A 57671-nucleotide genomic window follows, 5' to 3' on the forward strand; every position below is an offset into this window, starting at 1 on the left:
AAGAGCGATTAAGCTCATTTGAATCTGACGAGATTAATATCTCAATGTTCGCTCCGCCATTTATTCTGTCATAGACACGAACCAAATGGCTTCGCGGGTCGGTTTTACGATGTAAAACCTACTCACTCGTTGTTCAGTTTTCAAAGATCAAACTATCATTCTCGCAACCGCATCATTTTCTCAAGCGGCCGGAATTAGAATATATCATGTTTTCATTCATGTTTGCAAGCATTATTTTTTTAACTTGCTCTCCAGCGTCTCTATCAACGACCGGAATTAGAATATATCATAAATGCAAGAGTAATAGCAACGAGAATATTTTCCCATTAACGATATTTTTATCTTTCGAAATTACAGATTCCTTCTTTCAATATCCCTACTCATGAATAGCGGCAATCTTATTGAATATAATGTTTCGCGATGGAGAAAGCCGGAAACAACTTTTCTGCTTTACACCATCTTCAAAAATTTAAAATACCCCATACATAATAATTACTCTAATTTAACAAAATCAAGCTAAGGTTTGAATGTACATTCATCAGATGTATAACTTTTCGACATGCGTTCAGAAGCATAAAGGAGGATTCATTTTGAAAACGAGCTGGCCCAAAAAGAAATTTCTGATTGCATCCTTATCTGTTTCCGTACTCCTGGGCTCCATGAGCGGAGGCTATGTGGGTGCTGCAGCACTCCCCACAACAGTAGAACCATCTGAAGCAGCTTGGGGTTATTTTGTGGATCATTACAAAAATAATACCAAGGAAAATTCATCGCCAACCTCCAATCCTGCCATCGGGGTGCTCTCGGAGTTCCTTAAACTTTGGACTCCGGGAAGCACCTGGGGGAATGGAAAGAAATTGAACAGCACGCTGCTGGACGCCAATATCCAAAAGGTTGAGAAAATGACGACCAACCGCACACCAGAAGAAGAAAAAGCAGCTTATTTGGATGACCGCAGAAACCAGAGCTACAGTGTGATGGACGGGCTTGGCTCACTTACCGATGTATATCGTAAACTGGCGGGAGCAACAACCACTCTTCATGACGTTCCTGCAGACGCTACCATGAAAAAATATGATGATGAAGGAAATAACTCCGGAGACCCGGAGTCAGCCCTCGGCAGCATCGTTACGTTGGTAAATACGTTGCGGGGCAGCTATTCTTCAACAAATCCGTCGAAAAGTTATTTCTCTTATCCGCGCCCTTTCCGCTGGAGAGATAAAGTACAGGTTCTGCCAACACTCATCCCGGCCAAAAATCCCGATCCGACCAATGATGGCGGATATCCAAGCGGTCACACTAACGCCGCTTATCTGACTGCATTCGCCATGGCTTACGCTGTACCGGAGCGTTACCAGGAGCTGCTTACACGTGCTTCCGAGCTGGGCAACAACCGTATTGTTACAGGCATGCACTCGCCTTTTGATGTTATGGGAGGACGTGTGATGGGCACTGCGCTAGCGGCTGCGATTTTGAATGATCCAGACAACAGTGAAATTAAAAAAGCTGCATTCGATGAGGCGCACAGCATCCTGCTGACCCAAACCGGCAATGCGGCTGACCGATTCAACAATGATGACAAAAACAAAAAAGAGTTCACGGAACGTCTGACCTACGGCTTCCCGCAAACTGGCGTAACCACCGAGCCGGTTAAGGTTCCGAAAGGAGCTGAAGTTCTCCTGGAAACCCGCCAGCCTTACCTTGACAGCGAGCAGCGCCGCTGGGTTCTGGCTACAACCGGTCTGGCTTCCGGCTACCCCGTGCTTGATGACGCAGAAGGCTGGGGAAGACTGAATCTGTTTGCTGCAGCGGATGGATACGGGGCTTTTGTGAATGACGTAACCGTAAATATGGATGCCTCCAAAGGCGGATTTAATGCAGAAGACAGCTGGCGCAACGATATCTCCGGCACAGGCAAACTGACCAAAGAGGGCACAGGAACTTTGATGCTGGAGGGCAGAAACACATTTTCCGGCGGCACTCAGATCGACGAGGGAACAATTAAAGCAAAGTCTGCATCTGCTCTCGGCAGCGGAAATGTAACGGTTAACGATGGTACTCTGGTTAAAAGTGTCGCAGGAATGCTGATGATCGGGCGCAACTATAAACAATCCGAGAACGGCACACTGGAGTTGTACCTTGCCAGGAAGAGCGATGTGCTCGAAATTAAAGGCATGGCAGCATATGACGGAACACTGCGTCTGAATTTTGCAAACAATTATGTGCCCAAAGGCAAGGTTACGATCATTCGAAGCGGCGGTAATAGCGGGGAATTTGATTCCATCGAAACCTTCGGTTTATCTGATAAATACAAGGTAAATGTTATCTATACCGGCCGCACAGTACAAATAGATATCACTACAAAATAAAACGAAACACTTGAAACCCATCGGGAAGATTGCTCCCTGATGGGCTTCTCTTTTTTAGTATATGAGAACTTAATACAAGGCCAGCCCTTACAAAGTAACCCGATATTGACCCAACGTTGTATCCGGAATGATGCAAACTCCCTCATTCGTTGCTTCCCATTGACCTCCGGCCACGGCTTCTACTTCCTTGATACCGCGCAAAACCATTTTCCATGGCTTGCCCGCACCCTCAGCCTGAATGAAAATGCTGCCATCTTCTCTTTGCACACTGACATTCAGTTCCGCTTCGGCCGCCGTACTGTATACAGTCACCTCTGCTTTACCCTGATCCTGAAGCTCAAACAGGTGCAGTTCAACTCCATCGGCATAATCATAATCCGGGCGCCGGTCATTCTGTCCTACAGCAACAATACTGTTTTCACGAACGAAAAACGGCAGGCTGAAATAATCATACTGTTCACTGTACCAGCTTCCACCTTGAACCACCTCGCCTGTCAGGAAATTTGTCCATCTTCCTTCCGGCAAGTAATAGCGGCCTTCCCCACGATCATTGAAGATCGGAGCAACGAGCAAAGAGTCGCCAAGCATATATTGCAGATCAAGCGGCGCGCAGTTTGCATCCTTCGTAAACTCGAGCACCATAGCACGCATTAGCGGAAGCCCCCCTCGCGAAGCTTCGACAGATTGGGCGTACAGATAAGGCATGAGCTTGCTTTTCAGCTTGGTAAAATAACGCAGCACATCTACGGACTCCTCATCAAAAAGCCATGGCACGCGGTACGACTGATTTCCGTGCAGACGGCTGTGGGAAGAGAGCAGCCCGAACGCAGTCCAGCGTTTGTACAAGTCCGGTGTCGCCGTCTGTTCAAAGCCGCTGATATCATGGCTCCAGAAGGTAAACCCGCTCAATCCGAGCGAAAGTCCGCCGCGCAGCGTCTCCGCCATGGATGCATAGGTCGCCGAACAGTCGCCGCCCCAATGCACCGGAAACTGCTGACTGCCTGCCGTAGCCGAACGGGCGAACAGCATCGCTTCATTTTTGCCACGGCTTTCTTCAAGCGCCTCGAACACCGTTTTATTGTACAGATAAGTATAGTAATTATGCATTTTCATCGGATCAGAGCCGTCAAAATACACCACTTCCGTCGGAATGCGTTCGCCGAAATCCGTTTTGAAGCAGTCCACTCCCATATCCACCAGCTCAATCAGCTTGTCTTTAAACCATCGCACCGCAGCCGGATTGGTAAAATCCACAAGCCCCATGCCGGACTGCCAGCGGTCCCATTGCCACACGCTGCCGTCCGGATTTTTGACCAGATAGCCGTTCGCTTTGCCCTCCTTGAACAAGTATGATTTTTGTCCGATGTAAGGATTGATCCAGACGCAGATATGAAGCCCTTTGCTCTTCAGCCGGTTCAGCATTCCCTGCGGGTCAGGAAAGACATCTTCATCCCATTTAAAATCACACCATTGAAATTCCTTCATCCAGAAGCAGTCAAAATGAAACACATGCAGCGGAATATCCCTTTCCAGCATCCCGTCGACAAAGCTGTTCACCGTCGCCTCATCATAATTCGTCGTGAACGACGTCGTCAGCCATAAGCCGAAAGACCATGCGGGCGGAAGCGCAGGCTTGCCGGTGAGAGCCGTATAATTTTCAAGGACCTCCTTCATGGAGCTGCCGCCAATGATGTAATATTTCAGGCTTTCCCCGGGAACGCTGAATTGTACCTTGGACACATTTTCGGAGGCTACCTCATAAGACACCCGCTCGGGATGATCCACAAACACGCCGTAACCGTAATTCGAAATATAGAATGGAACATTTTTGTACGCCTGCTCGCTGCTGGTTCCTCCGTCCTCGTTCCACATATCGACAACCTGGCCGTTTTTCACAAAAGGTGTAAACCGCTCTCCCAGGCCATAGATGTATTCACCGATGCCCAAATCGAGCTGTTCGCGCACATATGCGGCGGCATCTGGTGCGGACTTGATATACGCCGGTCCTTTATAACCGGAGCCGGTCAGTCGGCGGCCATCGTATTCATAATCCACCTTCCATCCGTCCAGCGGATCAATGTTCACACTCAACTCGCCGCTGGTGAGGCTGACTAGCCCGTTCTCTTTTTTTACGGCAATTTGAAGATTCTCTTCCTGATGGACTCCGAACTTGGGCAGGACTTCATCCAAATCATTGTGGATATATTCCACAGCAATCACATTCTTCATTGGAGAACTGTAGCGCACCGTTAGCAGCGTGGTGTTGAGTGTATTCCCTTTATGCTCTATTTTTTTGGTCGATGCAAAAACAGTCACGGATTCCGCGTCGGTTTGAATATCGCGGATTTCCACAGGGTACAGTACATTCAGTCCTGATCTTACATGCCAGTAGCCGTCGGTAAATTTCATAGTATGGTTCTCTCCTGTCTTTATGAATAATTAGTCTTTCATGGATCCTGCTACAATTCCGCCCACAACATAGCGCTGCAGAGCGACGAAAATAATAATGATCGGCATGGCCGCAATGGTCGCTACCGCCATCAAATTGTTCCATTCCGTGCCATATTGGCCAATAAAGCGGTACAGGCCAAGGGTCAACGGGCGCACGCTGTTTTCAGTCGTCAGGGTCAAGGCGAAAATGAAATCCCCCCACCCGAACAGGAAGCAGAACACGGCAACCGTCATCATACCAGGCACGACAAGTGGTAAAATGATTCTTGTAAACGCTGTAAACTTGTTGCAGCCGTCGATAGCCGCGGCCTCTTCAAGCCCTTTCGGAAGCGCCAAAAAGGAAGGTCGCAATATCAGCACGGCAAAGGGCAGCGCATGAATCATGTCCGCCAGGATCAGGCCCATATAGCTGTCCACAAGCTGAAGCTTGGAAAACATGATGAACAGCGGCATTGCCATCGTAATTCCGGGCAGCATTTGAATAGCAAGCAGCAAAATCAGCAGAATGGATTTGCCCCGGATATCAAGCCGGGCGAGCGCATATGCTCCCGGTACGGCAAACAAGAGGGACATCACCATCGTACCGATGGCCACGATAAAGCTGTTGCCGATGTAATGGAGCATATCCTGGTTATTGATGAAGTTATCGACATAGGCAGTAAACGTTGAATTCATCAAACCAAACTCCGGAGGGGTCTGAAACAGATCCGTGATCGGAGTCAGTGATGTTTTGACCATCCAGTACACAGGAAACAGAAAGATGACGGTAATGATGACGGCAATGACGGTGAGGAAAATATTTTTACGGCTTTGCTCCATCCTAATGCGCCTCCTCCTTGCTCGTCATACGCAGATACACCATTGCGATCAGAATCAGGATGACAAACATAATCATGGACACAGATGCCCCCTGGCTGAACTCGAACTTGGTAAAGGACATCTGATACGAATAGATCGGCAATACATTCGATGAATTCACCGGACCGCCGGCGGTCATGATAAAGATGATGTCAAATACTTTGAACGTATTGATGATGCCCAGCATGATCAGAATGAGGATGGTCGGCCTCATCAGGGGCAGCGTAATATGACGAAACTGCTTTAATTTACCTGCACCATCCAGCTTGGCGGCTTCATACAGCTGCTCAGGCATTCCCTGCAAACCGGTTAACAGAATAATCATGTTGAACGGAATGCCTACCCAAATGTTCGCAATAATCGTGGACAGCAGCGAAGTCGATTGATTACTCAGCCAGCTGTACGGCTGATCAATGATGCCCAGGCTTTGCAAAATGAAGTTCACAACCCCGTAATCTCCGTTCAGCATCCACTGAAATACGGAGGCCGTAATGACCATGGGCAGCATCCAGGCGAGCAGCATTAATGAGCGCATCAGGTTACGCCCCGGAAATCTGCGGTTGAAAAACAGCGCTAACGCAAATCCTATGCCAAACTGAAAAACAAGGCTGAACACCGTAAATACGATGGAGTTCCGTAAAGCCGTATAGAACACGGGATCTTTGAACGTGCTCACATAATTCTCGAAGCCGACAAAATGATGCTCCTTCTTGAAGTTATATACATTAACATCCTGAAGGCTTAGCGTGATGTTATACACGATTGGGAACAGTACAAACACAAGCATGAACAGTACGATCGGCAGAACGAACAGATAGTTGTTCCATGAGGAAAACGATCTGGAGGAGCGTTTTGCCGGATTCATTGCAGAGTGCGCCATCCCGAATCCCCCCTTTCTATTCTTCTTGTTGTTCCTGAAGCAGTGAGGCAATAATGGCACCGGCCGACTTGACGGCCGCTTCCGGTGTTTTGGCTCCCGTCAGCGCTTCCTGCAGCATGGTCTGAATCGCCTCCGAAATGCTGGCGTAGTTCGGACCGTATGCTCTCGCTTTTGCCACCTGCATACTGTCGGCAAACACCTTCATCTGCCTGTCTTCCTGCCAGAAGGGATCCTGAAGCAGGTCGCTGCGGCTCGGCAAGCGGCCATTCGTTTTGAGTAACTCTTTCAGCCGCTCCGGCTCGTTGGCAAACTGAATTACATCAAAAGCGATATCCTTATGCTTGGAGGCCTCTGAGATAGCCCAGTTTTCTCCGCCAAGCACAGTTGCGGATTGCACATCCGATGGGAGTTTGACAACATCCCAGTTTACTTTTGCGTTCTTCTGCAGAAAGGGAATCTGCCACGTTCCGTTCACCATCATGGCTACCTTGCCCGCGGCAAACTGGGTTGCAGTATCCGATTGCTTTTGGGTGATTACGTCTTTGGACATCAGCCCTTCATTCACCATGTTCGTTAGCATGGTTAGCGCTTTCAAAGTTCCCGGTGAATCAAATTCCGGAACATCCGAACCTGCCTGCAGCACGAACGGCAGGAACTGAAACGTTCCTTCTTCCGTTTTAACAGCACTTACAGCAAAGCCGAACACATCTTTATTGGTCAGCTTTTTGGCCGCAGCCTGCAGCTCATCCCAATTAGTAGGAGGCTGTAATCCTGCTGTTTTGAAAAGATCTGTATTGTAATACAGAGCAAGATTGTTGCTTCCGACCGGCACGCCATAATTCCGGCCATTGTATACCGTGGATGACCAAGGTCCCTCGATGTAATGCTTGGCCTGTCCCCACTTTTCTATCTCTTTTGTAAGGTCCGCAAGCACACCGGCAGCCGCAAAGGTTTGGTGATCCGCACTATCAATCCAGACGATATCCGGACCCTGGTTGCCAATGGACCCAAGCAGAAGTTTGGTCTTAATATCCGAGTAAGACACATAGGTCCGTTCTATCGTAATATTGGGATGTGCTTGTTCATACTCGGAAATGATTTTATTGATGGCTGCAACACTGGCGTCACTGGTCATCGTGTCCCACCAGGTAATTTTCACTTTATCTCCCGATTCCCCTGAATTCTGGCCCGGGGTGCAGGCCGTCAAAAGAAGGATCAGGCACATGACAATTGATAGCGCCTTCATTTTGCCGATCACGATAAGTCCCCCTTTATGCTTTTACTCTGTTGCCTTGATGGATATATGGTTAACGCCAGCGGGCGCTGGACCCCCTTATCTGTGGCGGAATTTTTGAAGTCTTTTTTTAAGTCGTATATAAAATCCAGCATAAAGCCGGCATTTCGATTAATGATGAGGAAAAATTTCATTGTATGATGGAATAAGAACCGCATGGTGAAAGAAAAATCGTATCGATGAAAGAAAAAAATCGAAATCATGATGTTGAAATAAGATTTAATGATGTACGTACATCATTTTGTTGCGTAAAGCATGCATCCTTACTCCTGGAAGCTTCAGAATAAGGTGCTGGTGCTTTTTTTAAATGTAGTAGCGGGCATTTTCCTTCGTTACAAGCTCCAGCTTCGTGATGTTCTCCCGCATATTGATCTTCTCGCCATAAGTCAAATGGGCAAACAAAGTCTTTACGGTGAGATAGCCCTGGTTCACAGGATCCTGACAAATCGTTGCTGTCACGACATTTCTACGCAGGAACTCATAGATTTCCGTTGTGATGTCATGCCCGACCAACGCCACCTTGCCTGCCAATCCTGCTTTCTCCAAATGAGCAGCCACTACCTGCAGCTTGGCGCTTGTCACATAAACAGAATCGACCTGACTGAATATATCTGCAAAGGTATCAGGATCCTCATACTCTTCCTGCCTTAGCTTCAGCATTTGCGTCATTTCCACATTGCCGTATTCAGCAATGACTTCCCTGAAGCCCATAATTTTCTGCTGCATCTGGAACGTCGTAGCCGAAGGCACCGATGAAGCATCCGAAGTAATGAGGCCGACTCTGCCATGACTTCCGGAAAATTTGCACAGCAGGTCTGCGGCCAATCTGCCCGCGATACGGTAATCACAGCCTACATAAAACAGCCGCTTGCTTAAAGGGGAATCATTGTTGAAGGTGCAAATTGGGATGCCGCTGTCGATTCCTTTGTCGATAATATCAGCCATTTCCTCGGAATCATTGGGCGAGATCGCAATAGCATCAAACGCCTTGGACTCAATCAGGTCCAGAACGACCTGTTTCTGCTTCTCCAGGTCATACTTTTCGGATTTGAACAGCTCGATATGAAGCCCATAATCTCTCAGCTCCTCATAGGCCGTCCGAATCCCCTTCTCAATTTGGTCCCAGAAATAATCCGGCAGCTCCGGGAATACAATCGCCAGCGACAGTTCCTTCTTCCGCGACAAAAAACTGGCCGACTTGTTCGGGGTATAATTGAGCTCCTGCAATTTGTCCATCACTTTGCGATAAGTCGCAGGCTTGACATTGCCCCGATTGTTCAGCACCCGATCCACCGTCGCTACCGAGATGCCAATCATCTGCGAAATTTCCTTGAGCGTCAATCTTCTGCTATCGTTCATATGATCCAACCTCGGATTGTATGCGCTCTCAACATGGGTAGAAAGCTATTTTGTTTATTTCAAATTCATCATAATCCTTGCGGCAAAAGCTGTCAACGTATTTATGATGTTAATTTTTATAAAATGATGTTCGTACATCAATTTGAGTGTAAGATGATAATTGGTTAGGTCACTTATCCCCTGTGCCCTATTGTATAATTAAGTCCAAATTGAGCATAATAAAGTCTTTTGTTGAAAACAGCATGGAGCCTCGATCTTTAGATCGTGGTTCCATGCTTAATCATTACTTAGTCCATATCTAAACATTGTAACTCAATGCTACTTGTTAACCCCGGAAATAACTATCAAGCTTTTACTTCAATGTCTGTAATCCGGTTTATCACCCAAGTACATTGGTTTTATAGTTTTTGGAGCATATTGTAGATCATTTCTGCAGCTTCAGCGCGGGTAACATTGTTTTTCGGACGGAAAGTTCCGTCCGGGTACCCTTGAACCAAAGATTCTTGAGTTAGCCCCATAACCTCTTCCTTGGCCCATGTAGAAATTCCATTCTCATCTTTGTACACATTACTGATTTTTCTCCGGGGTAACTCCCGTAAGGCGTTGCCGATCATTTTGCTAGCTTGTTCCCGGTTAATCACAGCATCTGGCGCAAATACGTTTTGACTGAAGCCACGAGCAACGACATAAGCGATAGCTGTTCGCAGCTCAGAAACGTACCATCCTCGTGAGTCGATATCTTTAAATGTCAGTTCTGTTTCGGATGCTTCCGGAAGATCCAGGGCACGAACCATCATAGCCGTGAACTCAGCACGTGTAACCTCCCGGTTCGGTTCATACGTTGTTTCTGTCGTTCCTTCAACCACCCCTTTAGCAGCCAAGTATTTTATTTTATCCCGACTGAAGGTTTTATCGATATCGACAAATGTATTCTCATTACCTGACCCTGTTTCGGAGTCTAGCATGCCTCCTGGCATCTGCGGCTCTACAGGAGCTAGAATCGGAGCAGATGGCTCTTCGATGATTGTCGTTTGTCCACCGCCTCCCCCTCCACCACCGCCGGAACCAACAGACGGATTCGTATCCGTCCGTACCGTGAGCTCTTTCGATTCAGACTTTACTCCTCGGGTATTCTCCGTCCAAACGGTAAAGGTGTAGCTCGTTCCAGGAAGCAGTTCATTTTTGGTAAATGAATTTGCTTTACCGCGATATACCTCTTTTCCAGCTAATGATACAACCACGGTATCGTTCGGCTGCACACGATCAAAATACAAGATAGCCGAATCGGTCGTATGTTCACTGCGTAATGTGAAATCTCCGGATGGTTTCGTCTCAAATGCTGCTGTAAGCTTCATTCCATTTCCGCTGGTGTTCACAGGTTCCACTTCAACCACATAAGTCTGGGAGCTGTTCAAGGTGCTTAGACCGTAAACAAGACTTGTGGTCTCTCCAATGAGTTGGCCATCCAGATAAACCCGGTAGAAGTCGGCGCCTGTGACTTCCTTCCAAGTAGCCTGGGCGGAGGATGAGGTGATCTCAGAAACCTGAAGGGAGCCTTCATTCATATCGCTCGGCAATGTCCGCCATGTGAATCGACTGTAGCTTCCCTCTCCATTCTCATTGATTGCAAAAACATGGAATTTATATAAAATTCCTGGCAAAAGGCCACCTACATATACGGCCGGTTCCATAACAGTCCCTATTTCCCCCACACCTTCTTGCTCTACACGATACGCTGTAGCGCTCTTCGATGGTGCCCAGGTTAAGGTAAATGATTTGTCTTTCTCATTCGTGCTTTTCAGCCCCTGCGGAGCTGCTGGCAGCGTAAGCGCACTATCGCTCACTTCTTTTCCAAAACCGGAAGCATTACCGCTGACCACATTAGCCTTGTACACGGTCCCTCCTTCTAATCCGGTGAATACAGCGAACGTATCGGAAACAGTTATCGTTTGGCCATTCATGCTTACCTGATACTTGGTCGCGCCAGGCACTGCATTCCAGTTCACTTTGACACTCTTCTCCCCAATATCGGTGAATTGGATTCCGTCCACCTGTAGCGGAAGCGTCAGTGCATAGGTCGCTTCTGTAACTCCTAAACCGCTTCGGTTATACGGTTGAATTATAAATTGAGCGGATTGACCGGCTGGTAGATCCCTGATCGTAATCTCGTTCTGACCAGCTTCCAGCTGCATTGGCGTCCCTCCATCCATGGAGAACCAGTACCCTGCTGCCCCGCGTACAGGGCGCCAGCCGAGACGAATCCAATCCTCGCCTGCGTCCAGGCTACGGAAATTTTCGACTTTGGCCGGGAGGGTAATGAGATCAAGCCTTGCTTCATCCCCACTGCCGGACTCGTTCGTTGCGGTCAAGCGATAGCTGTACTCGGTGCCGGAATTCAGCCCTACGTCATGGAAGGCGTTATACACATCGTCGTAAACCGTTGTGCCATCCCGTTCCAATTCATAGTAAGTGGCGCTGGTTACGCTATCCCACTGTAGATCGATGTCTCGTTCTCCGACCCGAACATATGTGAATCCGGGACTCGCAGGGAGCGACATGATGGACTGGTGCGTTGCAGGGCCTTCCCCGCTCTCATTGATCGCGGATATGGAAATGTCATAGAACGTAGCTGGCTGCAGGTTCAGCACCGGCGCATACACGCTGGTTGTAACCGTCTCATTGAACACTTCCTGCATCGTATTGGCTTGAACTGCTCTCAAGCGGTAGTCAGTTGCCGACTGCACGGGATCCGCGCTGACCAGCACCTGACTTGAATCATTTTCTATCGGCGCTACTGCCATATGCTGCGGAGCGGCAGGCAGCGTTAGAACCTCTACAGCGCTGCTGGTTGCTTTCCCAACATGGTTGCGTACTTCCAATTCAAATGGATATCGCGTGCCCGGCTGCAGGCCCGTAATGGTAAGCACATTCTCCGGATAATTAGCCGTGAAACGCTGGCCAGTAGATCGGTTGTACAAGGTGTAGTGATAGCCGTCCGTATAGGCAGCTCCACTTGGTAAAGTCCACTCCAGGACTGCCTCTTCCTGTTTTACCGACTGTACCGATAGACTTGGTGCCTCTGGCTTCTCCTGCAGGTGGAACGGCCTTGAAACGGTTATCTCGTCGTTCCCCACCTGGTCCACTGCTTTGGCATGGATGTACCAAACGCCTTCATCCTGGATTGTTACATCCACCCGGTTATCGGCTGCTATATCCCAGGTGGCTGGCTCGTCCACGGAATTCGTAATTTTGTAATACCGCTCTTTAACGCCCGATCCTTCATCTGAAAAGGAAACGGAAGCGTGAATGGCATCATCCGACCAGCTACGTCCGTCCGGATCGATGTCAATAGCAGGTCCCTGCTTATCGATATATACCGTCTTACTGGTTATCTCACTCACGTTCCCTGCAGCGTCGACGGCGCGCGCAGAGATCACCGCCGTACCATTCTCCGAAATGCTGCCGCTGCTGCCCTTCTCGAATACTCCATTACCAATTTGATATTCATAATAGAATGGGCTGAGCAGGTCAGTGCTGCCATCCACCGTGAAATCCACATTGCCAGCAGTATAGTCGTCTTCAGTCGTAGTAATCACCGGCGTGCTAGGTGCCGTTCGATCTACCACTATGCGCAGCGGATCCGCATCCGCCACATTACCGGCTTTATCGATGGCTTTGGCATGTACGTACCAGATACCCTCATCTGTGATCGTGGTTTCTGTATCATTGTCGGCCGGTATCCAGGTCTGCGGAGCATCAGGTGAATCGGAAATCTGAATATATCGTTTGTCGATGCCGGAATTAGCATCTTCAAACTTGAAAACGGCATGAATGGCATCTTGAGCATATTCGGCATCGGTAGTAACCGTAACAACTGGATTCGTCTTATCGATCGTCAGTTCATAGATGGCTTCCACGCTGACATTTCCGGCCTGATCATATGAGCGGGCCGTGATCACGGTCGTACCTTCAGCTGACACAATAAAATCATCCTCCGCGTCCACCGGCCATTTAAATTGTGTTGCTCCAGACAGAATATACTCCGTCCGATGTATTCCTGACCCAGTATCCGTTCCTGGGCGGATATGCACACTCACATCTTCCTTACTTGGTGAAGCCTTGCTCACTTGAATCACTGGCTCCGTTGGGCTGGTCGTATCAATCAGAACCGTAACGCTTGTTTCTTTCCCTATGTTGCCTACGTCATCTGTGGAGCGCGCGGTAATCACCGTCTCCCCTTCCACAGCAGCGGATATAACAAACTCGGAGCTGTACGGCTGCCAGCCTTGATTAAAGCTCCCTTCCAACTTGTATTCAGTCAGGCTGACATCCTGATCGGCGGGCGGCTCAATAGTTACCCGGATATCGCGGTTGGACACAGTTTTGGATGGATGAATCTCAGGCAGGCCGGGGCTTGTCCGGTCAATCCGGATCGTTTCCTCGGTCACGTCACTGATATTCCCCGCTTTATCGATGGTTCGCGCCCTGACAATCGTCTCACCTTCAGTAGCGATCGTAAACGGATTCTTTACTTCTTTCCAGTCGGCATTCTCTGCGCCGCTTAATGCGTATTCTGTTTTCTCAACCCCGGAAAATGCATCCGTTCCAGGTGAGATACTGACAGTAACATCACTTGCCGCTTTACCGATTGGATCAAGCGCAATCACCGGGCTGGTCGGCTTGGTTGTATCGATTTGAACGGCCGATGTACTTATGACGCTCAGATTACCTACGTCGTCAAAGGAGCGGGCAGTGATGGTCGTTTCTCCTTCAACGGCGGGAATAGAAAACCGTCCGCTGTAACTTTGCCAATTCTGTGTCACCGCGCCATCCAGTTTATATTCTGTACCGCTTAAATCACTATCTGCAGCCGGCACAATCTCTACAGGTACTGCCGCATTCGAGAGTGTTTTTGACGGTACGATCGTAGGCTTTGCGGGCCCTGTTTTGTCAATGTGGATGACAGTTGTTTTTGCACTGCTAAAATTGCCCGCATTATCCACGGTTCTCGCGCTGATTGTTGTTTTCCCTTCATTGGTCACCTGGAAGGAACTTGAATAGGTCTTCCAGTCGGAAACGGTGGCTCCGGAAAGAGCATATTCCGTTCTGGCCACTCCGGATTTTGCATCCGTGCCAGGCGTAATGGTGACAGTAACATTTGTATTGGACTTACCCGCCTTGTCCGTTGTGATCGTCGGAGCTGTCGGTACCGTTTTGTCAATTTTAGTATCCAGTTCTGAAATAGGCCCTATATTGCCTGCATTGTCCACGGTTCTGGCATAAATATTGACGCCCTCTTGGGTGACATTTATGGCCGAAACATAATCCGTCCAGGCACCGTTTGCCCCGATACGGTACTGGCTCTTTAACACACCACTTCCACCGCTGTCTGCCCCATGCTGTATGGTCACGACCTTATCTACGTTGGAATAAGCCGGGTTGTTAATCAATAATGTTGGTGCGCCCGGCGCGGTCTTATCCACGATGATACTGCCTGAGTACCCTGCTGAAGCAGTTCCTCCATATCCATCATTCACGCTGACGCTCATGGACTTTGGCCCTTCTGTGAGCTCAGCTCCTGACCAAGTTAAAGACCAGGCTCCAGGAGAAACCGTTGTGGATTTCGTCACCCCACCAAGATTCCCAGTGATGGTAAGCGTATCGCCATCCATATCCGTAGCTGTTCCAGATATGGTGATCGCGTTATAACCGCTGACTAAGGAAACATACCGTGTGCCGGCCGTAGATATAGCTACAGAAGGCGCAGCATTTACAACACTACCCTTAACGTAGAAATATCCGTCTGCTGCCCTACCGTTGTTTGGATAAGTACCATCTGGTGCTTGCTCCCCACCAACGAGTTCACCCGGTGTGTAATTGTATCCAGATGGAGTTGCAACATGATCGTAATATCCAAAAGTTGCCTCGGATTCGCTTTGGTCGTAAATCCCCGACCACGCTATTCTCAGTGTATTTTTGGGCATAGCGACAGGGACCCAGACACCTGGGTTGTATTTGGATTCATAGCTTATAGAGTAGACATACGGGTAGTCACGAATGTCTTTATCATAGGCGTTGGTGTTAGCTGTTTCGATGGTCATCGTAGTTCTACTGCCGTAGAGCATATACTCTCCAGTTGCACTATCAAACCGAGCGGAGTCGTACATAACAACCCGTACATGAAAATCAGTAGTCCATCCTCCAACTCCAGTGCCGGGGTATGTCCAATTGTTGTATCTGCTTCCACCTACGACTCCATCGAAGTGATCAGCCCATGGTCCGTATGGTGTGGCAACAGCCTCATATTTGGAGTAGTTATACAGATGTGCAGCTGCCTCTACTTTGGGAGCGTAATTAGAAAACACCGAGAACTGCAACGCGATACACAAAATTAACGCAGCTCCTCTTTTCCCCAATGAGAACCGATATGTTGTATTTTCAAACCCGCGATTACTCGCCCTGCCCCCTTGTTTTCTCAGTTGCTCTGGCGACTTTGCAAACAGGACCTTTCTACTTACACGGCGCTCTTTGGATGGCAAAACAGCTATTACATCTTTTGGGAACAAATGTCCATCGTGGTTCGCAAGTTTAAGAACTGCAGATAAAACGAACCCTCTCAAGCGCTGTATGAATGGAATACCCGATTCCGTTTGATTGACATTCGCTAGTGCTTCCCATTCCGCAGCAGTATGCATAACTGGTTCGGAAGAAGTAGCCATTTGAATCTTAGCATCCGCCGTAGCAATATTACTCACGATCATTGAGACACCTACGGAACGAGCATAAACTGTGGTTCTGCCTTCCCTGGTGATGGTAAAAGGCTCTCTGTAGTCAATCCATGAACCAAACTCACCCAATCGGTATTGAGTTTTCTCTGATCCTGAATGACTCCCTTTAATGGTGACGAGTACAGGCTGATCCGAATACTCTAAACTGCTCAACTCAATACTTGGAGTGGCAGGCCGTGTTTTGGCAATGTTTGTCGTGGCTTCGGCTACTGCACTGCTGTTCCCAGCACGATCCAGCGTACGGGCATAGACGACCATATCTTGATCCAGAACGCGAACAGGTAAACGGTAATCCCGCCATTCCCCGTCTCCAAGCTTATACTGGCTTTTCAGTATACCGCTGCCACCGGCATCCGCTCCATCCTGAATTGCAAGCTGCTTTTCATTACTGTCCCAACTCACATTGTTCATCAAAATGTTCGGCATATCGGGTACTACAGTATCTTTTTCTAATGTATATATTTCGTTGTTATACGAATTTTCTTTATTTTGAAAAGTTTCTTTTCCCTCCGGATCTGTAGTTTTTTTATCTGGCTCCGAAAGAGAATCTGAAGAATTTCGTATAGGTAATTCCGCATTCTTCAATTGATTGCCTGTCTCTGGCATATCGGACGATCCGTAAACGGCTGAGCCGAAATATGGATTAAAAATCCCAGATGCCAATATGATCAGGAGAAGAATGCTTATGCATCTTCGCAATTGGTTTCCCCCTTTTACATTTAGTGGGTTACAGAGGACCTGAAGTCGTCATAGCTGGACAAGTTCCCATGATAATAAGCAACATCACCGTCTGGAGCTGCAAATTCATGGTCATACTTATCCTGGACTACATTGCTGTACCCTTCCAGCTGCCATTGGTTATCCAGCGGTGTGCTGTCCCCAGGCAGTCTGTAATACCGCAGATGCGGCGTGTCCGATCCATCCTGATAGGTTTCAATGTTGAAGTTCACTACAATGTACCCGTCCTTCAGGAAAATCGGTGAGTTATCCGACAGCTTATTGGTTCTTCCATACTCCGCAATATTGAACCCGGCCGGAACGGCATAAGGAGCTGCCGGCAAACTGTATTCCCCATACCATTTTTGGATGGATGCCACCGCTCTGCCCGGATCTACAGTTTTAGGGATATCGGATGTCGGTCCAATTAAAGTACGTATCCGTGGGTTCAAATCAAGCAGGCTGTACGAACCAATAGTGCCCTTCTTGCTTGCTTGTTTCATGAAATCGGTAAAACCATACGTCGCCACGTACTTCGCTGTATTGCTCAACTCCGTTGAAGAAACGTTCCGCATCGGGCTGTTCAGAACAATGCTGCGGGTTACGGTGTCCTGGCTCGAACCAATCTTCACGAATTTTTGGCCCGTGGTCTGATTGTGATAATACAGATCAACCTTCTGCCGCTTCGTTCCGTCTTTATTCACAAAATAGAATGTCGGCACAACCTTTACGTGATCTTTAGGGCCAAAATTATTGCCCTTCGTTTTAAAATCAAACTTGAAATGATAGCCGGTCTTTATGGCCACGTTTTTATAACCTTCATTCGGATGGCTACCCGGCAGGATCGGAAGAATGAAAGGCGGCTTATTCCCGCGGGCTGCGCCGTCAATCGAGTTTGGTCCGACCCAATAAGCCGCGCCGGTCGGCTCCGAGCTGCCTTTTTTCGTCCGGAACACCGTCTCCCAATCGTAATCCGCGATGTCCGTCACCTTGAAGTCATACAAGCGTCCGATTACTTCCACCGGTACCGTATTGATGGCCACATGGTTGGTCAAATCAAGATTGGCCATGGACTGCCACGTAAAATTCTCTGGTGCGTTCTCAGCGATGGATCGGAAATGAACGGTGTACTTGCCTTCATCGACCCATACGGGCATCTGGAATGTAGTCTCTAGTTGCGTAACCGGGATATCAATCCAGGTGTTAGCCGGAATGTACTTTCCCTTATCCTCGTTAAACACATCAAATTCGAAAAGAACCTGTTTGTATGCAGTGTACTTGGCATAATCCCGGTTGCCATACCCCTTGATCTCGCGATGCGGGCCACTGGTCGGGATCGTGACGGTAAACGATCTGTCCAGAATTAGAGCAGCCCTACCGGATGTAGGATACACCTTCTGATTATGCTCCTTGTCATTACTTACACCAGGATACATCACCACCGGCGTATGGACCGTTACGGGATTGACTTCGTTGATAGGTTCGGTTACGGATTCCGTATCCTCCGCGCCCATGCTTCCATGAATGACCGAATAGAAAATGGTGCCGGTGCTGGCCGCCGACTGCTTGTTGGTTTTGCTGGTCGGAATCACATGATTCGGGCTGTAAAGAACATTGTCACCAATCACTCTAGGCTCGGGAATTTTATCAGGATCGCTGGTTTGTCTTTTCTTCCAAGCATCCTCCATGATCGGATCGCCCTCAAACGAAAGCTTGTCATTCCGAACGTCCAATTGTGGGGTTCGGGCTTGAGCTGGCTTATCCATTTCATCTTTCAGCACGTCTTCCGGAACATCTGGCTTTTTATTCTGAGTACAATCACAATCATATTCGCCCATATCAAGCTCGATCCGTTTAATTTCCGGCTGTTTGACATGCTCAGTAAACGTTTCAAGCACAAACTCAGGCGGCTCATAGCCTGCAGGAAGAATAGTAATGCTGTTGCCTTTAAAAGCATAATTGTTCAAAATCGCCTTACTGAGTTCATAGGCTTGGAAAGTATCTACCGTCCAGTATGAATATTCCCTCGTGACAGGAACTACTCTTGTAATATATTCGTTGTCACTCATGTGTCTTATGACCCCGTTTTGAACCTCTCTCCACATGACATAGTATTCTTTTGTCACCGGGACATTAAAGGTACACGTACCGGTCATTTTATTGAATTTATTCTGAAACAAATATTCTTTTGCCTTTACGGTCCCGTACAGGCTTTCGGAAGTCGGTATCCCTTTCAAGACATCAAACCGCTCTTGGCCGCGCGCATCGGCTTTAATCACGCCGACTGCTTCCGGATTCATGGCTTCTCCTGTCTTCGTATCTGCCACGATCGGCTTTGTACACCCCACCGTCGGAGGCAGTTCTACATCACCGACTGCAACGTCGACGGAATCCGTAAGCCAATACGTTCCGTTCTTCCATTGTACAGTGATCTTGGCCACCCCAGGACTCAACGCTTTAACAAAACCAGTCTCTGGATTAACAGTTGCTACTGCATTGTTATCCGAAGACCATTTTGTTTGTTCTGGACGTTGGGAGACGTCTACCCAGTCTCCGTATGCCGTTTCCCCCGAAGCGTGGGTAGCCACTTCTCCCTTGAATTGGGCTTCCTGTCCGGGCTCCATTTGTTGGACGCCCGTTGCCTGGATCTTCTTGTATTCAACAATCGTACCACGCCATTCAATATTAAGCGGGGTAAGATATAGGGCTGTTTTTTTAGGATATCTCTCAACACCGGGACGAAACAAATAGTTATCATTTTCATCCTGTTGTTGTTTATTATGTTCAGACCTATAATCCCCTTCCCCGCTTTCTCCAGGAATAGTCTCTCCTGTCATGGAAGAAATTGATATAAAGTATAAATCTGTAACTTGAAGTTCTTTTACTTCTGAAGTAACTCCTTGATAATCTTCCATCGTTTCTGCTTTCACAATATGTTTATTAGTTACTAATTTAGGATTTTGTGGTGTTCCATCCTTTTTAGTATAAACATCTGGTTGGTAAGCAGGCTTATTCATATCAACCTTATCCGAAACTTCTGCAGCTTTGGGCCAAGGTTTTCTGTCGGTTCCGATATTTGGCACTATAACTTTACCGCCAGTTGCTCGGTATGAAGTGGCGGTCCAATCTCCGTCGTCTCTCTGCACCCAATAAACCCCTGGTCTAGCATCCTTAACTCCTTTTACAGGAATCACATACTTTTGCTCCTTAACAGGTCCTTCAGGCGTGACGTAAGGTTCTTTCAATTCCATCTGGTCTTCGATACTACTACTTACAGCAGTGACCTGATTAGAAGCCTGTAAGTCCCCCCCTCCGATAAACAGAGAGGGGCTAAATAACAATAGGAGAAGAGGGATAGTTTTATTAAATTTGAGATTCAATAACTATTCATCCTCTCATAGTTTAATCTAATTGCATGACAGTATATTTTCCGTTTACCGCTATCGCTTCAGTTACACTTCCAGTTGCACTGGTTTTTGGAAGAGATGCATACATCCAAAACTTTCTTTTCACACCTTGTTCAAAGAATCCAGAAGAAATATAGTCGTCGTGAGGTAAATTTGTAATTCCGTATGTTTTTGCTGTTCCCGTCTCAAAGTTAGCGCCACTTAGGAAACGGTTGCCGGTTGCATTTGCAAATGCTAGATTCGTAAGATTATCCCCATTAGGAGTAACACTTGCCTCTGTAAAGACATAGTAGCGGTCTCCATTAACCGGCCAATCAAATTCTTTATCAATGAACATTTTCCCATATAGATTCTTTGGTTTCTTATCGCTACCAGATTCAACAACGATCATTCGATGGACGGTCTGTGTCCCCAAATTATTACGTAATTTAAACTCCCTGTCCTTTATTTGGGTGAAATCGGCTGGGGTTCCATTGTTATTATTTGCAAACTTATATGGTGTCAGTGCTGTCAAATTCGTCCCCGTCAAACCCACTTCTCTCATCTCATTCAAATCTCGAAAATCTGCGGCTTTCTTCTTCTGCACTCCCTCATACCGCTCCAAAATGGCGGCGACCTCGGCGCGGGTGGTCGTCTTGGCCGGGCCAAATGTTCCATCTTCATAACCGGTCATCAGTCCCGTTCCCAATGCCACCGACACATAAGGGTAATCGGCCTTGTTCAGCCCGCCTTTGTAATATTCAGCTACCGGAACCAGTGTATCTTGCGTATCGGACAAAGCAGTCTGGAAATCTTCTTGCGCCGCGGACAGACCGGAGGCCATCCATTTCGCCATTTCGCGGCGGGTCAGCGACGTGGATGGCTTAAAGCCGTTGGGATAATCGCTTGGAGAAATAAATCCCATGCCGATCGCTTTGTTAACTTCTTCCTCACTCCAATTCCCTGCCAAGTCCGCAAAGCTGCCTTTTCCTTGTGTCACCTCATTGCTGGAGACACGGGACAAAATAGCAGCAAATTCCGCGCGTGTAACTTGGGCATTAGGGCGAAATGTTCCGTCCGAATATCCCTTTAAATATCCGTTGTTAACCGCAGCATCGATAGAGGCTTTGGCCCAATGCCCTGCCGGGATATCCTTGAAAGCCGCAGCCGCGGAAGCTTCCTCCACTCCTGCTGATCCCCATACCGCAGCCACAGCGAGCATACCTGCAGCAACCGATACCATTACTTTTTTCATCACCATGTTTTAACCCCCAATTCATCTCTTGGCATATACTCTTTCAGTGTAACCTCCCCTTCCAATTTCTCCAAAAAGTTTCACTAGAATTTGTAAAATTATTTTTTTGCTGCACTTCCCGGAAAATAACCGGCCAAAGCCGCCTCCTTCTCACTTGTGAATTTTTCTATGATTTCACCCGCATGCTTATCAGTTGCACGATAGTAGACCTTGATGCCATCTTCCACATATCCGAATATCTCCGTATTTTTAATCAGCCTGCTGCCGCCGAGCGCATAGCTGTTATATCGATTCAGCCCAACCGGTATGCCTTGAATAAAGGAAATAACCCCGATATCGTTGATCGTATTGTTCCATTCCTCTTGCTCCACACGCGGCAGCGTAAATGTATAGGTTATGCCCAGTTTTCGTACATACTCGTTATAGGAATTAATATAATATGCCAAATTGTCCTGCAGCACCGATATAATCGTCGTCCGCCGTACCTGTTCGAAAAGCTCCGGATCGTCAAGCAAAGCTATACGTTGCCCCATAAGAACTGCGACATCTGCTCTCGTCCCCTCAAACCACGTTTTCGCCTCGGCGTCATAAGCATACACATAATCGTCCAGCGTAAAAGAGAGGCTGTTTCCCTGCTCATCTGCATAAGCAAACGGCTTTTTGGATTTCCATACCTGCTTGTTTACCTTTTCTCCTCTTCCATTCCGAAAGGTTTCGTTGGTATACACCCACAGCCCGTCGTAATCAACCACCGCAATAAGGGGAATATACGTTTTAAGCACCCCTTGGGCTGTTTCATCATCACGAATCCCTATATTATTAAAAAGCGTCTCGTAAAAAGTCTCTACTGCCAGCTCTTTGTTGGCACGAACCCGTTTCACGGAAGCATAATCGCTCTCCATGTCCTGGTTTTCGTTCAACTGCAGGGCAAAAGCCGCATCCTGTACCGCTGTTCGCACAGCCCCATCATAGAGCACAATCTTTTCCTGAGTCCTCTCCTGCTCAAGCGCCCGCATATTATTTTTAAAGAAAAGCGGAAATACGATCACCACCAGCACAAGCGACCAGCTAATAATCTTCATTCAGTATCATCCCTCCATAAGGGATATAGATCCTCGTCGGATCTTCGGAATGATCATTGGTCAGGAAATCGTGCATCAGGGCAGCCTTGGTGGTATTCGTATTCCTCACCGTAACGGAGAAAAAATCACCCTCCCGCATGTAATACCTCCGGCTATCCGCAAAATCCGAGCCGCCTCCCACAGGAAATAAAACGGCCAAAATACTTTTCGTGTACCGGGCCTCATAATACACATCTGTTTTTCCAGTAAAGGTGGCGGAATCGAGCGGGTCCAGATAAACCGGGTTATACTGCTTTGCCCTATGCTCCAGTTGGATATCATATAGATTTGAAACGCCAAGCTCCCTTGTAAAATCTTTATACATGGTCGGTGTAATGTATCCTTTGCTGCGCACAGCATCCACAAAGTTGGTGGTCGCCTGATAAGCAATATTGTAAGCAATCTGATCCTGCTGTTGATACGCCGTTTGCATAGGATAGAAATAGAGCAGCAGACAAGCAACCATAATGGCAAATGGATAAAGCACGTACCTGGCCATTCACGATCTCCATTTCTTATTGTTTTCTGAATATTAAACGTTCGAGCGCACCATCCCCATTCCTTTGATACGCTGTGCTGTAGACAGCCCGTAGATCAACTATGGATACATCCGTATCTTCTATACCAACGTCTTTGGAAAAAAGATAACCGTCCACCTGGATATCCGTCCCGAGCTCCGCAATTTGCAATACGGATTGCATGACTGCGGCCCCGCTGACCTTCTCTTCCCCTTCCATCACTGGAATCAAGACGACATCCCGGTCCCGGCTGCCCAGCGCAGCATCCACTTCGTTCAACGCATCGTGATTTTGAATAAATAATCCGGCTCCGACCGCGGCTGCGCTAATGAACAGCAGAAAACCGACCGCAGTAAACAGCATTTTGGCGGTAATACTATTCATTTCGGCGAATCCTGTCCATCAGCTTTGCGTAAATTCAATGCCTGTAACCACATTGTTCTCGTCACGAATAATCACACCTTTGAATTGTCCTGACGGATTAACGTATTCGTTGGAGGTAATATCCGTAGACCCGCCAATACTACCTTTGGTGTAGATGGTTCCGCCTCGATTCTTATTCGTTGACACCTTAATTGTAAAACTTTCCTTATTGCTGAATTTGCGGATGGTGTTCACCACCTGGCTGCCAGTCAAAATCGTATTATCATAGCCGGCATACGCCTGTCCTGACAGCTCGGTCTGAATGCCGGAAAACTCTGTCTGCGCTTGCTTGGCCCCCTCCTGGGCTGTGCCGAACAGTGTTACACTCAACGTAATCAAGGCGATAGCGAGGAACAGACCCGCTGCTCCGATTAATGCTTTTGCCGCAGTACCCATATTTCATACTCCCCTTTTCTAAATGTAATAAATAAAATATCAACTCACTGCACATTCCGTATTTGCTCAAAGGACGCCCCTGCCTGTGTCATGCTCAAGTAAATCATCGGGACTACCAAATAAAGAAAGATTAAGTACATGGATGGTGCCAATCCAAAGATTCTGCCCCAGAACGCTTTCCGCTCAATCAGCCGGCTGAAGTGCTCCTTTCGTTTTTCGGCGTAATACTCCTTCGTCAATTCCAGATCGTCAAAAGCCTGCAGCAGCGGAATCTTCTCCACCGATAACCTCAGCTTTTCAACGACCCTGACAAAAGGCTCAAAAGCCACATCCTCACCCAGTATTTCCAGAGCTTCCTCCTGACCACTGCTGTAATTGTTCAGACAGTTTTTAATCGGGTCCTTAAAAATAACGCTGTATCTCTCCATCCACTCAAGCACCGTTTCGACATCCATTCTTTCAAACTGGGCCAAGATGGATATAATCGTATGGAACTGATCCACCTCGTCCTGCATCTCCATATAACGAATCTTTTTCTGGAAATACAGCAGCCAAAGAGGCGTATGATAAGCTGTGCAGGCGAGCAGCAGGCATAACAACAGCTCCCACCACTTGAAGTACTCATTCTGAATGTCCACATATTTTTGATAGATTCGGTTTGCCGTAAATATAGTCATGGCATCATTGCTGCTAGTTTGTGTTAACGTGCTTACCAGGGGGATCAGCGATGATGGCGATACCTCTGCCGTTTCCTCCAGCATGACAAGCACGGAGCGGTCAAAATCGGTATTCTTTTGCGCAACCGCCAGCTCATCCGGGCCAAGCCTTCCGAAAACTCCCGTCCCCCGCAGAGGATCGTGCAGCACATTATGAACGGACAGGGAATGCATGTAGAAAAACATGGCGACCGTTCCTGTCAAAATGATGCCGCTGAGCAGCAGACGCTGAACATACAGCCACTCCAATGTGAGATAAGAGTTGGCTTCCTTGATCAGTACCGTAAGCTGAAAATGATCCTTTTTGTTCGGCGCAGGCACGAAGCGGTCCACTACCCAGCGCAGCGGGGGAATTTTGGTATACAGAAGCTTCTCCCAAAGCAGACGCTCGCTCTTGGCTACATACCTGGCCTCGTCATTCGCCAGCAGCTTCTTGATCAGCGCGTAGCACAGTAACACGACAAGGAAGAAAAAGACCTTGATGAAAAAACCGAGCTTACTGGAATAAAAATCGCTCATGACAGGAAAGTAGGTTTTCGCCCACAGCTCAATCGGTTTTACAAACAGCACCGAAAGCACAGCAATCGTTGATAATCCCTTAAGCAAATAGTTCAGCCGCTCTCTTCTTAAAATTTCATAGTTCACGTCCTGGATCAGCTTTGCAATCGCACTGAGATACATGGACGAATTTCTGACAATCCGGTCCCCAAATTCAGATACGAGAAAGGAAAAGCCGGTGAACATTTTATAATACTTGTTGGGCGCAACCTCGTAGTAAATGTCCAAGGCCTTGTGCTGATCATCTGCGGTCAAAATTTCATAAATCCGCTCACCATGCCGGGCCGCCTCATGAGGAGCAGTCAGACTTGCTTCATAAATTGCCTCCTCCACATTCCGGGTCCGCTGAAATTGATGCCTTGTATCCTCATACAGCGTGATCGACTGCTTCAGCAGCCGGTCCTCCACACGGTTCACAAAGGTAGTGATCATCACTCCGTTCAGCACGACAGCGCCGAACAGAATAAAGAAAATGGTGAACAGATCACGTGTGATCAGGCAAAACAACAGCACCAGAATTGTAGTCGAAGTCAATGTAATAAAAGCAATATGCATCGTCTGCCGGCGAATCGCGTACTCATCGAAGGAGTCCAGCACCTCCAGCCGTTTGCGGATCTTCCAGATGTACTTTCGCAGCAACGGCAATCGCTGAAACTGAACATAGGATTTCTGATAAATCAGGTTTAGGCGATGACGGCTCGCTCTTTTCCCGAACAGTCTTTCAAAAGCATCGCTTTTCCTTCTCCCTTCCGCGTTTTTCACGAAGGCGATCCAGGCAAAGGCGATCATAAACAGCAGAAACATTCCGAAAAAGAAGCCTGTAAGCAGCCAGCTGTTCATGCGGGCACCTTCCAGTAGGCTGCAAGCAGCTCCGTAAATTCCACCCGGTCCCTGGCATTCATGTGGCGCATCATTTCCGCCTGCTGCCGCTCCGAAATCGGATGCTTGGCGATATACCCGCCGTCTTGAAATACGACGATATCTCTGCCTTCGAACGTTTTGCGGTCCGTCATGCGTCTGTAAAACTCGATGGCTGCCTGCCCCGGATCTTCGGGATACGTATCCTGCTCCAGCAAGGGTACACATTCCGTAATCCGTTCAATATATCTGCGCCCTTCCGCATCCTTGAATAGATGGATGTCAAAATCCAGTACGTTGACCACCTGCTGCTCGGCAATGGACTCATTGCGGAACAGCCCGGTCTGCAGCGTTGAATTGCGCAGGGAAAATACGAGATCGCGGAACGTCTTGGCATGATGCGATAAAATGGTGAACAAGCTGGCAACGGTACCGGCCTGCAGAAACCAGGCAACCTGCTCCGCGGTCGCAGCCTCGCCGATAATGTTGACCGCTCCATCCGTCTTTTTCTGAATATCCATCCCTTTTTGGCCTGTAATATCCGCCGTTTCCCGAACGGACACAATGTTCCGCTGCGGAAACAGGTTCCGCAGGTGCAGCTCAAAGGCCATTTCCTGCACACGAAGGGTTAGATATCCGGCTATGTAACGTGTCATAGCCATCATCAAGGTCGATTTTCCCGTTCCCTGATCTCCTGTGACCGTAGTCACTCTGGCTCCCTTCATAAGGAATGGGATTAGACGAATAGGCAGTTCAGTGTTTACAAATGCGTATCCCCGGTCCCTGGGGTTCAGGAAATGCTCCAAATCGGTGTACGTGAGATTGAATTTCCGGTTGAAAAACACCCATGACTCTGCAAACGGGGGGCGCATCACAACGATCCGCGAATTGTCCTTCATATCGTTGACGATAAAACCGTTCTGCTCCGTAAGCTGGCCCGGATTATTCCATTTGTAGATCGTTTGACAGATCCGCTTCAGCTCCAGCTCGCTGCCAAAGGAAAGAAAGGATAAATGCATCGTTTTCCCCCGGTACATAATCCATACCGAATGGGTGTTATCATGCCCCGAGCTGACTTTCATCGCCTGCAGCATCTGCTCTTCATCCTCAATATCCTGCATGGAGGCAGGAATGCCGGATACTCCGCCCGATACGCCGTCGATTTCCATATACCGAATCTCGTCTATGACGCCAAACCCCTTGAAGCTCTGGTAAATCCGCTGTACGATGACCTGCATTTTATCCTCAAAAGACAGCAAGCCTGCGCACTTCTCGCGGTAAATTCTGCTTATCTCATCCTCTGTGATGATGTAGGACTCCGTCTGCCCTTCCTCAATCACGGATTTAAGCTCATCCAGCCGGTATTCTTCAATCATCCGGGGAAGCGCCTTGTAATGATGCTTTTTCTTATAAAGCTGTATTAAAATATCGAATTTATCCCTGGCTGCCAGCTTGTCCGGCTCTTCAAAGGGCAGGACATAGTCTGCATTGCGCTCATTCATGCCGTAATCCCTGATCAGCAGATCATAAATCAGATCCTTGACGTACATTTTGTCGTACAAATCACCGCTGTTACAGCCCTTAAGCGCAGCCTTCAGCTCGGTACGCATATGCTTTTGCCGGTTGAAATCCTCGAGGTCCAGAGCCAGGTCATACAGATTCGCACCTGTCATTTCATTGAATTTGTCTTTAATATACTGGGTCATCTGCTTGATGCTGTACCGCTCCATATCCTCCGGTTTTTTCTTTTCTTTCCGTACAGCCTGCGGATGCCTCAGCTTGTAGATCAGGTATGACAGGAGAACGGTCAGCAGGATTCCAATACCGATGCCATTCCATATGACAAGCATCAGGATACTCCCCTCTCGATTCGCTTGATCTCTGTATTGACTCCGATTTGGGACAGCATCTCCTTCACAGCCTTCCTGACCTCCTGAAAGAAAGGATAGCTTTCATGCCGCCGCCCGGCATTGCGGGCACGCCGGAACCAGCCAAGCACATCTTTATCATTGAAAGCGTCCCGGTAATCCGAGCAGTACGGAATGACAAAGACCGGGTCCTTGATCCCGAATTTCCGCTTAATATTCGTCGCGTTATATTTGGAGTGGGGATCATATTGCCCAAGCAAGATCATTTTGTTCTTCCCCTGCAGTGCGGACGGCCACTTCTCCTGACTGGCATAACGCTCCAGCGAGCTTAAATCCTGACTCAGATTAACTACGACAAGATCCGAGCTTTGAATAAGCTGATTTGTTGTCTTATTTGCCCCGCCGCTTTCAATATCCAACATGATGGCCTGATAATATCGCCTTGCCTCATCAAATATGGCAGCCATAACATGCTCAATCCCTTCATGACCGGATTCATCCGGCTTGCTGGTGCCTGTCAAAAGATCCAGCCGTCCAGGTTCAAGCGATAAGGTATGGTTGCTGATGCCGGACGCACTCAGCCGTTTCGTTTTAAACAGCCGTTCGAGCGCATCCATCCCGGTCGCTGCCGAGGTCACGAAATTTTTGATTTGCAGTTCCTTGGATTTGAGAAAAGCGTCTTCCAGACTCGAATTCCCAAATTGGGTCCGGGCGATCAGTGTCCGGATATCATAGTCCAGTCCAATCATGGCCCCGGCTGCGGCACAGTTCGCCGTGTTCCCACGCCCGTAATCCGGGCTCCAGAATGTAATGATCGACATGTTTTACCTTCCCCTTTCCGCCGCCTTCAAGGCCAGCCGCAATGAGTTTCTTTCCACAGCGGTTACAGCCGCGAGAATGGTGAGCAGCGTCTTTTTCGTGCTTCTGGATAGTCCTTTCAGCTTCAGCCTGGTCTCATACTGCATGCGTACACCTGCTATGTAGTCCATTTCATCGTAATAAAACTCTACATCCTGTTCGTCAGGAAATACTGTGTTCAGATGGCCTGCGGCAGTCTCCATAAAAGCTTCACTAACCGGGCTTTCTGCTGCCATGTACCTGATGCGAACCATCTGCAGGTCATCCCCCTGCTGCTCCTGAAACAGCTTCTGCAGCAACTCTGCATTACGCTGAATCGTATACCGCTCGCTGTTGGTGACCAGCGCATAGCTGCTGGCGCCCCCCCATGCCGTCAGCAGTGAAGCTTCCAGCACATCCGTATGATCGACATCCATGAGCACAAAATCATAGCTGGTGTACTGCTCGTTGTTTCTTTGGAAAAAGCTCTCCAGCGACTCATGAATGGCTGCTCCGTTTTTGAAGCTGTGTTCGAAACCTGACGCCACATCAAAACCATTAAATTCAATGACTCTGCTGCCTCCCTTCAAACCGTCCCCAGACAGCTCCGGGACTGCGAACTGATACTTCTGCAGCACGGTGGCGTCGATAATCAGCACCTTTTTGCCGGCTGATGCCAGAATTTTGCCTAGCCAGATCAGCAGCCCTCCCTTATCACAAGCACCTAAAAACATAATGTTTTGCAAACCTGCACCTCCTTAAGGTTGAACATTGCTCTCGGGCATCTGTCCGTAGATGACATCGTCGCTTGCCGCGGCGGTACCCGCTGTCTCCTCTAACAACTTCGGGTTTTGCGCTTTCCCGTTTGCCGGAGGGGTGGGGGAATTGGAAGACGTTGTATGCTGGCTCTCAGCATAGCCATTACCTTCTACAGGCAGCGCATCTTTAACGGGAGGCAGCTGCGAAGCGTAGCCTGAACTACTGCTGTCTGTCAGCCCATTTGAGGCCGAGGCAGCTTCGCTGTAGCTCCCTGCGCCTGCCGCGCCCGTGCTGTATCTGCCCCGCTCTGTCTCGGACATGGCCGCCAGATTCATTTCAAGGACGGTCCTTTTCCTGGATTCAAGCTGCTCTGTCGCCACTTTTACAATGTTCGGATCAGATTGGATCAGCTTCTTGACCTCGTCTTTAGGCGGATAGGTTACGATCGCCTTATCCTGCATGTAAGGATCAACGTAGCTCAGCGCGTAGATCGTCGCCTCGTTGATATAGGCATCTACAATGGCGCTGGACATCATCAGAATCTCCTGCTCATCCATCTCGTAGGAAATCAGCCCTCCTGACAGATCCTTTACTTTCTTCTTGGACAGGACGATGTAGTCTTCACCGGTCGGGAATTTGATCCGGACATCGACAAATTGATCCGGGCCCAGCTTGGCAGGCAGCTGAATGAGCCTGAATTCCTGATTTCTCATATCATCCGGGGTGACACCATTCTCAAACAGCATGGATTTTGTGACCGCCGTGTTTTGGGGAAGGTCAATCTTGGTGTATTTGCCGACGATGTCCTCCTTGTTCAACACATTTTCAGGCACGGACGCCGCAGGAATATTTACTAGGGCAATATCCGTCTCCGCAAGCGCATCCCCGGCTTTGTGATCACTGACAACGACAGGTACCTGTCTCATCTCCTGCTGCAAAATTTGCTTCGTATCTGCAAGCTCCTGCTCCAACTGCGCTGTTTCCTGCGAATAATCTGTCTCAAAGCTTCGGAACAGCAGCACGCCGATGGTCAGGCATACGATCAGCGTGACAACAGCCCCCACAGCACAAGCCAGCACCAATTGCCTGTGCCGCACACGTAATCTGGACATAACTTCTCTCCTTTGCCGGAACGGAAAACAAAAAAGCACCGACCATTCTCCCGGAGGAGATGATCGGTGCTTCCGATAGGTTCCGCTATTCAAATTATTTTTATTATAAAAATAAACGTCCATGCCGTCAACCACCAGTTGAAGTTCCCGCCCCCATCACCAGAAAATCATATTACGGATACAGCGGGCATATTTCGTGCTTTCCATCCATAGTCTTATTAAAAAACCTGTTGCCGGGTGCTAACATGCCTGACAGCATGATCAAAATTCACGAAAGGAACATTCGACATGTTTATTCCGGTATGTGTGAATATTGGCGGCCTGGAAGTCAATAACACGGATCATTTGGGGAGCATTTCGTTCGGAACCAACGTCAAGGTCGGCAGAAATGTCAGTGCCAAAAAAAATCAGGGCTTCGGCCAGCAGCTTGCGGATGGCACATCCCGCTTTTTTACAGTACAAATGGTGTTGGATGAAGACTTTCTGGACTCTTTCTCACAAAAAAAGAACCTGTAAAGCAGGTTCCGGACAGCATGACACAAATCAAAAGGAGGAAACACGGATGCCCCCCTCATTTCCTCACATTGTCATTAATATCAATATCATCAAGGTGAATTCCTTCGAAAATGCTTCTGCTATCAATGTAGGCCAGAACCTGCTGGCGGAATGGCATAATTCGGACAAGAAAAACATGGGTCTTGGTCAAAATATGGGCGACGGTGCCGATTTTCTGGGGACACGCAGCTTTGTGGATGACCGGGATGGCGCCGATTCGAACACTGCTTTTGACTCGAATAGGATTCCTTATGTCAAGGGGTGATATATTGAATTTTGCGCCCATGGTACTCAATATCGGCGGATTAAAAATCAATGCGATTGATCATGCGGCTGTTGTCAACATAGGCCCAAGTGAGCATATCGACTTGTTCGTGTCTTACAAACGGAATCAGGGGATCGGTGAGCAGAATGGCGATATATCCCCCATGTTCCTGCCGGTTTCGTGGGTTTCGGACACCGATTTGCTGGACTCGAATTCCATTAAAAACAGCATCGTTTAACCGTTCGCCAGTCTGATCAAAAGGAGTGATGTCATGCTGTTTATAACACCGATGCAAATCAATCTGCTCGCTTTTAAAATCAATGCAGTGGATAATGCTTCCGTAACCAACGCGGGGTCCTTCCAGTCAATCGATGAACTGCTTTCGTATAAAAGGAATCAGGCCGTGGGAGAAATCAACGGAGACTTGTCGCCCATCAACGTGCCTGTCGCTACGATTGTCGATCCTGATTTAGCGGATAGTAATACAGTCAAAAACAGCGCTATATAAGGCGCTGCAGGAAGTCCGAAATCCCTGCTGTTTCACCAGTGGGGATTTTTTGTGCTCTGTAACCATCCTGTATCAATCGCGGATGGGAATTTCCCGCAGCGGCTGAGTGCCCGGCAATTTCGGCATGCGCACCTCAAGGATTCCGTCCTTTAACCTCGCGATAGACCGGTTCGGATTTACATCCTGCGGAAGGGTGATTTCCCGGGACTTTCCCGCCAGCTGGATACGCAGCGTCCGTCTGTTTACGAGAAATTTGATGTCCTCCAAGGGAGTACCCTCAGGGACGTCGCACCGTACGAAAATGCAGCGGTGTGTCTCAAACAGATTGTATTCAATCTCACCCGATTCGGCGAATGGCTGAAATGCGCTCAGGTTAAGGCCCGAATCCCCTAAAAATTGATTCATCGTTTTACGAATATAGCTCTCAACCTGTTTGCCGGGTACGATGCCGCCGAGCCAATCGGATTTGCCGCCAAACGGAATCTGCTTTTGGAGATAGTCTCCGAAACTATCCCAATCAAATACGGGGGGCTGCCTTTTTGTCACAAGGTCCAGCTTCCTTTCAATTTAGCTTTTTATCCAGCATATGCGGATAAATGCCCACCCGATACTGACCTTTAAAGCAGCTATCGTGCCAAAACCGCCCGTTATGTATGTACAATCTGTCAACTATTGCTGCCTTGATCTTCGGATTTCTGCGCACGGATGGTGCACCGCGGACCTTCCTCGGACTTCATAGCCGATGACGGCTTGACGGGCGCAGCTCCGCTGTTCTTCACCGTTTGCGGTCTCCCGGTGTGATAATTGGCGCCTATATTCAGCTGCCCGCTAAGTTCTTTAATGCCCAGTGCCCCAAAGTTGTTTTCATGCTGGAGTTTATCAATATTCAAACGCTCGATGTTCAAATGTTCAATAATGACAGGCGGATTCATCGCCTGCTGGTCCAGGGCTTGTCTGCATAATGAGAGTTCCTTTTCCATGGCTTCTATTTTCAACAACAGCCGCTGATAGCTCTGCTGCTCTGCATCTGCGGCCTTGTAATTGGATATCCGGTTATTTTGCCCGAGGAACTGCTTCAACAGCTTCATGAACATTCCGTTCCCCGCCTTTCATGGCATATCCTTTGCGGATGCTAGTCGATTTTTATTTCCTCTCTCGGTCTTTGCACACGCGGAATGCGAATTTCCAGCAGGCCGTTTTCGAACCTGGCTGTTATTTTCCCTTGCGGAGCTATGCTTTCAGGCAATGAAATCGCCCGCTCAAATTCTCCGGTATGCCGCTCCGTCTGCACGATTTTCATATTTTGCGCGAATGGATGAACGACCCCTTTCACGACGACAGCATTATCCGAAACAGATAGCTCCACATCCTCCTTGCGGACCCCGGGGAGATCCACACGAATCAGCATTTCGCGCATTCCAAGCAAGACGTCTGCACGAGGGAACGATGAAACCGATTTAGCAGTACCGTCCGGTGCAGAGAACTGTTTCATCATCTGCTCGGTGTAATCGGAATCAAACACGCTGTCCCAAAATTGCCCCTGCTGAAACTGCTTCGCCAGCTCCAACCATCGCTTTATATTGTCATTTTGCATGACGGTCCTCCTGCTCCCGGTTTAGATTAGCGGCAAGGTTCTCCGATTGGGCAGAATACCTCTTTATTTATTCTTATTTGAGGATGGAACAATAAATGCCTTGCTGGCTGGACCGTTTGCAGAATTGATTTTGTGAGCAGCAGCGCTCATCACTGCATTTTTTACATTCATTGGACAAAATTTACGAACAGCCCCATTTCTTTTAACATAAAGAAACTATAATTTTTACAAACAAAGGGCGGACACTCTCTGCTAAAGCCCATCCACTATATTGAATAAAAAAGGGGATTATAACTTGAAAAAGACAAACAAATGGCTGCTCGCCATGGCAGCAGCCTCCATCACCACTGCCGTCGCACTGCCGGCTGCGCATGCCGCCGAGGCTGAAAGCGAAGCGATCCGCGCCATGGTATCGGACATGCAGGGGACTTTGAAATGGAACATCAAGGATAAAAGCGCTAATGTCAGTCTTGGTGATACAACCGCTGTTTTCCGGACCGGATCGGCGAAGGCCGTTCTGGATGGTGAAGAGGTTACACTCGATCAGGCGCCATATATAGAAGACGGCAAGTTATACCTCTCTGAAAATACTGCCAAGCAACTGCGCGGCAGCGTAATCGACGCACAAAACCGGACAGGCTATGAGCTTGCCGGTTCGTTCCAGATGCCGAGCGGCAAGGCCGAGATCGCCGCTTCCACTCCGGACGGCAGCCGCCTGCTTGTAACCGAGGCAGACAAAGGCAGTGTCAGCGTCCTGGATATCACCTATACGGACCAGGTTAATGAAATAAAAACCATCAGCTTCAGCAGCCTCTCCGACAAGGCAGAGGTTACCAGTGTTGCGGTTATGCCTGACGGCAGGCATGCCATTGCCGTGATCCGCACCGGTGACAACTTCAATGATCCGAAGACGGGTATGGCGGCCGTCATCGATTTGGACACCTACGAGATTGCCAAGGTGTACGAGATCGGCATTGGCCCGGATTCCATCGCCATCTCCCGTGACGGCAGCTATGCCGTAATCGCGATTGAGGATGAAGAAATTGATCCGAAGACGGAGGAATTTGATTATGCGGCCAACAAGCGTCCGGGCAGCATCGCCGTGCTTCACTTCCCGGAGGGCAACGTGCTGGCGGGTGAGCTGGTTCAGGTGCCCGTGGATTTGAGCGGCGTTGAAGATGCCGTCTATCCGCACGAGCCGCAGCCGGAATATGTGGCCATCAGTTCAGACAGCACCACCGCGGCGGTAACGCTGCAGGAAAATAACGCCATTGCAATTGTCGATCTGAAGACTCGGAAGCTTGTGCGGGTATTCGCCCTCGGCACGACCACCCATGCTGCGGATGCGAAGGATGACGGCCGGGTATCGTTTACGGATGAAATTACAGCCCGCTATGAGCCGGACGGCATCGCCTTCACCTCGGACGGCCGCTACCTTCTGACAGCGAATGAAGGCGATCTTGCCGAGGATGAATTCAAGGATGGCGTGAAGGCCGGCGGACGCAACATCGCGGTGTGGAGCCTTGAAGGAGATAAAATTTACGACAGCGCCGATGTGATTGACAAGGCTGCAGCCCGGGTCGGCTTGTATCCGGATGGACGCAGTGAGAAGAAGGGCAGTGAAGTGGAAAATGTGACGATCGCGCAGGTGAATGGACGCGATATTGCGGCAGTTGCCTCCGAGCGTGCGGACGCCATCCTGTTTTTCGATCTGTCGAATCCGGAATCGCCAGCTCTGCTGGGACTGATTCCAACGGCCGGTGAATCACCGGAGGGAATCCACTATGCGAGCGCGAGCGAAATGTTTGTCAGCGCCGATGAAGGTACCGGTACGATCAGCTTCTATAAGCGGCAGAAGTAAATTGAAGGCAGCCGAGCGGAATGTTCCCCATTCCGTCCGGCTGCCTTTTAAATTACAATATTCAACAATATCCGTAAACCGTCAGTCCGCCTTCTGCGCGCTTTTGTTCAGCTCCAGATGCGCGAGGAACATGTCTGTTATGGACGGGAGCTTCTCCTTCTCAGGCCATGCGTCCGAACTCCATATCTTCGATTGCTTTAATGCACGCGGACAATGCACGAAGCATTCCTCCACCTCGACCACGACACACATTCCTGTTGTTTTGCCATCCCACTGCATCTGTTCCATCAGCTCCGGACTTCTCGTAATCCATGCTTTGCCGTTAATGCGAAGCACTTCATCGAGACCGGGGATCAGAAAGATCATGCCCACCTGCGGATTCTCCATAATGTTAAGCAGCGAGTCCACCCGTTTGTTTCCCGGACGCTCGGGGAAAACCAGCCTGTGCTCATCCAGCGCCTTGACGAAGCCGGGTCCGTCTCCACGCGGAGACACATCGCAGTGCCCGTCAGCGCTGCTGGTCGCGAGGAAAAATAGCGGAGATTGCTGCAAATATCCCCGAGTATGCTCCTCTATGACAGATACAACCTTATGCTGCACACGCTCGCTCGGAGTCCCGACAAGCTCCCTGAGCTCATCCGGGGACGTCATAATGTGCTGCATCCATGATGGTGAGTTCATATGTTCCTCCTCCCGATTAGAGGCTGACATGCGCATCCTTCTGCTTATCAGCTATACGTTTTGAGACTATCAATCCGCCTTCAAGCTGAATGCGCACCAGCTTTTGAATAGGAATAACCGAATAGTTCATTTCCTTCTCCAGTCTATCACATAAACTCTTCAACAGCTCCAATCCATGATCTTTGGCCGCCTTCAGACGCTGAACAGTCTGATTCTGTGCTCCACCGCCGGACAGACGGTCAAGTTCAAACTCACAGGCACGGATGCTGAGTCCAAGCGACAGCCCATGGTAAAAAGTAGCGATCTGCAAGTTGTCGAATACATGTGATACCCTCGCCGGCTCCTTGAACGAAGGATCGCTTTCCGCCCACTTCAGCTTGGCATCCCCGCCCGATTCACCATAACGGAGAATCTGATTCACCAGCTTGACAAATGGATTGTCAGGTTGAATGTCGGACCGAATTCCGCCAAGAATGCTTTCCAGATCGGCATGCTGTGCCCTGCTCTGCTCGACATTTTTCCGTACGGCCTCCAGCCTTGTCATTCCACTGTCGCTTAAATCTTCAATCCTCGGATCAAAGAAATACGGAAGCTCTGTCAGGAAGGTGACGCAATCACCTGTCTCCATCAGGGCATAATCCCCGCTGCTCGTACCGCAATCAAACACAGACGGATCGCCCCCGTACTGCTCCAGATAATCATACTCCTGAGCCGCGCTCAAGTGACGGTAGATGGCCGGCGCAAACTCGATCACCGAGGGCGCCTCAGGTTCCCCAAGGCTGATCGCCACCCTTTGCCTGCGCGCGGATTCATACAGTCCTTCATACACCTCGGGCATATCCTCGGAAATATACCAGTACGCGCCGCCAAAACCGGCATTGTGCAGGGAATACATGAACTTTGGCTTTATGTCCTGGATCAACTTCATCAGGGCTTCCGTCTCGGGCAGCGGGCTGTTGAAATGCAGCGTTTTGTAATCAACCGGAAACGTCCATTCCACCTGCTCCGTGCCCACCGGGCGGAAATAGTTGCGCATATAATGATACAGATCAAAAGGCCCCTTGAACCAGTTTTCATTCAATCTTGTACCGTCGGGATCTATGCATTTGATAATATACCAGGTGTATCCCAGCTCCTCCCGAAGCTCCTTTTCTTCTGCAAGCGCTCTTGAGAAATATTCCATCGTCATGGCGCCGATCGGCTCATTCGGATGTGGACAGGCGAAGCAAAGCGCGTTCAGCAGACCGTCCCCGATTTTAATGCAGAGCAGGGAATGTCCCTGCCGGGACACGCCTGCCTCAAAAACCGTCACGATATCCGGAAACTCCTCTGCCAGCCGGCGGGTGCTTTCATCCATTTCATCCACCGTCATAAACGTCCCGTAATCAGGAACGCTCTCTATAATACGCTGAAAATCCATGGTTTCATTCCTCCCCTTCATTTTCATTTCTCAATACGCACGTAATTGTACTCGCTGAAGCCGGTGTAACCGATGGCCTCGTCGGAGGTAGGAGCTCCTTTTACATAAGAGTGGGCCGGTACAATGCCTACCCATTCCGAGATCGGATAGAGCGGCATGTCTTCGGACATGATGCGCTGTATCTCTTCATAATACGGTTTGCGTTCCTCTTCCATCGCCTTGGCGACGCCTTCCTTCAGCGCTTGATCGAGCTCAGGATTGCTGTAGCCCATAAAGTTGCTCGCTCCCTCGCTGCCGACACGTGATCCGACGGCTCCGACATCCGGTCCCTGATAGCCGCCCAGCATCGTCAATTCAAAATTGCGGCTGTTCACAACCTCTTCTTCCCATGTGGCGTAATCCATCACGCTCAGCTTGACGTCAATGCCGACCTGGCTCAGTTGGTCCTTGACAACAGTGGCTATATCCGAGAAGGCTCCTCCCTCGAACAGCTTGAAGGTAAGGGACAAGTAATTGCCATTGCCATCGGGGGGGAGCCCAGCTTCTTCCAGCAGCTGCCTGGCACGTTCGGGATCATAGCCAGGCACCTTGTATTGATCGCTCAGCGCCCACTCATACACCGGTGAAATAAACGAAGCCGACGCTTGTCCTTGGCCCTTCATGGCCCGCGCAACAATCTCCTCATTATTCAGCGCATAAGCGATTGCCTGCCGGACCTGCGGTTTGTCAAACGGGGCTTTTTCCATATTAAAAGTCAAATAATAGCGGGAAGGAAACACTTTGGGATTTACGGTGATATCCGGATTGTTCAGCATGCTCTGCACCTCGGAGCTTGGCGGATCGGTACCCAGAATATCCAGCTCGCCGTTGTAAAAGGCCTGCACCATTGTATTCGGATCGGTCATGATGGAGAATACAAGCCGGTCAACGCTCGGAACCTGGCCGAAATAGTCTTCATTTCGCTCCAGCGTAAGATTTACGCCTGTCAGATATTCCGCAAACTTGAACGGTCCGGTGCCGACAGGCTCAACCGCTGTTCCCGCATCCCAATTGTCTCCGCCATAAATATGCTCGGGCACGATAAATGTCGCATACCAGGCCAGGTAGCCAAGGAAGGTCGCATCCGGCTTGGAAAGCTTGATGACCACCGTATTGTCGTCAGGCGTAGTCACCTCCTGCATGCTGCTCAGATTGCTGACGGCAAAACCTGCTCTCTCGCGGATGGAATCCAGAGTGAACTTGACGTCCGCCGAGGTGAACGGCTCTCCATCATGCCATTTCACATTTTCATGCAGCTTAAATGTGATCTCCTTGCCGTCCTCAGACACGCTCCATTCCCTGGCCAGATCCGGAATGATCTCCTGATTATTGTTGATCTTGATCAGCCTGCTGAAAATATTTTGGGCGGCGGCGTAAAAGTTGTCGTCCGCTCTGGCGCTCGGGTTAAAGGTCTGCGGATCGCCGCTTGCTCCGACCACGAGTGTGCCTCCTCCGCCAGAGCCGGAGTTAGAGCCGCTGTCCTGACCTTCCTCTTTACCGCTCCCCGACCCGCCGCAGCCTGAGAGCAGGGAAAATGTCAGCAGCAATGTCAGCCACACGATAGCCTTTCTTCTCATCATGGATCCACTCCCTTAAGTCAAAGTTGTTCGTCTGCTTTAGCCGCTCGTTGCACCGCCGCTGATAGGCTCACCGTCCGCGGAGGAATATGGGCATGCCACGTGGTGTCCCGGCGACACCGTCCGAAATGTGGGGTAATGCAGCCTGCACTCCTCCCGCCGCTCGTAGCAGCGGTCATAGAAGTAGCAGCCCGGCCCCGTATCTACGGGTGTCGGGGGCTCGCCGTCAATATGGATGAATTCCTGATCGTCTGCGGCGGCATCCAGCGGCGCCGAATTGGAGATGAGCGCCTTCGTATACGGATGCTGCGGACGGTGAAGCACCTCATCGGTCGGGCCAATCTCCACGAACCGGCCCAGATACATGACGGCCACCCTGTCAGATATATACCTTGTCGTTGTAATGTCATGGCTGATGAACACCATGGCGGTATTGCGCCTTCTACACATGTCCGACAGCATGTTGATGATGTCGGCCCGGATGGACACGTCCAGCATGGAAATCGGCTCATCCGCCACCAGGAACAGCGGGTCCAGCAGCATCGAGCGTAAAATGGAAATGCGCTGCAATTGTCCCCCTGACAGCTCATGGGGGAAGCGGTACAAATAATCTCTCGCTGGCGCCAGCCCTGCTTCCTCCATCCGCTGCTCGCACAGGGCCAGCCTTTCCTCGTGGCTTCCTCCCACGCCGTGAAGCCGCAGCGTGTCCGTCAAAATACGGGCAATCGTATGGCGCGGATCAAAGGTATCAAACGGATTTTGAAATATAATTTGCGCTTTGCGGCGGAAAGCCAGCGGGCTGCGCTTCAGCATAGCCCGGGCGGATTCTCCCAGGATGTCGATTTCCCCGCTTGTCGGACTTTCAAGCTGAACGAGCAGCTTGCCGAGCGTCGATTTGCCGCAACCGCTCTCCCCGATAATCCCGAGCACTTCACCCTGGTCGAGCGTAAAACTGACCCCATCAACCGACTTGATGTCGCCCGTTTTCTTTGCGCCGCCAAACAGAGACAAGGAACGGCCCCGCTGCTTGAAGTGCTTTTTTACATCTTCCACGACAACGACTGGCCCGTTATTGTGCGGCATGCTCCTCACCTCCTATAAAGTGACAGGCCGCGCGCCTTGACACGGAATAAGCCGTGTCCGCTGGCGTCACCTGCCGGCAAACCGGCATGGCATGCTCGCACCGGTCCGCAAACACGCAGCCTTGCACGGGTGAGCTCAGATCGGGCAGCGAGCCGGGAATGCCGCGGATATTGTCTTTGGCACCTTTGAAGGAAGGCAGAGAGCGCAGCAGCCCTTTCGTGTAAGGATGAAGGGGATGCCGCAGAACATCCTGAACGGGCCCAAACTCGACGAGATGCCCGGCATACATGACTGCTACCTTCTTGCAGGCTGCCGCCACTACGGACATATCGTGGGTAATCATGATGCGTGCGATGCGGAGCTCGCGTTCCAACTCCATCATCTCCCTGAGAATCTGCCCCTGAGTAACCACGTCAAGTGCCGTCGTCGCCTCATCCAGAATGAGCAGCCTGGGCCTGTGCATCAGGCCGAGGGCGATGGATACCCTCTGCATCATGCCGCCGGACAGCTCATGCGGGTACAGGTCATACACCCTGGCAGGGAGCCTTACAGACTCCAGCAGCTTGATGATTCGTTCTCGGAGCTGCTTTTTGTTCAGCCCTTTCTCCTGCAGCCGGTATATATCCGCCATTTGTGTCCCGATGCGGTGGACCGGGCTGAGCGAGTTCATCGATTTCTGGAAAACGACCGCCAGCTCCTTCCACCTCAACCGGGCCAGCTCCAGCTCTCCCAGCTTCAGCAACGGCTGGCCGCCAAATATAATCTCCCCTTCCACCCTGGCCGTCCGGCTGGGCAGAAGACGCAAAATTGCCATGGCGAGGGTGGATTTGCCGGAGCCTGATTCCCCCACAATGCCGACGGAATCCTGCTCTTCTACCTCCAGCGAAACTCCGTTGACAGCCGTAACCGCTCTGCTGCCGGTATGGTAGGAAACCGACAAATTACGAATTTGCAAAAGCGCCATGCCGTGCACCTCCCTTAAATCGTCAATGATGTTAGCGCAGCTTCGGGCTGAGCACCTTGTTGAGTCCGTCGCCGATCAGATAAAAAGCAAGCACAGTGATCACGATCATCAGACCGGAGAACGTCGAGATCCACCAGCCATTTGTCAAATAAGAGCGGCCGTTATACACAATTTGCCCCCAGCTCACGACATTCGGGTCTCCCAGGCCGAGGAAGCTCAGGCTTGATTCCGTCAAAATCGCGGCCGAAATATTCATCGTTGTATTGGCAATAATCGGGAAGATCCCGTTCGGCATGATATGCCTGAATAGAATCCTCGTACGGCTTTCCCCTACGGCAAAGGAGCTGAGCACAAAGGTCCGCTCCCGCAGGGACATGGCCTGAGCCCGCATCAGTCGGGCGTTGCCTACCCAACTCGTAAGTCCGATGACGATCATGACATTCAGCATGCTGCCGCCGAAAAAAGCGATCACGATCAGAATCAGAAAAAAAGTCGGCATCATCAGAAAAACGTTGTTCAGCTCGGTCAGCACCGTGTCAGTCCTGCCGCGGTAAAATCCCGCGATCCCGCCCAGCACTGTGCCGATGACCCCGGATATGAACGCGGCGGTTACCCCGATGACAAGGGAGGTGCGTGCCCCGTACACAATCATGCTGAACACATCCCGGCCTAGCCCATCCGTTCCAAGCAGGTGCTCTTTGCCGGGAGACACAGCCATGTCGTCCGTCAGTTCCTGCGGTCCATGGGTCGCAATCAGCGGTGCAAATGCCGCCATAATCAGCAGCAGACAGAGGATGACGAGCCCTGCCTTCAGCTGTGATACGGAGCTGATATGTGTCAAGGCTCGCTGCAAAGTGCTCGGTCTGCGTGTCATTTCCATCCTTTACATCCTCCTTCTGCGGCAGTGTATAATCCTGGAGATCAAAGCGGCTTGTCCCATATCACATCCGAAATCATGTCCTCAGTGATAGCGAATGCGGGGATCAATCCATGCATAAACGATATCCGTCAAGATCATATTGACGGCCACCGACACGGATAAAATCAGATACAGCCCCATCAACAGCGGATAGTCGCGGCGGGAAATGGCATTCATCATGAAATTGCCCATGCCCGGCCAGGAGAAGACAATTTCAATAATGGCTACACCGGTAATGATATAAGCGAGTGTGATACCGAACACCGTAACTGTCGGGAGAATCGAATTTTTGAAAATGTACTTAGAGAAAATGCGGCTTTCTTTCATGCCGGCGGCCCGGAATGTCGTGACGAAATCCTCGGACATCACTTGAATGACAGAAGCGCGGGCAATTCGGAAGAAATAGGGGATATTCAGCAGCGTGAGCGTTAGAGCGGGGAGAAACAGATGCCTGAGCACGTCCGCCACGTACTGTATGCCTTCATAATCAGCCCGCATGTCGACCATGCCTGCCGTTGGAAACAGCTTGAGCGTGGACGCGAATACCAGAATGAACATCATCCCGAGCCAGAACGGAGGCATTGCGTCGAACAGGTAGGATAAGCCGCTAAGCGATGTATCAAGCTTCGAGCCCTGCCGTCTGGCACAGTGAATACCGAGCGCCGTGCCGATCATGACCGACAAAACCGCCGTCGTCAGAGCCAGAAGCAGCGTAGGGCCGATGCGTTCCGCAATCATCTCCACTACCGGCCGCCCGCTGAGAATGGACTCTCCCAAATCCCCCTGAAGCAGCGTTCGGATATAAGCGCCGAACTGCACCAGCACAGGCTGATCCAGACCATATTTGGCGCGCAGCGCAGCTTCCATTTCCGGAGACGGGCTGTCCTTACCGGACAAGATGCTGACGGGATCGCCGGGAGCAAGATGAATAAGCATAAAGTTAAGAAAAATGGATACGAGCACGATCAGAGCGCCAGTAAGTGCTCTTCTGGCGATATATCTGGTCACTTGCGCCACCTCCACGGTCAAATACTCTGCTGCTTCAATGTGCAAAAGTCTCACCCTAGTGCTCTGCTTTCCTTCACCTGGTGTAAAGGGACAAGCGGCACACAACGTACCGCTGTCCGTGTTTGGAGATAAGCATCATAATTTCTCGGAAATAAGTTTGAGCTGTGTGAACTGCAACAGATAGTCAGGTCCGCCGGCTTTGGAATCCGTGCCTGACATATTGAAACCTCCGAACGGATGAACGCCGACGAGCGCCCCCGTACATTTGCGGTTGAAATAGAGGTTGCCGACATGGAACTGCTCCCTGGCCTGCTCCAAACGGCCGCGGTTTGCCGAAAATACCGAGCCGGTCAGCCCGTATTCTGTGTTATTCGCAATGTCGAGCGCCTGCTCGAACGATTCGGCCTTGCAAAAGGCCACCACCGGACCGAAGATTTCCTCCTGCATAATGATCCCATCAGGAGCGGCGTCGGCGAAAATCGTCGGCTCAATGAAGAAGCCTTCCTCTCCTGCGGTGCCTCCGCCGGTCACAAGGCGGCTTTCCTTCTTCCCCTGCTTGATATAGCTTAAAATTTTATGGTAAGCCGCCTCATCGATCACCGGACCGGTTGAACTGGACAGATCGCCGGCTGCGCCGACTTTAAGCTGCCGGGTTAGCTCCGTGCAGCGCCGGAGCACTTGCTCGTACACATCAGTATGCACAATCGCGCGCGAGCAGGCCGAACACTTCTGTCCCGAGAAGCCGAAGGCCGAAGCGACAATCGCCTGGGCAGCCGCTTCCAAATCAGCCTCGCTGTCCACGATAATAGCATCCTTCCCGCCCAGTTCCCCGACAAAACGCTTCAGCCACTTCTGCCCGGGCGAGGTTTGAGCCGACAATTCGAAAATACGCAGCCCGACTTCCTTTGAGCCTGTAAAGGAAATGAAGCGTGTAAGCGGATGGCTTACCAGCAAATCGCCGATCTCTCCCCCGCTGCCCGGCAGGAACTGCACAACTCCCGGCGGCATTCCGGCTTCCTCCAGCAGGGCGACAAAGCGGGCGGCAATGACCGGTGTCGCGCTTGCCGGCTTCAACACCACCGTGTTGCCTGCCACAACAGCGGCCGTTGTCATACCCGCCATTATGGCCAGCGGAAAGTTCCAGGGCGGAATGATGATGCCGACGCCAAGCGGGATATAGCGCAAATCGTTGTCTTCCCCTTCGAGGGTGACTAAGCGTGAAGCAGCCGTCGTATCCAGCTCGATCATTTGGCGGGCATAATACTCCATAAAATCAATGGTTTCCGCCGTATCCGCATCCGCTTCGGCAGCTGTCTTGCCAGCCTCCAGCATGAGCCAGGCACTGAACTCATGCTTGCGTCTGCGCAGCAGCGCTGCTGTCTTGAACAGCAGTCTCGCCCGCTGCTCGCCTGGCACCCGTGACCATGCAGCAAAGGTTTCATGCGCGGACTGAATCGCCTGCTCAGCCAGCTCCGCATCAGCCTTGGACACACGTCCGATGACTTCTGCTTTGCGGGAAGGGTTGATGGAGTCGAAGCTTGCCTCTGTTTTCACCCGGTTTCCGCCTATAATCAGCGGATACTCCTGACCCAGCTCCGCCCTCGCTTTATCCAGAGCAACTTCGATTGCCTTGCGGTTCGCCTCATTGCTGAAATCCGTAAATGTTTCAGGACGATATGGCACCATGCTCATCTCACCTTTCCTTTATTCTATTTGGAACACCCGCTCGATTCTCTCAGCCGCCCAATCCAGCTCCTGCTCGGAAATGGTCAGCGGCGGGGCCAGCCTGATGACATGCTCATGCGTCTCTTTGCAGAGCAGGCCCTCCTGCTGCAGCCTTTCGCAGTAAGACCGCGCAGTGCCTGCCGCCTCGATCGCGATAAACAGCCCGCGCCCGCGGATTTCCACAATATCGGGATGATTTAGCCTCTTCAAACGGTCAAGAAGCCTGGCTCCCAGCCGCAATGAGCGTTCAGCCAGCTTTTCCTCTTCAATGACCTTTAGGGCAGCCACGGCGACGGCGCTTGCCAGCGGATTGCCCCCAAAGGTGGAGCCGTGCGACCCCGGTTCAAACAGGCCGAGAATGCTGCGGTCTGCGGCAACCGCAGATACCGGCAGCACGCCGCCACCCAGCGCCTTCCCCAGTATGTACACATCAGGCACGACCCCCTCCCAGTCACAGGCAAACCGCCGTCCTGCCCGGCCGAAGCCAGTCTGGATTTCATCAGCTAACAACAGCACGTTTTGCTCCGAACACAGGCTGCGGACCTGCTGCAGGTATCCGTCCGGCGGAATGACAATTCCCGCTTCCCCTTGAATAGGCTCCAGCAGGAGTGCAGCTGTGTTCGGATTTATCGCCTGCTCCAGCGCTTCAATATCACCGTATGAAATGATGCGGAACCCGGGTGTAAACGGGCCGAACTCCGCCCGGTACGCAGGCTCTGAGGAGAAGGAAGTGACGGTCAGCGTCCTGCCATGGAAGTTGCCTGCACATACAATGATTTCCGCCTGGTTGGCAGGAATCCCCTTTACCCGGTATCCCCAGCGGCGTGCCGCTTTGATGGCAGTCTCCACCGCCTCAACGCCCGTGTTCATCGGCAAAATCATCTCTTTGCCGGTCAGCCCGGTCAGAAGCTGCAGCAGCTCCGCCAGCGGTTCGTTGTAGAAGGCCCGCGAAGTCAGCGTAATCCGGTCCGCCTGGCGCTTCAGCGCCTCGATGATCCGTGGATGGCGGTGGCCCTGATTGAGGGCGGAGTAGCCGCTCAGCATATCCATATACCGGTTCCCTGCCGAATCGGTTACCCATACCCCCTCCGCCTCCGCAATCACAATCGGCAGCGGATGATAATTATGCGCCCCCAGCCGCTCCGTCTGCTCCATAATGGATTCCATTGTAGACATATCAGGCACCTCATTCCTTATGCCGTATTAACGGCATTCGTTTTTTTAAAAGTTTGAATGCCACACCGGGTCATGATCAGCGCTTAAACATCGATTTCAGCACAAAGCTTACATTTTCAGGACGCTCCGCCAGTCTTCTCATAAAATACCCGTACCAATCGATGCCGTACGGCACATACACTCTCATCCTATAGCCCTCCCGCGCCAGCTCGCGCTGCAGTTGGGGGCGAATGCCGTAGAGCATCTGAAACTCAAAGACATCGCGCGGGATTCCTTTTTCGATGGTGCAGGTTTTAACATGTTCGATAATTCGGTCATCATGGGTCGCTACAGCGGCATAGTGTCCGCGTTCCAGCTGAATACGAATCAGACGGATAAAGTTTTCGTCCACCTCGCTCTTTTCCGGATAGGCAACTTCGGGCGGCTCCTTGTAGGCTCCCTTAACCAGCCTGTAATTGGGGGCCAGATATTCCAGCCGCTTCATGTCATCCTCCGTCTTCCGCAGATAGGCCTGCAGCACAAGTCCCACATGCCCGCCCCCGTAATCGGCATGAAGCTGTTCAAATATGCGGATGGCCGGCTCGTTATGGGCATAGTCCTCCATATCGATCCGCACAAATCCGCCATGAAGCTTCGCCTCCCCGACAATGCTCCGCATATTGGCCATGCATTCATCCTCGGACAGATCAAGCCCGAGCTGGGTCAGCTTAACCGATACATTGGAGCGTATGCCGGAGGCGGCTATGGCTCTCACCGCGCTCACAACCTCCAGCGCCGCCTCTTCCGCTTCCTCCCTGCTCGCCACGAATTCGCCCAGATGGTCCAGTGTCGCCTCAATTCCTTCCGCGTTCAGTTCTTTCACCTTCTCGACGGCGGCTGTAAGCGTCTCACCCGCCACGAAGCGATCCGCTCCCAATCGAAGCCCGTGCGATTTGGCCATTCGATTGGCCGTACGGTTCTTCGACAGGTAGAGCAAGGTGTTTCTCATGATCTCCATTTCGGTATCCTCCTTTCTCTGAATACATAGAGCGATGGGGGGAATATACGTCTATCGACGTAATTCAAAGAAGTCAGACCGCAATTATCGGAAGTTGGCATAAGTATCGGCTGTCTCAGCGGATGTGCGGAAGGCGGCATGAACAGTTTCCGGGAGCATCTGCGCAAGCGTGCCAAAGGCATATGCGCGATCGAGGCGCTCCGTCCATTTATGGGCATCTTTTCCTACCGGTCCGACATTAAGTACAGGGGCGGATATTCGCTTTAAATCTTCGATCGGAATGCTGTATCCGCGCCCCCAATTCGGCATACTGCGGGCCAGGGTTTGCAGGGATGCCGGGTCCGCCGTGCTGGCATAGCTCAGATCGGTAATTCCCGGCATGTAATGCCTTGTTGCAAGTTCCACTCCGCATTCCTTGCTTGCGAAAGCCCGCAGATCCTCCACAACCTTCCTGATGAACGGATTGCTCCCGGAGCATACGGCCGGATAATAGGGCGGGGCAAAAAACAAGATCATCATCGGCGCCAGTTCTTTGCAGAGCAGTGCAAGCTCATCCGTGAGCATAATGGCCACATCCCGGTCATCTGCAGCTCCTTTACCGGCCACGGTGCGGTCCATGAGTTGCTCCACCCGTTCCTGCCCTTTCGTACGGCAGGCATAGTCAAACAACTCATCATAAGTCAGCGTTCGGATCTTCAAATCCTTGATGGCCATACCGCCATGAAACAAGATGTAGTCCGATTTTTGCGCGTAGGCTTCCTCCATGCGCTGAGCCGCCCGTTTGGCGGCGGCCAGCAGCGGCTCCTTTACTTCATCAGCCGACTTACTCATCATAAGCAGGTTAAAAAGCGTAACCGCACGAAAAGGCGTCTGTACCGAATATTCCTTTTTGAGTCCGCGTTGAATCAAATTGGTTGGCGGCGATGTTGCCTCACCGTCCTCCATTTCGCAAAATTCCGTATTCAGCTCGATTTCACAGGTGATCTGGGAAGCCATGTAATTGCCGTTCAGACCCGCCATCGACTCTCCGACATGGGTTTCCTTGCCGAAGCATAGAAACCCGGGAAGCACCTTGCCGATCGTTCCAGTATATATATACCGGTTTTGGTCTTCCACATTCTGAAAAAGCATCGGCTCCGAATTTAAAATCATCTTGTAATTCAAGCCATGAAGCTGTGCCATGTGTGACAGTATGCTTACCGCAGCTCTCATGCCGCTCGAATTGACTTCTTCATCTGGAACGGCCAGCAGCAAAATATTGCCTTCAAATTCTCCGAGTGATGCTCTTTCCAGAAGCGACAGCTGCAGGACGAGCCCGCATTTCATATCCATCACGCCCCGTCCGAATACCCAATCGCCATTGGCAAGATCATCTCTGGCCTCTTCGGGAAGCAGCCCGGGATGGGCCCGAAAATGCTCCGTCAGCGCTTCAATGTCAAAAGCCTGCCCGGCAAACTCACCGTAGTCCTCTACACCCACTACATCAAAATGGCTAAGCAGCACTACCGTATCTCCGGCAGCTTTTTCTGAGCGTACCAATGCGGTCAGTACGCTGTTCCCGTCATCCAACAGACGGGTTTGCACCAAATCGGGTCTGGTCTGAAAATAAGCAAGTTCTCTAATCCGCTCCGCCAGCCAAATGGGAAACTCCTTTTCGGCACGACTGCCCGTAATGCTGGGGATACGGACAAGGTCGGCAAGCAGACGGGAAAGCTGGTCCGGTGTTGACCATTTTTTCATCTTCTTCACTCCTTGCGGCAGAACCGCGCATACCATCCGCTGGAAAGAGCCGGTACGACGGCGGCTGCGACAAATTGTATTCATTTGCATTCCGTATGCTCATGGTGAGGGAAATGTAAAATCAGATTTGAAGAGGTTCTAAGGTGGGGTGGAATCATTTTCCTGAAGTGCAGATCACAGCTGAAAGTAATTATGAGAGGGTCAAAAAGGGTGTGGTATAGATGTGGTGTAGTAGTTCGATTAGAGCAGCAAAAGTGGAAAATGATCTATTGCGGTAGCCTTGTATCGGAAACAATTAAAGCACTTCTTAAATACTTTTTCCGTATTACGGAAACTATTTCCGAAAACAAGTTTCAATAAATGGCGGTCTGCAAACCGCCCATTTTGGCCGAGATTTCTCTGGCTGAGCTGATAACCATCTTACTGAGATAGCCCAGTCTCTCCTGCGATATTTCGCCCTTGGGGACACCGATGCTGAGTGAGCCGGCTACTTTCTGCCCGAAGCCAATGATTGGAGCAGCGACAGAAGCTGTCCCTTCCGTTCGTTCACTGTAGCTGACACAGAAGCCTGCTTTCCTGATCTCAGACAGCCTGTTGAATAATTTGCTTCGCTCGGCAGGATCAGCAATAAGAACGGACAGAATGTCCTCCGCTTCAGCAGGAGGCATGAAGGCCAGCATCGTTTTGTTCGGGGCTCCGATGTGCATATCTATACGCACGCCCAAAGTATCAATGACCTTCAAGCTTGAGGGGCTGTCGATACGCTCAATCAGGATCGCATAAAGCCCGCTCGGAATACTTAAATAGATGCTTTCCTTGACCTCTTCCGCAAGCCTCTCCATTACAGGACGTGAAGCGGTGCGCAAATCCATTTGTTCCAGCTGGCGCAAACCGATTTCCATCCAGCGGGGGCCAACGGTGTAATGCTTTGTTCCGGCAGCCTGGCTGACCAGTTCATGCTTCATCAAGGACGCGATCAAGCGATGGGTTGTACTGAGCGGCAGGCCAAGCCGGTCGGAAATATCTGAAATCGGCCAGTAGCTTCTTTTGGAATCGGAGGTCAGCAGCTGGATGATCTGCATCGCCCGGTCGAACGACTGAATCATGGTCTAACTCCTCTTTTGGGAAGCTTCTTTCTTAAAAATGATGTTAATTTTTATTCTTTGTATTGTCAATAAAAAAATGATTTTTCGCTGTTTTTTTGTTAAAACCGTTTTTTCATGTCATAAAATATTACGTATAGCGCTTTCAAAAAAAGCTAAGCAGACCCGCTGAGGTCATCCCCATTCATAAGTTGAATTAAAAAGAAACAGGATTGCACCTGCAAGCATGTAAAGCTTGTGTGCAATCCTGTTAATTTGACTCATCCTGCTTCAGCAAATTGCTGTATTGATCAGGTATCCGGCCAGCTGCGCCACTGTCTAATCTGATATCTCCCGCAGCTTATTGCGCTTGCCGTGTCTCAAGGGCGTTCAAAAGCAAAGTCACTACTTCAGCACGGGTTGCTTCAGCCACTGGATTAAATTGATTCTTGCCTGCGCCCTGCACCAGACCTGCCTCGGCAGCAGCAGCCACATACGGTGCAGCCCATGCCGGAATGCGGGCGGCATCGGCGAACGTTGGCTTCGCAGCCGGGTCAACGGTCAGCCCGAGTGCCCTTACCATCATCACAGTCATTTCGGTTCTGTTCATTTTCGCAGACGGACGGAAGGTTCCATCCTCATATCCGCTAATAATGCCCAGTTGTACAGCTTGTGCCACGTAAGAACGTGACCAGACTGGAATTTTGCCTGCATCCTTAAAGGATAGCTCGTTACTGCTGGTCTCAAGGCCCAACGCACGGGCCAGTATAACTACAAATTCAGCTCGGCTTGCAGCAGCGTTAGGGCGGAACTCGCCATTTTCATAGCCGTTAACAATACCAAGAGTTACAGCCTTCTGAATCGCCTCTCTCGCCCAGTGATTAGCTGTATCGGAGAAGTTGATGCTTGTTGTCGGCGGTACCGTTGTGCCACTTGGCGACCCCGGAGTTGTCGGCGTCACTGGAGTGGTTGTCTCTGGATTCGTTGGCTTGGTCGGCGTGGTTGTGCTTCCTCCGCCAGAGCTTCCACCGGAGCTTCCGCCAGAGCCGCCACCACCTGAATTACCGCCGCCTGAACCCCCGCCACTGGAGCCGCTGCCAGGAAGAGCAGCACCCTTGAGATCGATAATCCGTTCTTCCACTCCTTGCTTCACTACACCCACTCGCTGCAGATGCTCAAGGAATACCTCATAATCAACGAGATTCAACTCATAATGACGTTTATCCGTCTTGGCCGCCTTCATGGAGCGATAGAAATCACCACCATCGGCCATAAACGAATTCGCAGCAACGATATAATATGCATTTGGATCAATATCACTATAGGTTCCGTCAGCATTCTTGATCTGGACTCTCCGAACACGTTCGCCAACCTGTGTAACCTGTCCGGTAGTAGCGTCAATCTTCTCCCCTGGCTTGGTCGAATCATAATAGAAGCGCAGTCCTGATACTTGCGGGAAGCGGCCTTCACCGGATTCGACCCCGCTGACGCCATTTTCCAGAGCTGCTGTAATTTCCTTGCCTGTCATCTTTAGCGCTGTAAGGTTGTTGCCGAAAGGCATCATCGTCAGCAGTCCGCCCAGCGTAATATCTCCCTGGGGCAGGGATGCCCGTATACCTCCACCATTCTGGATGGCTACGTACCCTTTCACATCATCCACCTGTACGATGCTTTTGACTTTCGCAAGCATGCCGTCAGTCATCAGGTTGCCCAGATTGGTCTCCTGCTTGCGCACACTTCCGCGTTCTCCGTTCAGAAGCACATCTGTGCGGCCCACAACAGTTCTCTTGAAATCATCCAGCTGAGGGGAATATTCCGACAGGATTGCCGCTGCCTCCGGATCATCCGGGTACACATAGGCTCCGGAAGCATCCTTCTGATCCAGATTCAGCAGGGATCCTTCCCAGCTTTGCAGAACGCCCTCTTCATTAAAGGTAACATCCAACTGTCCCAAGGATTGGTTGTATTCTCCTGTCTGTACAATCAGCGTTGGCTCTGCCTGATCATTCACCACCACAGGCGCAGACAGCTTCGTATGCGAATGACCGCCTACAATAATATCAATGCCCTGTACAGCCTTCGCAAGCTCCAGGTCTACAGTGTAGCCCAGATGTGATACAGCGATAATCTTGTTAACACCCTCGCCATTAAGCATTTCTACAGTCGCATTTGCACTGGCCACCTGATTGCGGAATACGATATGATCCCCCGGCGAAGACAGTGCTACCGTGTCTGGTGTCGTCAAGCCGAAAATACCGATCTTCTCGCCATTCACTTCTTTGATGATGGCCGGATAGATCGCGGCCTTCTCACCTGGCTGGCCGATTTCATTGCGGTACAGACCAGACAAGCTCGGATCATTCGTAAAATCAATATTGGAGCTGACAAACGGGAACTCCGCCTTTTTGATGAAATCGGCCAATACGGCCGGGCCTTTGTCAAACTCATGATTTCCGAAGGTCATCGCGTCATAACCTGCCAGATTCATGAACCGCAGATCGGCCTGTCCATTAAACAGGTTAAAGTACAGTGTGCCCGAGAACACGTCTCCCGCGTCCAACAGCAGGGTATGATCGTTGCGCTGCTCCTTAATCGCCGTAATACGGCGCGCCACATTGTCCAGATGAGCGTGCGTGTCATTGGTATGCAGCACGCGCAGCTTGTAACCGTCGTCCTCAGGAAGATCCGTGAAGGACAGCTGAGCCAGCAATGGATCGTGGTCACTTACCCGGCCATGTGCTTCCTCGAAATCCGCATTCACATGAACGGCCTCGATCGCAGCGGTTTTGGCAGTCCGGCGATCTGTCAGGATATGATCCAGCGTCTGGGAGTTGCCATCATAGATATAGGAATAACGCTTGTTTTCCGGAAGCTGATCTACCAGGTTGCTAAGCTCCTGGCCCCTCACCAAATTCAATGTTTTGGAGAATTGGAAATCATTAAAATCTCCCAGAGCCACGACTCTGACGTCAGGATCGCGTTCAACCAGCTGCTTAACGAAGCCGTTCAAGATGGCAGCCTGCTGGGCGCGCTGCACCTCACTGCTGCGCACCACCGGCTGTACACTGCCGAATGGCTTCAGATCACCTCCCTTGGAGTTGAAGTGGTTGGCGATGACAACCACACGCTCACCCTTGAACGAGAATTCTGCTGCCAAGGGCTTACGGGAGCTGGCGAATGCCTCATCTCCCGGTGCAATCCGGCCAGGATTCAGCGACAGACTGCCATCCGCATTTACCTGCACACCCGTAGTAGAGTCTCCCTTGACCGTATTGTCCGTCAGGCTTACACGCGCGGGGTTATACAGGAAGCCAACCCGGATGTTCGCTCCCGGCGCCCCGCCATCCTGATTGTTGACCGGTGCAATGTCTGTATAGCTGTAGCCGATTCCACCCTTATCCTTAATAGCATCAATCAGCGTCTGGAAGCTTTGATCTGCAGCCGTTGCACCGCTGTTCGTATCCCCGTCGTTGTCCTGAACCTCCATAACACCGATGATGTCCGGCTGTTTCAGATTATTCACCATAATACTTGCAATCTTCTGGGCTCTTGCTGCGTCCTTCTTGCTAAAGTTCTCTACATTGAACGTGGCCACAGTCAGCTTGTCATCAGCCGGTTCAATAGTAGTGACGGCCTGACTCAAGCTGCTTGGAATGACTTCCGGAAGGTTGCCTTCCGGTTGAATCTTGAAATTCCCTGAAGAATAATTCATAACACCTGTGACAGATCCGTTCAGCTTATCACCGGTCTTGACTGCTCCGGATGGCTTTTTGCTAATAAATATCCGCTGCGGGTTCAAGGAGCTCTCGAATTCCGCGCCTCCGTCTCCACGCAGAATGACACCACCTGCTGGCGTGCGCAGCGGATTGTTAGGCTCGTTATCTACTACGACAGCAAGTCCTGGCTCACTTGAATAGGGGCCTACAATCGTTGGCTGATTGATCTCTACTCTCATGCTCTCCAGACTTTCGAAGAAGTCAATGGCATCCTGCTCTGGATTGAACATACCAAGACTGTCGGAATCAATCATATTAGGTATGACTCGTCCGCCTGTCCCAAGGGTGACTGGAGCAGGCAAAGCTGCGATTGTATTCTCCTTTTGAATGTCACTTGCCACAATCTGAGTAACTGTCAGTTCATTGGCAGCTGGCAGGTACTCCTTGACCTGACCGCTTACCTTCACCGGGGTACCTACAGTCACGCCATGTGACGGGCGATACACCTGAATGGCTTCAGAGGTGGCATCGTTGTCATCCTCTTTGCCCGCATGTTCCTGCATGGTGAAGGTGCTTCCGGATACGGAGGTAACAATCCCCTCAACTTCCTTGACCTCCATGCCATTAAACAGCGAGTTTTGGGAGCTTCCCTGAATATCATGGATGCGCAGTCCCTCCAATGAAGGAAGCACTTTGTATGCGAAGGTATGCACACTGCTGATTTCATTGTTGCTGACCGCAATTGCTTTGATGGTGGTATCTTCCTCAACCACAATCGGTGCTGAATACAAGGCGGATTGCGTAGTAGGCTCTTCACCGTTCAGCGTGTAATAGATTTGTGCCCCGTCCTTCGGTGAGGTCAGTGCCACCGAGCCGCCCTTTACAATACCGCCAGCCGGAACACTGGCTTGTACAGACAGCAGGCGCTCGATCACGTCTGATGCATCCCGTGGCAAGAGCTCCAGACCGTAGCTTGTGTTATAGGTCAGCACACCTGTAATCCGTTCATAGGTCTTGCCTGCAGCAAGAGCTGTGGGAGCATTCTTGGCATAGATGGTAATCTCCTGATCGCTGTGCGTGTCTTTACCATAGAAGGTTGTGCTGCTGCTGCGGGCGATTTCTGCTTGGCTAATCTCTACAAGCATGCCTTCATAGCGCTCGCCCGGACCTTTACCGCCCCCGCTTGCCGGTGCAAAATCTGCAGAGGTCAGCTGGCGTGGCGCTGGAAGTTCCTGAGCGTGGTCAGTTACCTTCACATACCCGCCGGTAAAACCGCTCTTGTTCACTTCCAGTTGAAGCAGACCGTTATAGACCGTTAACGGGCCATAAGCCTCGATGCGGTCGCCGACCTCAACAGCAGACTCGCTGGCGCGAACAACAATGCCTGCGTCACTGTCCTGAATATAATAATTGGTCAGACCGCCGGATACCTCACGGTAGGTTACAATGCCGCGTACGGCAACCGGTGAATTTTCAGGCAGCTTTCTGGCATCGGTGATGCTGATTGGAGTAGTATCGGCAATGGTATACTGGAAGCTGGTAATCGCGCTTGGCTCCAGCCCGCCCTTGCCTGCATACGCTTGAATGTAAGTATCTCCGGTAACGGTAATTGGCGTATCATAAAGTGTGAATTGCGCATTAGGACCGTAATCCGTGCTGTAGTAAATATAGGCGTCATTCGTAACCGTGCTCAGCTGCACCTGCGTGTTGATCGGCACCGGTCCGGAAGGCGGTGCAGCCTTTACAGGAGCTGTCTGCGTGTCCGGTGTGCTGTCGACTAATGCAAAGGTTGTGGACGTAGTGGACCTGATTCCTTTTGTACTAAAATAAGTGCTGAATGTGCCATCGCTTACGCGGATTTTCTGCTGGAATACATCAGGATTTGACTGTAATCCGAAGCTGCTGCGCACACTTGCAGGAAGCTGCACAGGCATCATCTTGCTCACATTCGTCTCGTTGGGACTGGCCGCGATGGCTATGTTGGTATCTCCGCCAAACGGCTCCGTCTGCTTGACATTGGTTGTGCTTGCATAAAAGCCAACCACATAACCTTCAACGGATATCGTTGAATCATCAACGGTACGATCTAATGCCTGGTCTACCGTAATGACCTCGCCCGCTGCCGCTGCACGGTCTGCGAACAGCCCGGCTGGAACCGCTGCGCTAATCATTACCATGAATATGAGCATCCACTGGAAGACTCTTCTTACCTTCTTGCTGTACATTCATTCAACCCCTATTCATAATAATTGGCATGCGCTTACAATATGTCTGCCTGTAAAAAAGCCTGTCCAAGGCGATACAGCTTGTACATCATATGAGCATCAACTGTCTAATAACACTCCCGGCCCATACGAGCTTACACCTCACCCCACTTTATGCCTCTTGTGCATAGGGACATACAGCTGCTTTGCAGCGACAGCAGATGTACATTTTCAAGCGGCGAATGACAGCCTACAAATCCCTACTATCTGGGAACAAGACAACGGGAGCAGGCACTTCATCAGTGTAGGTGCTTTCTGTAAATTGAGCTTTATGTTTTTGTTAACATGATGTGAATTTGGTAACAAAAAAGCAGACCCAGCGGATCTGCTCTCGGCTTTATTTAAAATCTATGGAAGAGGCCCCGGGATTAAGCCTGCCAATGCTTCTCGATGAACTCGTCCCGTCCCGATTTTTCACGATCTTCCTTGTAATGCTTCGTATTCTTCTTATGGTAATCCTGGTGGTAATCTTCCGCAGGATAGAATACAGCCGCAGGCAAAATTTCCGTTACAATAGGCTTGTCAAATCTGCCGCTCGCCGCAAGCTCCTGTCTGGAGCGCTCGGCCGCTTCCCGCTGCTGCTCATTATGATAAAAAATGGCTGTCCGGTACTGCGGTCCCCTGTCATGAAACTGGCCGTCCGGGTCCGTCGGATCGACCTGCACCCAGTACAGCTCCAGCAGCTTCTCATACGGAAACAGCTCCGGATCAAACGTGATCTGCACAACCTCGTAATGCCCTGTCGTGCCCTTTTTTACTTCTTCATAGACGGGGTTCTCTGTCGTTCCGCCCATATATCCGGATACAATGCCGTGAATGCCGGGCAGCTCCTCAAACGGAGTGACCATACACCAGAAGCATCCGCCGGCAAAGGTCGCTTTGTGCGTCATAAGCTCATTTCTCCTCTTCAGCATTTACATCGCGGATAAGCCTATCCGCGCTTATTAATTATAGTGCTTGTACATGCTTAAGCAAACAGCAGGTCACACTTGTGGCACTTCCTGGGGTTCACCCAGCCGTTTTACAAAACGGTGCCCCGTCACCTCGAACCCGTTTTTCTGGTAAAAGTCATGTGCCAGCACCCGTTCCGGCTTCAGACCGCTCGTCAGGAACAGCGTATGCGCAGCCCGTTCAGCCGCCCATTTTTCAACAAAGCGGATCAGCTCTCTGCCGATCCCCCGCCCCTGATACTCCTTTTTAACGACAAATGCGGAAATTTGCACGGCAAAGCCGTCACTCTCATAATACAAAACATCCTTGCACCCGGCCATGCCTGCAACTCTTCCTTCAAGATCCGCAATCCAGGTATGGCTGCTGGAACTCCTTCCAAACTGCTCCATACGCGCTTTCATCTGACCGGCCGTTGTGGGATAGCCCAAATCTCCCATTAACAGGGCCAGTTCCTCAACATCGGACGGCTCATATTCACGGATTACGATTTTCTGCACAAGGTCATCCCCATTCATGTCCTAGCTTTTTTTAAAAGTGTAGCATCCGGACCCGGTTTATTTCCATCCCTTTTTCAAAAAAACTGCCCTTGAACCACTATGGCTCAAGGGCATTCTGTTCAGGCAAATCAGCCTGTATATTCCGTTAACTTTTACGAAGCATCTTCTGCTCCCTCGGCTGCCTCAGCTTCCCTTGCATTGTCGGCCGCCTCATTTTCGGCTTCAACCGCACGCGGAATCACAATGGAAGCAAGCAATTCTTCTGTAGGGGAAATCAGCGTTACCTTGTCAGGCAGCTTGATGTCTCCCGCTGTCAGCTTGTCCCCGACTTCCATGCCTGAAATGTCGGCCCCGATCAAAGACGGCAGATCATCCGGTAATGCCTCGATCTCAAGCTCTGTTTCCTGTACCTGCAGGATGCCGCCTGTTTTGGTGCCTGCCGCAGTGCCCTGATAATCGATGGCTACACGGACACGGATCGGTTTGTTTTTGGAAACTTTCAGAAAGTCAGCATGCAGCCATTGGC

The 57671-nt window shown here is 50.4% G+C and carries 42 protein-coding genes (1 of these 42 running past the window's edge); 6 read left to right on the forward strand and 36 right to left on the reverse strand.

Features of this window, described 5'->3' with window-relative positions; translation table 11 throughout:
- The first annotated feature begins 659 nt into the window (after positions 1-659).
- A complete protein-coding gene (locus ACI1P2_RS13875) occupies positions 660-2369 on the forward strand; it encodes an acid phosphatase (RefSeq protein WP_355320572.1) in 1710 nt (569 codons plus the stop codon).
- A gap of 87 nt (positions 2370-2456) precedes the next feature.
- Here ACI1P2_RS13875 and yicI read toward each other — a convergent pair whose 3' ends face one another.
- The 17 genes from yicI to ACI1P2_RS13960 form a co-directional block, all read right to left on the reverse strand.
- A complete protein-coding gene (yicI, locus tag ACI1P2_RS13880; protein ID WP_355320456.1) occupies positions 2457-4778 on the reverse strand; it encodes an alpha-xylosidase in 2322 nt (773 codons plus the stop codon).
- A gap of 30 nt (positions 4779-4808) precedes the next feature.
- Positions 4809-5639 (reverse strand): carbohydrate ABC transporter permease, encoded by an 831-nt coding sequence (locus tag ACI1P2_RS13885; protein ID WP_355320457.1) that lies wholly within the window; start codon positions 5637-5639, stop codon positions 4809-4811.
- Between the two features lies 1 nt (position 5640).
- Positions 5641-6558, reverse strand: a complete 918-nt coding sequence (locus tag ACI1P2_RS13890) for a carbohydrate ABC transporter permease (protein ID WP_355320458.1) — start codon at positions 6556-6558, stop codon at positions 5641-5643.
- Positions 6559-6574: 16 nt separating this feature from the next.
- Positions 6575-7816: a sugar ABC transporter substrate-binding protein gene (locus ACI1P2_RS13895; RefSeq protein WP_355320459.1), complete on the reverse strand. Its 1242-nt coding sequence runs from the start codon at positions 7814-7816 to the stop codon at positions 6575-6577.
- Positions 7817-8155: 339 nt separating this feature from the next.
- Positions 8156-9211, reverse strand: a complete 1056-nt coding sequence (locus tag ACI1P2_RS13900) for a substrate-binding domain-containing protein (protein WP_355320460.1) — start codon at positions 9209-9211, stop codon at positions 8156-8158.
- A gap of 398 nt (positions 9212-9609) precedes the next feature.
- Positions 9610-16410: an OmpL47-type beta-barrel domain-containing protein gene (locus tag ACI1P2_RS13905; RefSeq protein WP_355320461.1), complete on the reverse strand. Its 6801-nt coding sequence runs from the start codon at positions 16408-16410 to the stop codon at positions 9610-9612.
- 308 nt (positions 16411-16718) lie between these two features.
- A complete protein-coding gene (locus ACI1P2_RS13910; RefSeq protein WP_408976222.1) occupies positions 16719-19340 on the reverse strand; it encodes a DUF5704 domain-containing protein in 2622 nt (873 codons plus the stop codon).
- 778 nt (positions 19341-20118) lie between these two features.
- Positions 20119-21363, reverse strand: coding sequence for an S-layer homology domain-containing protein (locus ACI1P2_RS13915; RefSeq protein ID WP_355320463.1), 1245 nt, complete (start codon positions 21361-21363; stop codon positions 20119-20121).
- Between the two features lie 92 nt (positions 21364-21455).
- Complete coding sequence (locus ACI1P2_RS13920) at positions 21456-22439, reverse strand: hypothetical protein (protein WP_355320464.1); 984 nt, start codon at positions 22437-22439, stop codon at positions 21456-21458.
- On the reverse strand, positions 22426-22977 hold the full coding sequence (locus ACI1P2_RS13925; protein WP_355320465.1) for a hypothetical protein: 552 nt from the start codon (positions 22975-22977) through the stop codon (positions 22426-22428). Before ACI1P2_RS13925 ends, ACI1P2_RS13920 begins: the two co-directional genes overlap by 14 nt.
- Positions 22978-22993: 16 nt before the next feature.
- Positions 22994-23380, reverse strand: coding sequence for a hypothetical protein (locus ACI1P2_RS13930; protein ID WP_355320466.1), 387 nt, complete (start codon positions 23378-23380; stop codon positions 22994-22996).
- 18 nt (positions 23381-23398) lie between these two features.
- The gene (locus tag ACI1P2_RS13935) at positions 23399-23815 is read right to left on the reverse strand and encodes an ABC transporter permease (protein ID WP_355320467.1); all 417 of its coding nucleotides are present in this window, start codon (positions 23813-23815) and stop codon (positions 23399-23401) included.
- A gap of 44 nt (positions 23816-23859) precedes the next feature.
- The gene (locus ACI1P2_RS13940; protein ID WP_355320468.1) at positions 23860-25929 is read right to left on the reverse strand and encodes a hypothetical protein; all 2070 of its coding nucleotides are present in this window, start codon (positions 25927-25929) and stop codon (positions 23860-23862) included.
- Positions 25926-27797 (reverse strand): P-loop NTPase family protein, encoded by a 1872-nt coding sequence (locus tag ACI1P2_RS13945; RefSeq protein ID WP_355320469.1) that lies wholly within the window; start codon positions 27795-27797, stop codon positions 25926-25928. Before ACI1P2_RS13945 ends, ACI1P2_RS13940 begins: the two co-directional genes overlap by 4 nt.
- Complete coding sequence (locus ACI1P2_RS13950) at positions 27797-28636, reverse strand: hypothetical protein (RefSeq protein ID WP_355320470.1); 840 nt, start codon at positions 28634-28636, stop codon at positions 27797-27799. The genes ACI1P2_RS13945 and ACI1P2_RS13950 overlap by 1 nt, the downstream gene beginning before the upstream one ends.
- Before the next feature lie 3 nt (positions 28637-28639).
- On the reverse strand, positions 28640-29398 hold the full coding sequence (locus ACI1P2_RS13955) for a hypothetical protein (RefSeq protein WP_355320471.1): 759 nt from the start codon (positions 29396-29398) through the stop codon (positions 28640-28642).
- A gap of 12 nt (positions 29399-29410) precedes the next feature.
- Positions 29411-30523 carry an SAF domain-containing protein gene (locus ACI1P2_RS13960; RefSeq protein WP_355320472.1) on the reverse strand — a complete coding sequence of 371 codons (1113 nt, stop codon included), beginning with the start codon at positions 30521-30523 and terminating at the stop codon, positions 29411-29413.
- Positions 30524-30811: 288 nt separating this feature from the next.
- Here ACI1P2_RS13960 and ACI1P2_RS13965 point away from each other — a divergent pair, with 288 nt between their 5' ends.
- The 4 genes from ACI1P2_RS13965 to ACI1P2_RS13980 are packed head-to-tail and all read left to right on the forward strand — an operon-like array spanning position 30812 to position 31851.
- A complete protein-coding gene (locus ACI1P2_RS13965) occupies positions 30812-31039 on the forward strand; it encodes a hypothetical protein (protein ID WP_355320473.1) in 228 nt (75 codons plus the stop codon).
- A 46-nt stretch (positions 31040-31085) separates the two neighbouring features.
- Positions 31086-31343, forward strand: coding sequence for a hypothetical protein (locus ACI1P2_RS13970; protein ID WP_355320474.1), 258 nt, complete (start codon positions 31086-31088; stop codon positions 31341-31343).
- 4 nt (positions 31344-31347) lie between these two features.
- On the forward strand, positions 31348-31581 hold the full coding sequence (locus ACI1P2_RS13975) for a spore germination protein (RefSeq protein WP_355320475.1): 234 nt from the start codon (positions 31348-31350) through the stop codon (positions 31579-31581).
- Between the two features lie 33 nt (positions 31582-31614).
- Complete coding sequence (locus ACI1P2_RS13980; protein WP_355320476.1) at positions 31615-31851, forward strand: hypothetical protein; 237 nt, start codon at positions 31615-31617, stop codon at positions 31849-31851.
- Positions 31852-31923: 72 nt separating this feature from the next.
- On the opposite strand, the gene ACI1P2_RS13985 is transcribed toward ACI1P2_RS13980, so the two are convergent.
- From ACI1P2_RS13985 to ACI1P2_RS13995, 3 genes are all read right to left on the reverse strand, one after another.
- Complete coding sequence (locus ACI1P2_RS13985; protein ID WP_355320477.1) at positions 31924-32397, reverse strand: Hsp20/alpha crystallin family protein; 474 nt, start codon at positions 32395-32397, stop codon at positions 31924-31926.
- Between the two features lie 119 nt (positions 32398-32516).
- Positions 32517-32945 (reverse strand): hypothetical protein, encoded by a 429-nt coding sequence (locus ACI1P2_RS13990; RefSeq protein WP_355320478.1) that lies wholly within the window; start codon positions 32943-32945, stop codon positions 32517-32519.
- A gap of 38 nt (positions 32946-32983) precedes the next feature.
- Positions 32984-33445: an Hsp20/alpha crystallin family protein gene (locus tag ACI1P2_RS13995; protein WP_355320479.1), complete on the reverse strand. Its 462-nt coding sequence runs from the start codon at positions 33443-33445 to the stop codon at positions 32984-32986.
- Positions 33446-33740: 295 nt separating this feature from the next.
- Here ACI1P2_RS13995 and ACI1P2_RS14000 point away from each other — a divergent pair, with 295 nt between their 5' ends.
- Positions 33741-35306, forward strand: coding sequence for a choice-of-anchor I domain-containing protein (locus ACI1P2_RS14000; protein ID WP_355320480.1), 1566 nt, complete (start codon positions 33741-33743; stop codon positions 35304-35306).
- 81 nt (positions 35307-35387) lie between these two features.
- On the opposite strand, the gene ACI1P2_RS14005 is transcribed toward ACI1P2_RS14000, so the two are convergent.
- The 16 genes from ACI1P2_RS14005 to ACI1P2_RS14080 all read right to left on the reverse strand — a co-directional run.
- Entirely contained in the window at positions 35388-35987 is a 600-nt protein-coding gene (locus ACI1P2_RS14005; RefSeq protein WP_355320481.1) for an MSMEG_1061 family FMN-dependent PPOX-type flavoprotein, read from the reverse strand.
- A 16-nt stretch (positions 35988-36003) separates the two neighbouring features.
- Positions 36004-37407, reverse strand: a complete 1404-nt coding sequence (locus ACI1P2_RS14010; protein ID WP_355320482.1) for a M14 family zinc carboxypeptidase — start codon at positions 37405-37407, stop codon at positions 36004-36006.
- 23 nt (positions 37408-37430) lie between these two features.
- The gene (locus ACI1P2_RS14015) at positions 37431-39026 is read right to left on the reverse strand and encodes an ABC transporter substrate-binding protein (protein WP_355320483.1); all 1596 of its coding nucleotides are present in this window, start codon (positions 39024-39026) and stop codon (positions 37431-37433) included.
- 36 nt (positions 39027-39062) lie between these two features.
- On the reverse strand, positions 39063-40106 hold the full coding sequence (locus tag ACI1P2_RS14020) for an ABC transporter ATP-binding protein (protein WP_355320484.1): 1044 nt from the start codon (positions 40104-40106) through the stop codon (positions 39063-39065).
- Complete coding sequence (locus tag ACI1P2_RS14025) at positions 40093-41070, reverse strand: ABC transporter ATP-binding protein (protein WP_355320485.1); 978 nt, start codon at positions 41068-41070, stop codon at positions 40093-40095. Before ACI1P2_RS14025 ends, ACI1P2_RS14020 begins: the two co-directional genes overlap by 14 nt.
- 31 nt (positions 41071-41101) lie before the next feature.
- Positions 41102-41944 (reverse strand): ABC transporter permease, encoded by an 843-nt coding sequence (locus ACI1P2_RS14030; protein WP_408976223.1) that lies wholly within the window; start codon positions 41942-41944, stop codon positions 41102-41104.
- Positions 41945-42031: 87 nt separating this feature from the next.
- Positions 42032-43051 (reverse strand): ABC transporter permease, encoded by a 1020-nt coding sequence (locus ACI1P2_RS14035; protein ID WP_355320487.1) that lies wholly within the window; start codon positions 43049-43051, stop codon positions 42032-42034.
- Between the two features lie 81 nt (positions 43052-43132).
- Positions 43133-44683 carry an L-glutamate gamma-semialdehyde dehydrogenase gene (pruA, locus tag ACI1P2_RS14040; RefSeq protein ID WP_355320488.1) on the reverse strand — a complete coding sequence of 517 codons (1551 nt, stop codon included), beginning with the start codon at positions 44681-44683 and terminating at the stop codon, positions 43133-43135.
- A gap of 18 nt (positions 44684-44701) precedes the next feature.
- Positions 44702-45898 (reverse strand): ornithine--oxo-acid transaminase, encoded by a 1197-nt coding sequence (locus tag ACI1P2_RS14045; protein WP_355320489.1) that lies wholly within the window; start codon positions 45896-45898, stop codon positions 44702-44704.
- Positions 45899-45974: 76 nt separating this feature from the next.
- Positions 45975-46895: a proline dehydrogenase family protein gene (locus ACI1P2_RS14050; RefSeq protein ID WP_355320490.1), complete on the reverse strand. Its 921-nt coding sequence runs from the start codon at positions 46893-46895 to the stop codon at positions 45975-45977.
- A gap of 84 nt (positions 46896-46979) precedes the next feature.
- Positions 46980-48635 (reverse strand): M20/M25/M40 family metallo-hydrolase, encoded by a 1656-nt coding sequence (locus tag ACI1P2_RS14055; RefSeq protein ID WP_355320491.1) that lies wholly within the window; start codon positions 48633-48635, stop codon positions 46980-46982.
- 353 nt (positions 48636-48988) lie between these two features.
- Positions 48989-49741, reverse strand: coding sequence for an IclR family transcriptional regulator (locus ACI1P2_RS14060; protein WP_355320492.1), 753 nt, complete (start codon positions 49739-49741; stop codon positions 48989-48991).
- Positions 49742-50078: 337 nt separating this feature from the next.
- Positions 50079-55610, reverse strand: a complete 5532-nt coding sequence (locus ACI1P2_RS14065; protein ID WP_408976224.1) for an S-layer homology domain-containing protein — start codon at positions 55608-55610, stop codon at positions 50079-50081.
- A 455-nt stretch (positions 55611-56065) separates the two neighbouring features.
- Complete coding sequence (msrA, locus tag ACI1P2_RS14070; protein ID WP_355320494.1) at positions 56066-56587, reverse strand: peptide-methionine (S)-S-oxide reductase MsrA; 522 nt, start codon at positions 56585-56587, stop codon at positions 56066-56068.
- A gap of 93 nt (positions 56588-56680) precedes the next feature.
- Entirely contained in the window at positions 56681-57145 is a 465-nt protein-coding gene (locus ACI1P2_RS14075; protein ID WP_408976225.1) for a GNAT family N-acetyltransferase, read from the reverse strand.
- Between the two features lie 152 nt (positions 57146-57297).
- A protein-coding gene (locus tag ACI1P2_RS14080) for a 50S ribosomal protein L25 (RefSeq protein ID WP_355320496.1) crosses the window boundary here: on the reverse strand, positions 57298-57671 show its 3' portion. Its footprint extends 259 nt past the window's final position; the window shows 374 of its 633 coding nt (coding positions 260-633); the start codon falls outside the window, past its right edge; its stop codon occupies positions 57298-57300.

This window comes from Paenibacillus jiangxiensis (genome assembly GCF_046098255.1).
In the GTDB taxonomy this organism is placed as follows: Bacteria; Bacillota; Bacilli; order Paenibacillales; family Paenibacillaceae; genus Paenibacillus; species Paenibacillus jiagnxiensis.

What these genes read in the sequence shown, in the direction of transcription:
- ACI1P2_RS13875 (WP_355320572.1), top strand. Translation starts at nt 660, where the DNA reads ATGAGCGGAGGCTATGTGGGTGCTGCAGCACTCCCCACAACAGTAGAA.
- yicI (WP_355320456.1), bottom strand. Translation starts at nt 4,778, where the DNA reads ATGAAATTTACCGACGGCTACTGGCATGTAAGATCAGGACTGAATGTA.
- ACI1P2_RS13885 (WP_355320457.1), bottom strand. Translation starts at nt 5,639, where the DNA reads ATGGAGCAAAGCCGTAAAAATATTTTCCTCACCGTCATTGCCGTCATC.
- ACI1P2_RS13890 (WP_355320458.1), bottom strand. Translation starts at nt 6,558, where the DNA reads ATGGCGCACTCTGCAATGAATCCGGCAAAACGCTCCTCCAGATCGTTT.
- ACI1P2_RS13900 (WP_355320460.1), bottom strand. Translation starts at nt 9,211, where the DNA reads ATGAACGATAGCAGAAGATTGACGCTCAAGGAAATTTCGCAGATGATT.
- ACI1P2_RS13905 (WP_355320461.1), bottom strand. Translation starts at nt 16,410, where the DNA reads ATGAACAATGTGAGTTGGGACAGTAATGAAAAGCAGCTTGCAATTCAG.
- ACI1P2_RS13910 (WP_408976222.1), bottom strand. Translation starts at nt 19,340, where the DNA reads ATGGAGCCCGGACAGGAAGCCCAATTCAAGGGAGAAGTGGCTACCCAC.
- ACI1P2_RS13915 (WP_355320463.1), bottom strand. Translation starts at nt 21,363, where the DNA reads ATGGTGATGAAAAAAGTAATGGTATCGGTTGCTGCAGGTATGCTCGCT.
- ACI1P2_RS13920 (WP_355320464.1), bottom strand. Translation starts at nt 22,439, where the DNA reads ATGAAGATTATTAGCTGGTCGCTTGTGCTGGTGGTGATCGTATTTCCG.
- ACI1P2_RS13925 (WP_355320465.1), bottom strand. Translation starts at nt 22,977, where the DNA reads ATGGCCAGGTACGTGCTTTATCCATTTGCCATTATGGTTGCTTGTCTG.
- ACI1P2_RS13930 (WP_355320466.1), bottom strand. Translation starts at nt 23,380, where the DNA reads ATGAATAGTATTACCGCCAAAATGCTGTTTACTGCGGTCGGTTTTCTG.
- ACI1P2_RS13935 (WP_355320467.1), bottom strand. Translation starts at nt 23,815, where the DNA reads ATGGGTACTGCGGCAAAAGCATTAATCGGAGCAGCGGGTCTGTTCCTC.
- ACI1P2_RS13940 (WP_355320468.1), bottom strand. Translation starts at nt 25,929, where the DNA reads ATGAACAGCTGGCTGCTTACAGGCTTCTTTTTCGGAATGTTTCTGCTG.
- ACI1P2_RS13945 (WP_355320469.1), bottom strand. Translation starts at nt 27,797, where the DNA reads ATGCTTGTCATATGGAATGGCATCGGTATTGGAATCCTGCTGACCGTT.
- ACI1P2_RS13950 (WP_355320470.1), bottom strand. Translation starts at nt 28,636, where the DNA reads ATGTCGATCATTACATTCTGGAGCCCGGATTACGGGCGTGGGAACACG.
- ACI1P2_RS13960 (WP_355320472.1), bottom strand. Translation starts at nt 30,523, where the DNA reads ATGTCCAGATTACGTGTGCGGCACAGGCAATTGGTGCTGGCTTGTGCT.
- ACI1P2_RS13965 (WP_355320473.1), top strand. Translation starts at nt 30,812, where the DNA reads ATGTTTATTCCGGTATGTGTGAATATTGGCGGCCTGGAAGTCAATAAC.
- ACI1P2_RS13970 (WP_355320474.1), top strand. Translation starts at nt 31,086, where the DNA reads ATGCCCCCCTCATTTCCTCACATTGTCATTAATATCAATATCATCAAG.
- ACI1P2_RS13980 (WP_355320476.1), top strand. Translation starts at nt 31,615, where the DNA reads ATGCTGTTTATAACACCGATGCAAATCAATCTGCTCGCTTTTAAAATC.
- ACI1P2_RS13990 (WP_355320478.1), bottom strand. Translation starts at nt 32,945, where the DNA reads ATGTTCATGAAGCTGTTGAAGCAGTTCCTCGGGCAAAATAACCGGATA.
- ACI1P2_RS13995 (WP_355320479.1), bottom strand. Translation starts at nt 33,445, where the DNA reads ATGCAAAATGACAATATAAAGCGATGGTTGGAGCTGGCGAAGCAGTTT.
- ACI1P2_RS14005 (WP_355320481.1), bottom strand. Translation starts at nt 35,987, where the DNA reads ATGAACTCACCATCATGGATGCAGCACATTATGACGTCCCCGGATGAG.
- ACI1P2_RS14010 (WP_355320482.1), bottom strand. Translation starts at nt 37,407, where the DNA reads ATGGATTTTCAGCGTATTATAGAGAGCGTTCCTGATTACGGGACGTTT.
- ACI1P2_RS14015 (WP_355320483.1), bottom strand. Translation starts at nt 39,026, where the DNA reads ATGATGAGAAGAAAGGCTATCGTGTGGCTGACATTGCTGCTGACATTT.
- ACI1P2_RS14020 (WP_355320484.1), bottom strand. Translation starts at nt 40,106, where the DNA reads ATGCCGCACAATAACGGGCCAGTCGTTGTCGTGGAAGATGTAAAAAAG.
- ACI1P2_RS14025 (WP_355320485.1), bottom strand. Translation starts at nt 41,070, where the DNA reads ATGGCGCTTTTGCAAATTCGTAATTTGTCGGTTTCCTACCATACCGGC.
- ACI1P2_RS14030 (WP_408976223.1), bottom strand. Translation starts at nt 41,944, where the DNA reads ATGACACGCAGACCGAGCACTTTGCAGCGAGCCTTGACACATATCAGC.
- pruA (WP_355320488.1), bottom strand. Translation starts at nt 44,683, where the DNA reads ATGGTGCCATATCGTCCTGAAACATTTACGGATTTCAGCAATGAGGCG.
- ACI1P2_RS14045 (WP_355320489.1), bottom strand. Translation starts at nt 45,898, where the DNA reads ATGTCTACAATGGAATCCATTATGGAGCAGACGGAGCGGCTGGGGGCG.
- ACI1P2_RS14050 (WP_355320490.1), bottom strand. Translation starts at nt 46,895, where the DNA reads ATGGAGATCATGAGAAACACCTTGCTCTACCTGTCGAAGAACCGTACG.
- ACI1P2_RS14055 (WP_355320491.1), bottom strand. Translation starts at nt 48,635, where the DNA reads ATGAAAAAATGGTCAACACCGGACCAGCTTTCCCGTCTGCTTGCCGAC.
- ACI1P2_RS14060 (WP_355320492.1), bottom strand. Translation starts at nt 49,741, where the DNA reads ATGATTCAGTCGTTCGACCGGGCGATGCAGATCATCCAGCTGCTGACC.
- ACI1P2_RS14065 (WP_408976224.1), bottom strand. Translation starts at nt 55,610, where the DNA reads ATGGTAATGATTAGCGCAGCGGTTCCAGCCGGGCTGTTCGCAGACCGT.
- msrA (WP_355320494.1), bottom strand. Translation starts at nt 56,587, where the DNA reads ATGACGCACAAAGCGACCTTTGCCGGCGGATGCTTCTGGTGTATGGTC.